Origin of the sequence: Devosia sp. Root105 (genome assembly GCF_001424865.1) — a bacterium.
In the GTDB taxonomy this organism is placed as follows: domain Bacteria; phylum Pseudomonadota; class Alphaproteobacteria; order Rhizobiales; family Devosiaceae; genus Devosia_A.
In genome coordinates, this window is the sequence record NZ_LMCR01000001.1 from 939869 (window position 1) to 996328 (window position 56460).

The window sequence follows — 56460 nt, forward strand, 5'->3', positions numbered from 1 at the left end:
GGGCGGGCCGCTGGCGCTGCCCGAGGCCTGATGCTTCGAAACGCTGCGTCAGCGCACTTGCGCGTGACAGGCGTCGCTTGTATTAGACCCCGCACTGGCGCATCGCTCGCGCCGGTCAGGCCGCATTAGCTCAGTCGGTAGAGCATCTCATTCGTAATGAGGGGGTCGCTGGTTCGAATCCGGCATGCGGCACCACCCTTTCACCATCACAGTGCTCTCCAGCCAGCGGTTCGCGCCGGGAGGCCGGGTTATGCGGTCATGCCGGACTGGCCCTGAGCGAGGTCACCTGCCCGAGCTGCAGGAGACCAGTACGCCAAACCGCTTCGTTTGGGCTGCAATGTCGACCAGGGTGAGCGGGGCAGCGCTGCTCGACGTCTGATACGCGATGGAATGCGCATCGAGGAAGCTCATGACGACACTGCCCTTGATAGCGAAGATGCCAAGCGCGTGCCAAACGCCGGCTTACAGCCGGATCGAGCATTGCAGCTTGCTTAGTGGCCGCCCGGCAGGCGACAAGGCCCGGTCATGGAGAGCCCCGATGCTAGCGACGAGCGAGATTGCCAAACTGAAGCGCGAGATCGCCACGCTGCGCGACATTGTCGGGCAGAGCCGGCCAGGGACCAAGAACCCGATGAGTTCGGCGGAACGGCTGTCACTCAAGTCGGAGATCGACCGCTGCATCCTCGAGCTCGATGAGCTCAGGGGCAAGCTCTCGCAGTAGCGATCCAGCGGGGCTTGCCGCAAAGGTGAAGCCGTTCCAGTTCGGAAGCGCTAGTCGTCCTTGACCTCGGTGTCGGGACGGTCGGTGCCTTCCGCGACTTCCTGATGCCAGACGCCGCGGGCGTCTTCATACTCGATGCCATCGGTCGCGCCGGCAACGCGCTGGCGCCGTGCAGCGGCTTCCGCCGCCTCATGCGCCGCGGCATGGCTGCGGAAGGTTTCCGACAGCACGTCGCCCACCTTGTAGGCCCAGCCTCCGTCATGCTGGACGACTTCATACTTTACTGTGCTCATGGCGGCTCTCCTTGAGATGCACTGGCAATGTAGGGTGCGCAGCCTATTGTTACGAGCAGTGGCCGGTCGTTCCGGTTTGCCGCCTCAAATCTCTCGTATTCGCGCGGGATTCATGACGAACGCGCCGAAGCAGCCTATCGTTGCAGACCATCGCGTGCGCCGCGCCTCACTCACCTGAGATGAAAGGGCCTGCCAGTGACTGCCTATCTCTTCCTGTTGCATGTCGCGGGGGCCGTGACGCTGATGCTGTGGGCGGTGCATATGGTGCATACCGGCACCGAACGCGGCTGGCGCCCGGAGATTACCGGGCTGCTCAGGGCGACGGATGGGCCGGTGCGCAGCGCTGCGGTCGGCGCCGGGCTGGGGCTGGCGCTGCAGAGCTCTACTGCCGCGGGGATGCTTGCTGCTGCTTTTGCCTCGCGTGGCATGTTCGCACTGGCAACCGGCCTCGCCATCGTGCTCGGGGCCAATTTCGGTTCGGCGCTGGTGGTGCTGATCCTCAGCCTCGATCTCAGCCTGCTGCCGCCGGTGCTGCTGGTCATGGGTGGGTTGCTGTTCTTCAAGGGCAAGTCACGGCGGGTAAAGCAGAGCGGCCGCGCGCTGGTCGGGCTCGGGCTGATCTTCGTGTCGCTGCAGCTGCTCAGCGAGGCCACGGCGCCACTCGGCGACAGCGCGGTCCTGCCGGCGGTGGTCCAGTATCTCGGCAAGGAGCCGCTGACGGCGCTGCTGGCCGGGGCGGCGATCGCCTGGCTGTTCCATTCTTCGGTGGCGACGATCCTCTTGCTGGTGGTGCTGTCGCAGCACGGGGTGCTGCCGTTCGAGGCGGCCGCGCCATTGCTGCTCGGCGCCAATATCGGCACGGCAATCGGACCGTTCGTCCTGACGCGCAACAGCAGTATCGAAGCCAAACGCCTGATGGCGGGGAACCTGATGACCCGCGTCGCAGGCGCCGTGCTGGCGCTGGCGGTGCTGCTGTTGGGCGGCTCGGTGCTGGCGGCCGGCTTCAGCCCGGTGCAGCAGCTGGTCGGGCTGCACCTCATCTTCAACGTGGCGCTGCTGCTCGTCGGCCTGCCGCTCACCGGCGTGATGGCCCGGCTGATGGAGCGGCTGATCCGCGCGCCGGCAACGACCGATCCGGCGGCGGCCATCGGGGTGCCGCCCAGCTGTCTCGACGAAGCAGCGGTGGGCGATCCCGGCATGGCGCTGGCCTCGACCACCCGTGAGCTGCTGCGTATGGCCGAGATTGTCGGCCGGATGTTCGAGCCGGTGATGGAGATCTACAAGGCCGGCGATGAGGAAAAGATTCGCCAGGCCCGGCTGATGGAGGCGGCGATCGACCAGGCGCAGAGCGACATCAAGCTCTATCTGGCGCGGGTGCAGTTCAATGAGGACAGCAACAGCGCGCGGCGGGGGCAGGATCTCGCGGCCATCGCGGTCAATCTCGAGTATGTCGGTGACGCCATCACCAAGACGCTGCTGCGGCTCGCCGAAGTGCGGCGCGAACAGCGGCTCGCTTTCTCGCCCACCGGCTGGCGCGAGCTGGCGGAGCTGCACAGCCAGGTGGTGGAGAACATGCAGCTGGCACGCAACGTGCTCGTCACCCGCGACCTCAACCAGGCGCGCAAGCTGGTGGTCGAAAAGACCCGGATGCGTGAGGCGGTGGCGGCCAGCCAGCGCCAGCATATGCAGCGGTTGAAGGACGGTACCGAGGCGAGCCTTGCCACCTCCAACCTCCACCTCGAGACGCTGCGCGCCATGAAGACCATCAACTCGCTGATGGCCTCGATCGGCTACCTGGTGCTCGAGGAGGCCGGCGAAGTGCTGGATCACCGGTTGAAGCCAACGGGCTAGAGCGCGCTTTCAGCTCCAGCGCTCAGCCGGTGGGCTGAGGCCCCGGCCCACGACGATAGACGCGCAGCTCGATCACTTCGGGTACATGCCATTCGAGTGACAGCATTACCGGGCGGCCACCCGTATCGTGGTCGACCTGGCGCAGGTGCTGCAGCGGCGCGCCAACCTCAACCTTCAGAAGTTCGGCCAGTTCGGCGTCAGCGTTGACCGGAGCCAGCACGGCCCGGGCGTGATCGACGGTGTGGCCGCGGTCGGCGAGGAGCTTGTAGAGCGAGCCGCCGAAGGCGGCGAGATCGGTGCGTTCATCGGCGATGTCGGTGGCGAGGCTGTCGATCGAGAACACCGCCGGCCGGCCGTCGGCGCTGCGGACGCGACGGATCACCACCACATCCGAACCGGGGGCAAGGTTCAGCGCCGCCACCACGGCGTCATCGGCCCGGACACGCGTAGCGCCGAGCACCTGCTTGGTGACGCTGAGGCCAGTGCTTTCGAGGTATTCGGTGTAGCTGAAATTGGTGTCGAGCGAGTTGCGCAGCCGCGGCCCCTCGGTGACGTAGGTGCCCGAGCCCTGGCGGCGGACGACATAACCATCCTCGATCAGGCCGCGCACTGCCTCGCGCAGGGTGATGCGGCTCACCGAGAACCGGGCGCACAGCGCATCTTCGTTGGGCAGTTTCGAACCAGGCGGAAACTCGCCTTCGATGATCGCGCGCCTCAGCTCGGAGCGGACGACATCGGGCAGCAGCGGGCGCGTTCTGGCTTGCAGCATGGGGATCTCGTAACAGGCGGGCTGGCGACGCAATTGATTAGTCGTCTCATGTTCGGATTGGCCGAGCAACCCGGTTACTGGGGGCGAGCTGAACTGTCGCGGTTGCGAGGAAGCGGACAAATCCGGCATGCTGGCGGCCGGAGCGAACAGCCGGGGTGTGAGCCACGATGAGTTACGATGCGCTGGTGTGGCTGCTGGTGGGGCTGGGGATCGGGGTCACGGCCAGCCTGTTGCTGCTGATCGGCTACTCGACGCTGGAACATGGGCGGCTGAGCCGCCGCTTCCGCAGGGCGCGCACCGCTGCAGCGGCGGTGGCTGCGCCGGTGGAAAAACCCGTCCCGGTCGCGCCGAAGACGTCGCTGCTGGCGCGGCCGGCAGCAAGGATCGAGGTCGCGGCCAAGCCGGTGGCCCAAGGCAAAGCCATGACCGAGGCGAAGCCGGCGGCAGATCCAAAATCGGTGGCGGACGACAAGCCGGCCCGACCGACGCTGGCGGTAGTTCCGGCGCCGGAGCCCAAGCCGGTTGCGGTCGCCGAACCGATGCCCGCTACGCCGGTGCTGGAGGTCAAGCCGGTCGTTGCGCCTTCCTCAGAGCCCGTTGCCGCGCCGCCCAAGCGGCTGCAGAGCGTCGAGGCGATGTTCGCCGAGGCCTTCGCCAATGACCGGCTGACGGTGTCGCCGGAGCCTGACGAGGCAGCGGGCGCTGCTAAGCCCGGGGCCGAAAAACCGCCAGGGTGAGTGCGCCGGCGCCCAACAACAAGCCGCCAAGCAGGCGGCTGTCCCCGGTCGAAATGGGGATGTGCGGCACCCACTGCCGATAGAACGGAAACAGAAGTAACAGGATGGCGACCAGGAGTGCCGCCAGGCCTACGGACCGCATGTTGCCCCTCCGCGATGTGGCGGAAACACAGTGATACAGCCGGTGACGCTTAAATTCCGGTTCGGATAGTATCCGCCTAAACCGTTAACGGAACTCTCTTTATCGAGGGCCGGTAACCGATCACCGGAATCTGAAGTGCCGGTGAGGCAACTCCTCCAGGGGAGCGGCGTTCCTTCAGCAAATGGCGTGGGGCCAACCCCGCGCGGCCAAGGAGACGTCATCATGCAAAAGGCAGAACTCGACCGCCTGCTGGAAAAGACCGTCGCCGATGCGCTCGGCGTGCGTATCCCCACCCACCGGCGCGCGCCGCCGGATAAGGCGAAGCATCATGCCAAGGCGCCACGCCGGCACAGGCAAATGGTGCGGGAACTGCATCCGGCCTGATTGGACTTTCTTCCGGCCTCGTCTAGATTCGCGCCCGCTTGATGGGGAGTCGTGACGATGGAGGGGGTGCCGGCAGCGGAGATCGCGCGATTGCGCGCGCTGGTGATCGGCACCCTGCCGCAGTTCGCGGGCGGCAATTTCGTCCCCCTCACCGAAGGCTGGGACAGTGTCGCGCTCGAGTGTGACGGCTGGATCTTCAAGTTTGCCCGTCATCCCGATGCCGAAGGGCGGCTCAGGCGGGAAGTGGCGCTCCTGGCATTCCTCAAGCCGCGGGTCACCATGCCGTTGCCGCAGATGGTGCTGCATGAAGGGCCAGTGCCGTTCTCACAGCACCTGAAACTGCCCGGCTCATCGCTGGAAAAGCCGCAATACCTTGAGCTCGACGAGGGTCGGCGCAACGCGCTGGCGACCCGCATGGCGCAGCTCTATGCAGAGCTCCACGCGCTGCCGCTCAACCGCATGCAGGCGGTTGGCGCCACAGGCGTCGATCCGTGGATGAGCCCGGACGAGATCCTGGTGCGGACCGAGGCCAAGCTGCCGCGGGGCTACAAGGGTTTCGTGAAGCGCACCATGGCGGCGTACCGCAAGCTCACCATTGAGGGCGACGAACTGGTCTACGGCTATTTCGATGGCCATGGCTGGAACATGGCGTTCGACCATGAGACCGGCATGCTCAACGGCGTGTTCGACTTCGCCGATTCCGGCTTCGGCTCGCGCCACCGCGACCTCAGCTACACGAACTGGATCTCGGCCGACCTGACGCTGAGGATCATCGAGCGCTACGAGGAACTGGCGCGGATCAAGGTCAACCGCGACCTGGTGATGCTCTATTCATCGGCCCTGCGCCTCGCCGAGCTGGCCGAAGAGTTTCTGTCCGACGAGCACGCCGTGACGAACGTCGTCGACTGGGTGGCGGAACTGAAGCAGCTGGGGTTCAGTACCTGACGCTGTGACCGCAACGTGGACGATGGGCTGGGCCGGTCGCCGCGAGCCTGCCTTGCTTGGGGTGATGGATCTTCGAGCTGGTAGCTTCTCTCCCACCCACCGGCTGTCATCCCAGCGAAAGCTGGGACCCATTTCACAGCCTGCGCCGAAGGCGAGTTGGGTTCCAGCTTTCGCTGGGATGACACCGAGTGTGGGGTGATTGCGGTGAATCGACCCCCAGCACGTAACGTTGGAGCACCTCTCCTAGGTGCACCGAGAAAAGCTTTTCCTTCACCCTTGTGCGTGACGGGAAAACATGCGACGAAGCATTCAAGAAAAGCTTTTCCCACATTCGTGAGCCGGCCATCACGTGCCTGCCGCGAAACGACCCGGAAAAGCTTTTCCTCGCCATTCCCCGGGAGGAACCCTGCGTGTCGCGGGGCCGGAGGGCGGCACGGCAAATCGAGGGAGGAAGCCGATGAACCTGAAGAAACTAACGATGGGCGCGGTGGCCATGGCCACGCTGCTCGCGGCGATGCCGATGTCGGCATGGGCCGAAGACCTGCAGATGTGGGAACGTTCAGGCGGCAATGCCGGCATGGTGGACGCGCTGGTCGCTGCCTGGAACGAGAAGAACCCCGATCGCAAGATCGTGCTGACCTACATTCCGCACACCGAAATGGTGCCCAAGCTGGCGCAGTCGATCGCCTCGGGCGAAGTGCCGGACCTGATGGGTCTCGACCTGATCTACGGGCCGCAGTTCGAAGCGGCCGGCCAGCTCGAGGACATCACCAGCTATTTCGCCGACGATGCTTCGATCAAGACCGCCAGCCCTGGCCACATGAAGGTCTCGACCTATGACGGCAAGCTCTATGGCGTGCCGCTCTATGCGGACGTCTCGGCGCTGTTCTGGAACAAGGACCTGTTCAAGAAGGCCGGGCTCGACCCGGAAGTGCCACCCAAGAGCCTCGCCGAGATCCATGACTTCGCCAAGAAGATCACCGGCGTCGAAGAGGGGGCTTATGGCTATTACCTGGCGGGCAACTGCGCCGGCTGCAACATCTTTACCTTCGGCCCGCTGATCTGGGCCTCGGGCGGCACGATCGAGCCGGCCGACGCTGCGGCCGAGCCGCTGACTGGCGACGCGGTGCCCAAGGTGCTCGAATGGGCCCGCATGATGCACAAGGAAGGGTTGATCAACCCGGCCAACCAGGCCGAGAACGGCGAGACTTTCCACCTGCAGTTCGGCTCGGGCAAGGTCGGGATGATGGGTACGGGCAATTTCAACATCACGCTCGCCCGTGAGCAGAACCCCAACATGAACTTCGGCATCACTCTGCTGCCCGGCCTCGAGGCCGGCCAGACGGCATCTTTTGCCGGCGGCGATATCGTCACCGTGCCGAAGGGCTCCAAGCGCGTCACCGACGCGGTCGACTTCATGAAGTTCATCCTGTCGGACGAGGTTCAGGTCGAGGTCTATGCCAAGATGCTGAACATGACGACCCGCGGCGACATGGTGGACAACAAATACTATGCCGAGGAGCCGCTGATCAAAGACGTGGCCAAGGCCATCGATATCGGCGTCACGCCCTATACGCTGAAATTCTTCGAGCTGATCAACTCGCCGCAGGGCCCGTGGCTGCAGATGCTGCAGCGCGTCTACTACACCGATGATCCGATCGATACGATCATCGCCGACGCCAAGCAGCAGATGAAGGATATCGCGGCCGAGTAAGCACGGCCCACATCCTGGCGGTGCTTCGTCCCGGTGAAGCACCGCTCACTTCCCTCTCGCCGAGAACACGAAGCGCCCATGAGCATCTACTCGACCAGATCCAATCGGCTCACGGGCCTTCTCTACCTCGCGCCGGCGCTGGCGTTCGTCGCTGCCTTCACCGCCTGGCCGCTGGGCCAGATGCTTTGGGTGTCGCTCAACTCGTGGTCGCTGATCACGCCGCCGAAGTTCATCGGGCTCAACAATTTCACCAAGGCCTTCAACGACAAGCAGTTCTGGGTGTCGCTGGGCTTCACCCTCAAATATACGCTGCTGATCACCCCGATCCTGATGATCGGTGGCTATGCCATTGCGCTGCTGACGGTGAAGAATACACCGCTCCGCCGCTTCACCCGCGCCGTGGTGTTCGTGCCGGTGGTGATCGGGCTCGGGGCCTCGAGCCTGCTCTGGTACTGGCTGTTCTCTACCGACTACGGCTTCGTCAACCGGCTGCTGCTCGATTTCGGCCTGATCGACAAGGCGGTGATCTGGCTCGGCGTCGATGCCGACCGCTCGAACTGGGCGATCATCGTCTCGGTGGTGTGGAAGGTACTCGGTTTCGGCATGATCCTGTTCGTTGCCGCCATCCAGGCGATCCCGCCCGAAGTATCGGAAGCAGCGATGGTCGATGGCGCGAGCCCGTGGCAGCGGCTGACCCAGGTGACGCTGCCGCTGACGCTGCGGACGGTGCTGTTGGTGACGCTGATCTCGGTGATCGGCTCGCTGCTGGCCTTCGACCAGTTCTACATCATGACCGCCGGGCAGCCGCAGAACCTCACCGCCACCTCGGTGTTCTACGTCTATCTCAACTCGTTCCCCTACCTGAAGCTCGGCTATGGCGCGGCATTGTCGCTGATCCTTGCCGTCATCATTCTCGTCTTCACCATCATCCAGATGCTGCTGACCCGCCGGAGCCATGCCTGATGAGTGCCGATCTCGCCCAGAGCATAGACGAGACGGCCGCCGGCAATGGCGTGCTGGGGCGCCTGTGGCGCAGCCGCACCAAATACCTGGTCGGCGCGGCGTGCCTCTTCATCTGCGTCGTCATGCTGGCGCCGCTCCTCGCCTCGGTGCTGGCCTCGGTGAAATCGACCGCCGAAGCCGCTGCGGTGCCGCCAACTTATGTGCCGCAGAGCTGGAGCCTCGACAGCTACCTGAAGCTCTGGGTCTACCAGGCCGGGCTGCCGGTCTACCTGCTCAATTCCTTCGGCACCGCCTTCATGGCGATCGCCTTCTCGCTGCTGCTCACCGTGCCGCCCGGCTACGCGCTGGCGCGCTTCCCGATCCCGGGCAAGGAGCTGCTGTTCGTCTTCCTGCTCCTGGCGCTGATCATCCCCTACCAGGCGCTGCTGACGCCGATCTTTCTGATGTTCGCGCAGCTGAAGCTCACCAACTCGCTGATCGGCCTCGCCATCATCCACACCGCGATCCAGCTGCCATTCTCGCTCTACATCATGCGCAACGCCTTTGAAGCGGTGCCGATCGAACTGGAGGAAGCGGCGGTGATCGATGGCTGCAACTCGTTCCAGGTGCTGGTCCGCATCTGCTTGCCCTCGGTGGTGCCGGCAATGATCACGGTGGCGCTGTTCGCCTTCATCACCTCGTGGAACGAGTTCCTCGGCGCGCTGGTGATGATGAACCGGCAGGACAGCTTCACCCTGCCGCTGATCCTCGCGGCGGCACGCACCGAAACCAGCCTTGGCGGCACCGACTGGGGCATGCTGCAGGCCGGGGTGACGATCTCGGTTATCCCCTGCGTCGGCATCTACCTGATGTTGCAGAAGTACTATGTTTCGGGCCTCCTCGCGGGAGCCGTGAAGTAGGACCCCGATGACCGACGAGCCAGATCCCTTGTCCAGCCCCCCAGCAAATGAACGCACCGGCCGCCATGGCCCGACCATTCGCGACGTGGCGCGGATTGCCGGCGTGTCGATCGGCACGGCGTCCAAGGCACTGAACTCGAACGGGCGGCTCAGGCAGGAGACGCGCGACAAGGTCACCACGGTGGCGCGCGAGATCGGCTATCGCCCCAACGACATGGCGCAGAGCCTGCACCGCACCCGCTCGATGACCGTAGGGGTGCTTTCCACCGACTCGTTCGGCCGCTTCACGTTGCCGATCTTCCAGGCGCTCGAAGAGGTGTTCGCCGACCGGGGCATCGCCATTTTCATGTGCAATGCCACCGACGACCCTGAACGCGAGCGGCAGCATCTCGATCAATTGCTCGGCAAACGTATCGACGGGCTGGTGGTCACTGCCCGCCGCGCCGACAAGCGGCCGCCGGTCGGCCCGCTGCCTGCCGGGCTGCCGGTGATCTATGTGTTTTCGCAAGCCGACGATCGCGATGCGCTGTGCCTGTTGCCCGACGACGAGGGCGGGGCGCGGCTGGCGGTCAGGCACCTGGGCGAGGTGGGCAAGCGGCGTATTGCACATATCACCGGGCCTGAGCATTTCGAGGCAGTGCAGCTCAGGCGTCGCGGCTACCTCTCGGCGCTGGCCGAGCTCGGGCTCACCGCGCATCCTGAGCTCTATCTCTCGGGCAAATGGACCGAGGCCTGGGGACGCGACGCTGTCGCGGCGCTGTTCGACGGCAAGACCGATCGGCCCGATGCGATCTTTTGTGGCAACGACCTGATTGCCCGCGGCGTCGTCGATGCCTTGCGGGAACGCGGCATCGCGGTGCCGGGTGAAGTGGCGGTGGCCGGCTTCGACAACTGGGATGTGATGACCGCGGCGGCGCGGCCGCCGCTCACCAGCGTCGACATGAACCTTTCGGCGCTCGGCCACGAGGCCGGGCGGCTGCTGATCGAGATGATCGGCGGCGAGACGGTGCGGGGGATCCGCCGGCTGCCGTGCACGCTGGTGGTGCGCGAGTCCACCGGCACAACCAGTTGAATTCAGACACCCGGCCGCTCGCTCGGCGGCTGGGCTACGAGGAGTTGCAATGAGCCAGTATCATCCGGTGCGTTTCGTCGATGTCCGCCTCGAAGGCGAGTTCTGGAAAGAACGGCTCGACACCGTGCTCGCCCGCACCATTCCCAGCCAGCACAAGAAGCTCGTCGAGTATGGCTATCTCAACTCGCTGAAGCTGCCCAACCCGCCGCCGCCGCTGCGCTTTCCGCGCCATGCCAACGGCTTTACCGTGCAGGTGTTCTGGGATTCTGACATCGGCAAGTGGATCGAGGCCGCCGCCTATGCGCTGAGCCACAAGCGCGATGCCGATATCGAGGCAAAGATCGAGGCGATCATCGACGATTTCGAGAAGGCGCAGGCGCCGGACGGCTACCTCAACTGCTGGTATCTGGGGCGCGAGCCGGAGAAGCGCTGGTCGAACATGCGCGACAACCACGAGCTATACAATGCCGGCCACATGCTGGAAGGCGCCATCGCCTATTACGAGACCACCGGCCGGCGCCGCTGGCTCGAGGTGATGGAGCGCTATGTCGAGCATATCCGGACCAATTTCGGCACCGGGCCGGGGCAGAAGCGCGGCTACTGCGGACACCAGGAGATCGAGCTGGCGCTGATCAAGCTCTATCACCTGACCAAGGAAAAGAAGCACCTCGACCTGGCTGCCTACTTCATCAACGAGCGCGGCAATCCCAACCCGCATTACTTCGACGTCGAGCGCGAAGAGCGCGAGAAGAAGGGCTGGGAGTGGCAGCGCTACGTGCAGGGCACGTACGAGTACAGCCAGTCGCACAAGCCGGTCCGCAGCCAGGACAAGGTGGTCGGGCACGCGGTGCGCGCTATGTACATGTACACGGCGATGGCAGATCTGGCGGTCGAGTTGAACGACACGGGCCTCAAGGCGGCGTGCGAGACGCTGTGGAAGGACGTGATGGAGACCAAGATGTATGTGACGGCGGGCCTCGGGCCGTCGGCGCATAACGAGGGCTTCACCTTCGATTTCGACCTGCCCAACCAGACCGCCTATGCCGAGACCTGCGCCTCGGTGGCGCTGATCTTCTGGGCGCAGCGCATGCTGCACCTCGATCTCGACGGCAAATATGCCGATGTGCTGGAGACGGCGCTGTTCAACGGCGCGCTGTCGGGCCTCAGCCGCGACGGCGAGCACTACTTCTACATGAACCCGCTGGAGAGCAACGGCACACCCACCCGCTGGGACTGGCACACCTGCCCGTGCTGCACGATGAATGTCAGCCGGCTGGTCGCTTCGGTCGGCGGCTACTTCGTCTCGACTGCGCCCGACGGCATCGCCTTCCACCTCTATGGCGGCATTTCGACCAAGCTCGATGTCGGCGGTACGGAAGTGGCCGTGCGCGAGGTCTCGAACTATCCGTGGTCGGGCGATATCGCCATCGAGATCGATCCGGCGACGGAGAAGGCGTTCGAGGTGAAGCTTCGCATCCCGGGCTGGTGTAAGGGCGCCACGGCCAGGGTCAATGGCGAGGCGGTGCAGCTCAGCCCGGTCAACGGCTATGCCACCATCAGCCGCAGCTGGACAAAGGGCGACAAGATCAGCCTCGAGCTGCCGATGCCGGTCGAGCGCGTCTATGCCAACCCGCACGTGGTGATGGATGTCGGCCGTGTGGCGCTGACCCGCGGCCCCCTGGTCTACTGCCTCGAGGAAGCCGACAACCCGGGCGGCACGGTGCAGCGTTTCAAGCTGCCACGACAGAGCGAGATCGCGATCAAGCAGTCGAACCTGTTCGACGGCATCATCCAGCTGACGGCCGGCGGCAATGCGGTGGACGAAGCCGAGTTCAAGCCGCTCTACCGCACCAGCCCGCCCAGGGAAGCCCCGGCAACGCTTACCGCATTGCCCTATTACCTCTGGGCCAACCGCGGGCAGGGCTCGATGGTGGTGTGGATCCCGGAGGCTTGAGCGGCACCTAAGCCAGAGCGTGGGGCCCACCCCCACCCTTGATCCCTCCCCACAAGGGGGAGGGAGACGCGTACTGCACGTTCGGTCCTTGCGCCGTCCCTCCCCCTTGTGGGGAGGGTAGCGCAGCTAGGCGAAGCCTTAGCGAAGCTAGGGTGGGGGTGCCCCACGCTCAGATACTGCAGCTTACTCCGCCGCCTGCCCGCCGAACTGCGATTCCAGCAGTGCCCGCTCATAGGCGAGGCGCGAGCTGGCGCGTTGCGGGGCTTCGAAGTGTTCGTCCATGGCGCGGGCGAAGAGTTTTTCGCGCTCTTCCTCGGTCGACATGAAGAACGGGTAGCGGCGCAGCGTCGCCGGCAGCTTGGTGTTCACATAGGCGCCGTATAGCGCCACCGGGAAGGCGAGGCCGGGATAGACCCGCACGTCCGACATTTCCTCGGAGCCGAAGACCCGGCGGTAGAATGCCGTGTGTTCGGGCCGCACCAGCGCCAGGCAGGCATCGGCCTTGAAGAACAGCGACGCCATCACCGCGATCCTGAGCGTCAGGAACGGCAGCGCCGGGTAGGCGAGCGAGGCCTCGTAGTCGGCGGTGAAGCGCGAGGGGTCGATGAAGGTTTCGCCGCGCGCCAGCAGCGGCTCGAGCACGTCCGGGCAACTCTTCATCGACGGGCCGAAAGGATGTTTGGCGCTGACGTGATGCAGCCGGATAGAACTGACCAGCTCGCCGTCGATATGAACACCAAAACTCATACCGTTAGGCGCAGTATCGAGGTCGTCTACCACAATACCGGCATCGTTGAACGGCACGGATTCTTCGCGACGATAGGCTTCGTAGCGCAGGCGATAGATTGGATTGTCGGTGACATCCATACGAACGCGCGAATACTCAACGCGGTCCAGTATCTCCATGAGCGTGCCGGCGAAGCGAGACACCGGAGCAGCCGACGTCGCTGCCGAACCTTCCACGTCCGAACGCATAGGGAACTCCGCAACTTTCAAACAGAGTTTAACCTTTCGTTAGGCATAATAAAATTGCCAAATGCGCACGGCCGCCGCGCCGCCTACGCATAAGCACGGACAGCGCCAGGGCCAGCGCCGAATCCCTCAGATTTCAGAAGAGTTTAGGCGTCTTAACCACGTTTGCGGTTTGTCGTACCAACGGTCAGCACGCGCTCGAGCGTAGCGCGGGCCGCCATGCGGTCGATGAGCTCGGCGACTTCGCGCCGTGGCAGTGGCACACCGAACAGGTAGCCCTGGATCTGGTCGACCTTGGAATGGGTGGCGATCAGGTTGAGCTGCTCTTCGGTCTCGACGCCTTCGGCGGTGACGGTGAGGTTGATGTCCTTGCCGAGCTGGGCGACGTTGGACAGCAGCTTCAGCGAGCGCGGGTTCTCGGCAATGTCCATGACGAAGCTGCGATCGATCTTCAGCTTGGTGAAGGGCAGGGCCTGCAGGTAGCTCAGCGACGAGTAACCGGTGCCGAAATCGTCGAGCGCGATGCCGATGCCTTGCTTCGCCAGCTTGGCGAGGATCTTGGTGGCGGCGGCGCGTTCTTCGATCACTGCGGTCTCGGTGACCTCGATCTCGAGCCGGTGCGGCGCGAGGCCGGAGCTGGTGAGGGCGGTCTTCACCATCCCGGCGACGTCCGCATTGCGGAAGTCGCGGGCCGAGATGTTGACCGACACCGAGACTTCCTCGGGCCAGTTGCGGCATTCGGCCGTAGCGGTCGCCAGCACCCAGCGGCTGATCTCGGAGATGAGGCCGGTTTCCTCGGCGATCGGGATGAACAGCGAGGGCGGGATCGAGCCCAGCTCCGGGTGATGCCAGCGCGCCAGCGCCTCGCAGCTCACCACGCGCCGGGTCTGCAGATCGACGATGGGCTGGAACACCAGCGACAGCGCGCCGTCGGCCACCGTCTGCTTCAGTTCGGCCTTCAGCCGCTGGCGGTAGCGGTAGTCGGTGTCCATCTCGTCGTGGAACACCTGGCTGCGGCCCTTGCCCAGCGCCTTAGCCTTGTAGAGCGCGAGGTCCGCCTTGGTCATCAGGGCGTCGAGATCGTCGCTGCCGTCGGTGAGGGTCACCACACCGACCGAGACGTTGACCGAGAACACCTCGCCCTCGACCTCGAACGGGCCGCGGAAGCCGCCGAGGATCGCTTCGGGGTCGGTAACGGTATCGGAAAGCTGCACGCCGCCCGAGCGATAGACCACGTACTCGTCGCCGCCCAGTCGCGCCACGAGGCTGTCGCGGCCCAAGACGCGGCTCAGCCGCTCGGAGGTCTCGATCAGCACGCGGTCGCCGATCAGGTGGCCCAGGGTATCGTTGACATGCTTGAAGTCGTCGATGTCGACGATCATCAGCATGGCCATGTCGTTGGGGCGCTTGTCGCCGTGGTGGCGCCGGCGCTCGAGGTCGGCCTCGACCTGCTCGGTGAAATAGGCGCGGTTCGGCAGCCCGGTCAGGGTGTCGTAATGCGCCATGTAGTTGATGCGCTCTTCGGCCTTGACGCGCTCGGTGATGTCTTCGAACAGCAGCACGGTCTTGTCGAGGCGCGACGACACGGTGACTTCGCAGAACTGCCCGTCGGAGAGGCGCAGCACCACCTTGCCGCCATCGCCGGCGTCGACCGTATCCATCAGCTGGCTGGCGGAACGCTGCGGGATGGTGCCGCGCGCGGCGGCGGCCGAGATCATCGCAGCGAACGGCCGGCCGGCCCAGTTGCCCGGCATGAAGCTGCCGAACACCAACTCGGCGCGATCGTTGGCGACGGCGATCAGGCCGTTCTCGTCGAGCATGCAGAGGCCGTGCTGCATGGTTTCGAGCGCCGTGTCGAGTTCGGAGGCAAGGCGGGTCGCCTCGATGCGACCATGCACGGCGCGCAGCAGGATGGCGCGGATATTGGCCGAAACCTTGCGCAGCGAGACGACGAAGGCGATCAGCACCACGCTCAGCATGGCGGTATGCAGCGTGCCGTCGAACAGCATGCCGATGGCCATGCCGGCGCCGATCAGGATGACCTGGCTGGTGACCAGCCGGTCGATGGCGAAGTTGCGGCCGGCAACGCCCACCAGCACCGCCACGGTGACCGAGAGCGAGCTCATCTCGGCGAACGGGGTGTTCACCACGAGGAAGCTGTAGCTCATCCAGAAGGCGTAAAGCCCGGCGATGGCGGCGGCGCCGATGGTGGCGCGCAGCTCCCAGTGGGTGGCGGTCGTAACGTCGTCGTCGGCGAGGTCGGCGCGCTCGAAGGCGCGCATATCGATGTCGCGGGCGATGCCGACAATGGCAAAGCCGATGGCGACGGCGAGCAGCACCCAGGAGTTGCCTTCAATACCGGCGACCGCGGCGACCAGCGCCGACGACAGGGCGCCAAGCATCATGACGCGCCGGTCCGCGTAGAGCGACCGGATCATCGATACGTAATCGACAGGCGGCAGTGACTTATGCGCTGGCTCGAACATAGACCTCACCAAGGTGTGATGATTGTGCCCGGCGAGGCGTTAATGCCTGCTTTCGGGGCAGCGAGCGGCCGCCCTTTTGCGTCGTCGCAAAACCCTGTTCCAGCGCAGCAATTGCTCGAATGGTTTATGCTTTGTTGGGTGGATCGATCGCAATCGCTGGATCGTCGCCGGGCTGCTGCGCCGGCGGGTCGCGCAGCGAGGCTCGACCGACGAAGAACATGAACTCGAGCGCTGCCAGTGCCAGCAGCATCAACAGCCCCGTCACGTAGATGGCCTGGCCGCGTGGCACGATGACATCGAATACCGACAGCCACAGCGCCACGCCGATCAGCACGGCGAGGGCGGAGAGGCCGTAGAGCAGCGGGGTCACGAACGGAATGACGTCGAGCTGGCCGTGCTTTTTGTCGCGCAGCTCGCCGCGCAGCGCGACGACGTTGGCGACGATGAACCAGACCCCGAGCAGGGCGCTGCACACCGTCCAGATCGTGGGTTCGGACCAGCCGGCGAGCAGCATCGGCGCCGGCAGCAGTGCGAACAGCACGACAAGGAAGCTGTCGCCGATCAGGAACCACAGATAGCGCCGCTCGGCCGAGGACCAGTTTCGCAGCCCCTGCTGGCGGAAGAAGATGACGAGACCGGAAAAGCCCGCCAGCGTCATGGCGATACCGGCGATGGTGTGGAGGATGTCTTCGTTCATGCGCCGTCCATCCCTGGTTCGAATGCCGTGTTGGTCAGTCGGCGAGCCTGGCCAGAGCCGCCTCGAGCGCCGTGAACGCCTCCGGCCCCAGCTTCTCGCGATATTGCTTTTCGATCAGCCGCTTCACCTTGTTGCGCTCGGCAAAGTCGGCGAGGCCCAGCTCGGTCAAGACGATCCGCTTGGCCCGGCCATCACTGGGGTCGGGCGCACGGCCGACCACCCCTTGCGCCTCGAGCTGATCGACCAGCTGCTGCACCGCCTGTTTGCTCAGCCCCATGCGCTCGGTCAGCAGCGCCTGCGAAATGCCGGAGGGGCCCAGATGCGCCAGCACTTCGCCGGCGGCGCTCTGGTGCCAGGGATAGCCGCGGGCCGCCAGTTCGGCGCGCATGTGGTTGCGCCAGCCCTGTGCTGCCCGCCACAGGGCGAGGCCGATATGATCGATGCTGGCGAGATCATTATCGTCAAGGTGCTTGACCAAATTCCGTCTCGCAGCTAAATCGTCAAGTCGCTTGACTAGCACGGCGCCATGCCGGTCGCCAGCGGGCCCGCGAAAAGGATGCACAGATGATCATCAAGGATAGAGACACCCTCACCGTGCTGCTGGTGGGCAGCACGCACTATGTCGAGATGGCGCCGGGCAAGGAGGCGGCGATCTACTACCGCACCGCCGCCGAGGCGTTCATGGCGCTGCCTGACGGCACGCGGCGCACCGGCCAATGGCGGCTGACCGACACCGGCTACCATGTCGACTGGATCGATGGTCCGAGCGCCGGCTGGCAGATCGATGTCGAGCCGGGCCGCATCGGCTATGTCGATGCCGGCGGGGTCGAGCGTGGCCGCGTCTCGCGCATCGTGCCGGGCGATGCGGCGTCGCTGAGTGTTTGAGCGTTCAAAAGACTGAACCGATCCGGCGTCCCCGATGGGGGCGTCGGAACCCTTTGCCACGGATCGGGCGTTATGCGGCCCCAATCTCCCGACTCGTTGCAAAGAGGAAATGATAATGGTCGAAAAGCTCGAGCCTGCCGCGCGTGAAGCCGCCCTCTTGAAGCTCAACGGCTGGATCTATGATCCGCAGGCCGATGCGATCAGCCATGATTTCAAGTTCAAGAGCTTTTCCGAAGCCTTCTCGTTCATGACCCGGGTGGCGCTCGCCGCTGAGAAGATGGACCACCATCCCGAATGGTCGAACGTTTACAACAAGGTGCGGATCACGCTCACCACCCACTCGGCCGGCGGGCTCACCGAAAAGGACACCAAACTCGCCGAAAAGATCGACCGGCTGATGATCTAGCGTCGGATCAATGGTTGTCGACACCCGCACCGGGTCATTCCCGCGAAAGCGGGAACCTCCGTTTGCGATGCTGGCAAAGAAAACAGAGGTCCCCGCTTTCGCGGGGATGACGCCGGAGCAGGGGGCTTGGCCGGCGCCACCGGCTTGTTCCATGATGGCATGATCGGGAGGCATCGAGATGCGGGCAGTGCGGCTACATGCGCCGGAACGGTTGATCGTCGAGGAGGTGCCGCGGCCGACGCCCGGGCCGCATGACCTCTTGGTCCGCGTCGAAGCCTGCGGCATCTGCGGCTCGGACCGCCACATGTTCCGAGGCGAGTTTCCGACGACCAAGCCGGTGACGCTCGGGCATGAATTCTCCGGCCTTGTCGAGGAAGCCGGGGCGGCGGTCGAGGGGTTCCGCATCGGCACAAGGGTCACCGGCGACCCCAACATTTCCTGCGGAGCCTGCGCCGATTGCCTCGCCGGCCGGCCCAACCTCTGCGCCGGGCTCAGTGCCATTGGCGTCCATCGTGACGGCGGTTTCGCCGAGTATGTGCTGGTCCCTGCCGGGCAGGCCGTGGCGCTGCCGCCGGGGCTCGATCCGCTGCATGGGGCATTCTGCGAGCCGGTCTCGTGTTGCCTGCATGCCATCGATGTGGCGCGCATTGCGCCCGGTGCCTCGGTGGTGATCCTCGGCGGCGGGGTGATCGGTCTGCTGATGGTCGAACTGGCGCTGCTGGCGGGTGCCGGCGCGGTGGTGCTGTCGACCCGACAGGCGCCGCGCCGTGCCCTGGCGCTGCAGCTCGGCGCACATCATGCGGTGGACGCGGGGGCCGATCCGGTGGTGACGATCGCGGCGCTCCTGCCTGGTGGCGCCGATGTGGTGTTTGAGTGCGCCGGGGTGGGGGAGACGGTTCGCCAGTCGGTTGCGGTGGCGCGGCGTGGCGGCACCGTGGTGCTGTTCGGCGTGGTGCCCGAAGGCGAACAGGTGGCGCTGGCGCCGTTCGAGCTCCTCACCAAGGAGTTGAGGCTCGAAAGCGCCTGGCTCAACCCACTGACCCATCCGCGCGCCGCCGAGCTGATCGCCGTCGGCGCCCTGTCGCTCGACCGGCTGATCACCCGCACCATCCGCCTCGACGAGGTGCCGGCGGCGATTGCCGGCACGCCCGGTTTCGGTGAGATCAAGCTGGTGATGGCGGGCCAGGCGTAGCAGCGACCGGCGGAGAAACCGCGCTTTCGACGAAAGTCGGAGCGATTGTCCCGCACCCACATGATTTTGCCGCAGTTTTCCCGGTCTCATTGGGTTGCAGCGGGGCGGCCGATGCCTCATCTTCAAGGCTCTCAGCCGCTTTCAACCAGTTTTGGGGTAACCCCCGCCGGAGATCTTGCCGATGCCGCATAGCACACCCCTGATCTCGACGATCGTTGCGGGTCTGGTGCTGGCATTCATCCTCGGCGCGATCGCCAACCGCCTCCGCATGCCGCCGCTGGTCGGGTACCTCGTGGCCGGCGTGCTGGTCGGGCCGTTCACCCCCGGTTTCGTCGCCGATGCGGAGCTCGCCACCGAGCTCAGCGAGATCGGCGTGATCCTCCTGATGTTCGGCGTGGGCCTGCATTTCTCGCTCAAGGACCTGTTGAGCGTGCGCGCCGTCGCCATACCGGGCGCCATCGTCCAGATCGGCGGCGCTACCATCATGGGGCTGGGTCTTGCGACCCTCCTCGGCTGGGGGCTCGGCGCCGGCCTGCTCTTCGGCCTGGCGCTGTCGGTTGCCTCGACGGTCGTGCTGCTCAAGGCGCTGCAGGACCGGCACATGGTCGACAGCGAAAAGGGCCGCATCGCCGTCGGCTGGCTCATCGTCGAGGATCTCGCGATGGTGCTGGCGCTGGTGCTGATCCCGGCCATTGCCTCGATCAACGGGGTCGAAGGGGCGGCACTGCACGATCCGTTCGTCGATTTCGTCGAGAACATCTTCTCCATCCATCTCGACATCTTCGGCATCCTGGCGGTGACGGTAGTGAAGCTCGCCGCCTTTGTCGGCTTCATGCTGGTGGTGGGGCGCCGGGTGATCCCGTTCATTCTCCATTACACCGCCCATACCGGCAGCCGCGAGCTGTTCCGCCTTGCGGTGCTGGCCATCGCGCTGGGCGTGGCGGCGGGCGCGGCATACCTGTTCGGCGTGTCGCTGGCGCTCGGCGCCTTCTTTGCCGGCATGATCCTTTCCGAAAGCGAACTCAGCCATCGCGCCGCGCAGGAAAGCCTGCCGCTGCGCGACGCCTTCGCGGTGCTGTTCTTCGTCGCGGTCGGTATGCTGTTCGATCCGATGATCCTCGTCACCGATCCGTTGCCGGTGCTGGGGACGGTGTTCATCATCATCTTCGGCAAGTCGGTGCTGGCGTTCCTGATCGTGGTGGCGTTCAAGCGCCCCGTCGGCACGGCGCTGACCATTTCGGCGAGCCTGGCGCAGATCGGCGAGTTCTCGTTCATCCTCGCAGCGCTCGGCGTCGGGCTGGGCATCCTGCCGGTGGAGGGGCGCGACCTGATCCTTGCCGGTTCGATCATCTCGATCATCCTCAACCCGCTGATCTTCTTCGTGCTCGATATGCTTCGTCCGGCGCTCGAGAGCCGGTTTGGCCGGCCGGAGGTGGTTGCCGCCGCGGCGGAACGCACCGAGCCCGACCTGGTGGCGAGCGCGCCGCGCGCCGCCGCCCCGGAAGTGCCGCAGGAGGCCGAGGCGACGCAGGTGCCCACCGGGCAGTCCGGGCACGTCATCATCGTCGGTTTCGGCCGGGTCGGTTCGGTGGTGGGTGAAGCGCTGCTCGAGGCGAAGACGCCGTTCCTCGTGGTCGAAGACGCCGAGGGACGCGTCAACGCGGCGCGGGCGCTGGGCATCGAGGTGGTGGTGGGCAACGCTGCCGCCTCCAAGGTGCTGACCCTCGCCAATGTTGCCGAGGCGATCACGGTGGTGATCGCCATCCCCAATGCCTTCGAGGCCGGGCAGGCGGTCGAGCAGGCGCGCAAGCAAAACCCCAAGGTGCTGATCGTGGCGCGCGCCCATTCCGACGAGGAAGAGACGCACCTGAAGACGCTCGGCGCCGATGTGGTGATCCTGGGCGAGCGCGAGATCGGTCTCGGCATGGTCGATGTGATCAACCGCGACAGCAAGGCGGTGGCCGAGATCACCGCGTCAGACGCTGTCGAGTCGGTGCTGGCGCCGCTGGTCGCCGCAGCCGTTGCGACGACGCCAAAGCTGCCGTCCGACCCGAACCTGCTGGCCGAAGCGATCGAGGCGGCGCAGGCTGAAGTGCAGCACGTCGACAGCGGCCCGGCCGAGCCGCCGGCGCTGGTCTCCGCCTACGGCGAAGAGCCGGACGAGACTGACCCCGAGGCCGTCGACGCCGAGGAAATCGCCGAGCTCGAGGCGCTGGACGCGCCGGTCGAAGACGTCGCGCCCGAAGCGCCGCCCGTATCCGAGCCGGCAGCGCCGCGTCCCGACAGGCCGGCCACCACCCCAGGCTCGCCGTTCAACCCGGAAGTCCCCCCGCCGGTGGCTGAAGAAGAGAAGGCATAGCCCCACGTAGCAGGACGCAATGGTTTGTTCACGCCGGGAGCGCTATAGCCAAGAGTAACGGCCGAGTTGGCGGCCGTTCCGGATTCCGCCCGCGATGATTTCGCAGAAGGCAAAATACGCGCTGAGGGCGCTGGTGGCCCTGACCAAGATCCCGGCCGGCGAGTCGCTGATGATCTCGGAGATTTCGCGTGGCCAGGCGATCCCCAAGAAGTTCCTCGAACAGATCCTCCTGGAGTTGAAGCGCGCCGGCATCGTGATGAGCCGCCGCGGCCGGCTCGGCGGCTATGTGCTGCTGCGGGCGCCCGAGCAGGTAACGTTCGGCGAAGTGCTGCGGCTGATCGACGGGCCGATCGCCCCGCTGCCGTGCCTTTCGAAGATCGCCTATCGCCGCTGCGTCGATTGCGCCGAGGAATCGAGCTGCGAGATCCGCCACGTCTTCGCCCGCGTCACCATCGCCACCCGCGAAGTGCTCGACCGCACCACGCTGGCCGATGCCGTGGTGGCCAACGACGTGCTGGCTTAGGCGCTCCCGCAGCCACCAGCCCATCAGTCCCTGCAACCCGCTTGCGCCCCAGCGCGTTTATTGCTGATCCCGCGACTGAACGCGGTTTCACTTCGCGCAAAGCCATGCTCATCCACAGGGGTGGAATCGAGGTTTGCGCAATGGCGGTGCTGCTGGTAGCCTTCGCAGAGAAAGGTTTTCCGCTTCGTCGCGCCGCCGCAACCTGCGGCTTCCTTGAGAATGCCGACTGACCAGGTAGAGTTACGGTAGTTAATCTTCACCAGGAGGACATGATGAAGAGAACGGCCAGAATTCTCGCGCTTGGCGGCCTCGCCGTGGCGCTCGCCTTCACCGGCGTAATCACTGCCCGCGCCCAGGATCAGACCCTGCTCAACGTCTCGTACGACCCGACGCGCGAACTCTACGCGCAGTTCAACGAGGCGTTTGCCAAGCACTGGAAAGACACCACCGGCGGCAATGTCACCATCGAGCAGAGCCATGGCGGCTCGGGCAAGCAGGCCCAGGCCGTGATCGACGGGCTTTCTGCCGATGTCGTCACCCTGGCGCTGGAAGGCGACATCAACGCCATCGCCGAGAAGTCGGGGCTGATCGACGCCAACTGGCGCTCCGAGTTCGCCAACAACTCGACGCCCTACACCTCGACCATCGTGTTCCTCGTCCGCAAGGGCAACCCGAAGGCGATCAACGACTGGGGCGACCTGGTCAAGGACGGCGTCGAAGTCATCACCCCGAACCCGAAAACCTCGGGTGGGGCGCGCTGGAACTACCTCGCGGCCTGGGCTTACGCCAACAAGGCCTTCGGCGGCGACGAAGCCAAGAACGCCGATTTCATCAAGCAGCTCTATAGCCACGTGCCGGTGCTCGATACCGGCGCCCGCGGCTCGACCGTGACCTTCGCACAGAAGGAACTGGGCGACGTGCTGCTGGCCTGGGAAAACGAAGCGTTCCTGGTGCTCGACGAATTCGGCGCCGACAATTTCGACGTGGTCTATCCGCCGTCGTCGATCCTCGCCGAGCCGCCGGTCGCCATCGTCGACAAGAACGTCGAGGCGCACGGCACCGCCGATCTCGCCAAGGCCTATATCGAATATCTCTACTCACCCGAGGGCCAGACGCTGGCGGCCAAGAACCATTATCGCCCGTCCGACCCGTCCGTCGTCACCGACCAGGCGCTGGTCGAAGCCTTCCCAAAGATCGATCTGATCTCTATTGATGATCCGCTTTTCGGCGGCTGGAAGACGGCGCAGCCCAAGCATTTCGGGGACGGGGGCATCTTTGACCAGGTCTACACCCCTGCGCAGTAATGCAGTGGCAGGGGCGCCTCGCGGCGCCTCCGGAAAGTCATCCCACCCCGCGCGAGCGGGGTGGAGCTTTGTAAAGCCCAGCGTCATCCCGGGGTTCGGGCTGACCTTCGGCTACACCATCCTCTATCTCAGCCTGATCGTCTTGATCCCGATCGCCGGGCTGTTCCTCAAGGCGGCAACGACGCCGCTCGAGCAGATCATCAGGATCGCCACCTCGCCGCGCACCCTCAAGGCGCTGGAGGTGAGCTTCGGCTCGTCGCTGATCGCGGCGCTGGTCAACGTGGTGTTCGGCATCATCGTCGCCTGGGTGCTGGTGCGCTACAAGTTCCCGGGCCGGCGGCTGCTCGACGCCATTGTCGATCTGCCGTTCGCGCTGCCGACGGCGGTGGCGGGCATCGCGCTCTCGACGCTTTATGCCCCCAAGGGCTGGGTCGGCTCGCTGTTCTCCGACAAGGGAGCGCTGTGGCAGTGGTGGCATGGCCAGACCTGGCTGCCGTTCGGGCTCAGTGAGTTGTCGCTCAACTGGAAAATCGCCTACACCCCGACCGGTATCGTCATCGCGCTGATCTTCATCGGCCTGCCGTTCGTGGTGCGTACGGTGCAGCCAGTGCTCGAGGAGTTTGAACAGGAACTCGAGGAAGCCGCCGCGACGCTCGGCGCCAATCGCTGGCAGACCATCACCAGCGTGATCCTGCCGCGGCTCACCCCGGCGCTGCTCACCGGCTTTGCGCTGGCCTTCGCCCGCGCCGTCGGCGAATACGGCTCGGTGATCTTCATCGCCGGCAATCTGCCCAACATCTCGGAGATCGCCCCGGTGCTGATCGTCATCAAGCTCGAGGAGTTCGACCAGGCGGGTGCGGCGGTCATTGCCGGCATCATGCTGATCATCGCCTTCGTCATGCTGCTGGTGATCAACCTGATCCAGGCCTGGGCCCGCCGGAGGTTCGGCAATGTTTGAGCCTGATGTCATCTATGACAGCCGCCGGCTCATCCCCCCCGAGGAGCACACAAGGCCGACGACCGAGCGGGTGTGGATCCGGCGGCTGCTGATCGGTATCGCTGTGGTGTTCATGGCGGCGGTGCTGGTGCTGCCGCTGGTGCTGGTGTTTACCGAAGCCTTCCGCAAAGGCGCCGACACCTATTTCGCGGCGTTCGCCGATCGCCAGTCGCAGCAGGCCATCGTGCTGACGCTGCTGGTGGCGGCGATCGCGGTGCCGCTCAACCTGGTGTTCGGCATTGCCGCCGCCTGGTGCGTCGCCAAATACGAGTTCTGGGGCAAGAGCTTCCTCACCACGCTGATCGACCTGCCGTTCTCGGTGTCGCCGGTGGTCTCGGGCATGGTCTATGTGCTGCTGTTCGGGGCGCAGAGTGCGCTGCATCCGCTGCTCAAGGCCTACAATATCGAGATCATCTTCGCGGTGCCGGGCATCGTGCTCGCGACGATCTTCGTCACCTTCCCGTTCATTGCGCGCGAACTGATCCCCCTGATGCAGGACCAGGGCAATACCGACGAGGAAGCGGCGTTGTCGCTGGGCGCCACCGGCTGGCAGACCTTTACCCGGGTGACGCTCCCCAACATCAAATGGGGGCTGCTCTACGGCGTGCTGCTCTGCAATGCCCGCGCCATGGGCGAATTCGGGGCGGTGTCGGTGGTTTCGGGCCATATCCGCGGCAAGACCACGACCATGCCGCTCGACATCGAAATCCTCTACAACGAGTACAACTTCACCGCCGCCTTCGCCATCGCCTCGCTGCTCGCCATGCTGGCGCTGGTGACGCTGGTGTTCAAAACCATCCTCGAGTACCGCTTCGGCGACGAACTCGCGGGCACTCGCCGACATTAGCGCGACTGAGCAGAAGAAAAGGGCCTCCCAGTTTGGATATCCGCGTCGACACCGTCCGCAAGGAATTCTCGCACTACCCGGCGCTCAACGACGTGTCGCTCGAGGTCAAATCGAGCGAACTGATTGCGCTGCTGGGGCCGTCAGGCTCGGGCAAGACCACGCTGCTGCGGTTGATCGCCGGGCTCGAAATGCCGACCGCCGGCCGCATCTTCTTCGGCGACGAGGATGCGTCATCAAAGACGGTGCAGGAGCGCAATGTCGGCTTCGTGTTCCAGGCCTACGCGCTGTTCCGCAACATGACGGTGCTCGACAATATCTCGTTCGGGCTGAAGGTGCGGCCGCGCGCCACCCGTCCGCCCAAAGCCGAGATCCGCCGTCGCGCCATGGAGCTGCTCGACCTGGTGCAGCTGAGCGGGCTCGAGAAGCGCTTCCCGCAGCAGCTTTCGGGCGGCCAGCGGCAGCGCGTGGCGCTGGCGCGGGCGCTGGCCATCGAGCCGCGCGTGCTGCTGCTCGACGAGCCGTTCGGCGCACTTGACGCCCAGGTGCGCAAGGAACTGCGCAAGTGGCTGCGTGAGATCCATGATCGTACCGGCCACACCACGGTGTTCGTGACGCACGACCAGGAAGAGGCGCTGGAACTGGCCGACCGGCTGGTGGTGATGAGCCAGGGCAAGATCGAGCAGGTCGGCACCCCCGACGATGTCTATGACCGCCCGAACTCGCCCTTCGTCTTCTCGTTCATCGGCGAGTCGAGTTCGCTGCCGGTGACGGTGGAGAACCATGAGCTGTGGGTCGGCGGCCGCGCCATCGGGTTACCGGCGCCCAATGATGCCGTCGGCGAAGCCAGCCTGTTCTTCCGGCCGCATGATGTCGAGCTGGTCGAGGATGGGGTCGGCGCCGCACTCGCCGGCGTCGTCGTCGCCTCGCGCCGGGTCGGCGGCACCCGGCGCGTCGAACTGGAGATCGGCGGATTGCCGGAGCGTGTGGAAATCGATCTGCCATTCGACCACCCGGCCGGCGAAAAGACCCGGATCGCGTTCAGGCCGAAGCGCTGGCGGGTGTTTCCGGCGGCGGCGTGACAGTTACTGTGTCCGGCGCGGGCTGACCCCCACCCCTGTCCCCTCCCCCTCAAACAGGGGGAGGGAGATGCTAGTGCTTTGGTATCCCTCCCCCTTGCGGGAGGGATCAAGGGTGGGGGTCAGCTCGCACTGGCCGTCCGGTTTACCCGCGCCGCCGTCACCATCCAGATCCCGACGCTGACCAGCATCAGCGCGGCAAGGTTCTTCCATTCGAAAATGCTCTCGCCGAGGAACAGGCCGGCAAGCAGCACGCCGAAGATCGGGATGGCGCAGTTGAAGATGGCGACCGAGCCGACGGGATTGTGCTTCAAGAGCACGCTCCACAACGCGAAGGCCGCCGCCGACAACGCCGCGAGATAGGCGAGCAGCAGCGCCGCCTCCAGCCCGAAAGCGCCGAGCTTGCCGCCGAGCGCGAAGCCGGCGATCCCGAGCATGGCGCCGCCGAGCAGCAGTTGCCAGCCGGTCATCACGCCAGCGTCCATGTCGGCGCTCAGCCCCTTACCGTAGACGCCAGCCACCGAGAAGAGCAGCGCCGCGATGACGATGAAGCCTTCCCCGAGGAGGCTCACATGCAGGTCGATGCCGGTTGCCGCGAGGTTCACCGCCACCACACCGGCAAAGCCGAGCAGGCAGCCGAGGATGCGGCGCGGCGTCAGCTTGTCGTTGGCATAGAGGAAATGCGCGATCAGCACCGAAAAGAACGTGCTGGTCGAGGTGGTGATCGACACCTTGACGCCAGTCGAGTGGGCCAGGCCGATGTAGTAGAACAGGTATTGCCCGGCGGTGCTGATGAGCCCGAGCAGCCCCAGCTGCCCGAGCCGGCGCGCCGGCTGCAGGATCGGCTTGCGGGTCAAGGCCGAGTAGGCCAGCAGCATCAGCCCGGCGAGGAAGAACCTCACCCCGGCAAACAGCATCAGCGACGGCGTATCGGAGGCGGAGATGGCAAACAGCCCGTAGCCGATCTTCACCGCCGGCACGGCGCTCCCCCACAACAAGCAGCAGAACAGCGCGATGGCGACGACGATGCGGCGGTCGGAGAAGGGGGAGGGCTGGGTCACCGCCGGGTTGTGAGGGATTTGCCGGGGCAGGGCAAGGGTGACTAACTGATAGAGACGGCCCCCTCCTTAGCCATTCGAGCATAGCTCTCATGGCCTTCTCCCCTCAAATCGCTCCACTGGAGCGATTTGCCCTGTGGGACGGCTCGAAGTCCCCCATGAAGGGGGAGGTGCCGCATCGAGTGGTGGGCACGATCGAAGACAGAGCCTCGAGTCTTCACCTCCCCCTTCATGGGGGAGGCCGGGAGGGGGGCCGTCTGTTTCAGTCAGCGTCCTCACGCCGCCTTGGCAAATTCCTGGCGTGCTTCGCGGATCGCCGGAAAGTGCTCGAAGGCCCAGTCGACCATGGCCGAGAGCGGCACGAGGAAGCTGTGGCCCATGGGGCTGAGCTTGTACTCGACGCTCGGTGGGGTGGTCGGGAACACGGTGCGCTCGATCAGCCCGTCGGCCTGCAGGTCGCGCAGCGTCTGGGTCAGCATGCGCTGGCTGATATCGCTGATCTCGCGCTTCAGCTCGCCGAAGCGGTAGGGGCGGTGGGCCAGCGCGCTGATGATCAACACGCTCCACTTGTCGCCGAGCTGGTCCAGCACGTTGCGCACCGGGCACTGCGAGGGGTCGGAGTACTCGGCCATCATCTGGCTCAGCGGGGCAATCGGGCTAACTGGCATTGGGGTGGTTCCTTCGAGGTAACCAGGGGCGTTGAAACTGCCGTCTTGCGGCAGCTGAGGTAGTTCCTATTGTATACGTAGTCTCAAAAAGAGACAACCTAGGAGACTCCCCATGACTACCTTACCCACCCTGTTCGTCGCCGGCGCTGGCGGCAAGCTGGGCCGTCGCGTCGTCGAGCTGCTGCTGGAGCGCGGCTATGCGGGCAAGATCATCGCCGGTTCGCGCCACCCGGAGAAACTGAACTTCTCAGGCGTCGAGACCCGCAAGGCCGACTATGGCGACGTGCCCGGCTTCATCAAGGCGCTGGATGGCGTCGATCGGCTGCTGCTGATCTCGATCGATGTCCTCGGCCCGAGCCGCACGGCGCTGCAGACCAGCGCGGTCGCCGCGGCCAAGGCCGCCGGGGTCAAGCACATCGTCTACACCTCGATGCCGGCACCCGAACCGGCATCGCCAATCCCGTTCGCGTCCGAGCATTTTGGCACCGAAGAGGCGATCAAGGCCTCCGGCGTCGGCTACACCATCCTGCGGATGAACTGGTACGCCGAGAACCTGTTGAGCTCGCTGCCCTCGGCGCTGCAGTCCGGCAAGTGGTACACCTCGGCCGGTGGCGGCACGCTGGCGCATGTATCACGCGAGGACACCGCACGGGCCGCCGCCGGGGCGTTGCTTACCGGCGATGCCAGCCGCACGCTGACCGTCACTGGGCCGGCCGCGCTGACCTCGCGCGAGATCGCCGCGGTCGCCTCGGAAGTTACCGGCAAGCCAATCGAAGTGGTCGACGTCACCGACGAGCAACTCGCCGCCGGCGCCGTCGCGGCGGGCGTGCCCGAGCCGGTGGTGCATGGCTTTATCGTGCCGTTCGACGCCAACACGCGGCTCGGCCGGGTGGCGCTCACCACCAATGCGGTCGAGACGCTGTGGGGTGAGAAGCCGCAGGGGCTGAAGGCGTTCCTCGAGGCGAACAAGGCGGCGCTGACGCAGACGGCCTGAGCGGAGTGCTCAGCGCGTCCTGCTCCACCCCCACCCAGTTCCGCCAGGCAGCGCGCTGCCTAGCTTCACTACCCTCCCCATCAAGGGGAGGGAGAGCCGACTGCGGCGCTTCGGTTCCGCCCATCCCTCCCCCTTGTGGGGAGGGTAGCGGAGCTAGGCGAAGCCATAACGAAGCTGGGGTGGGGGAAGGCCCGCGCACCAGCCTCAGCCGAACACCACCGTCTTCTTGCCGTTCAGCATCACCCGGTTCTCGAGGTGGAGCTTCACCGCGCGCGCCAGCACCCGGCTTTCGACATCGCGCCCGGCGGCCACCAGGTCGTCGGGGCTCAGCGCGTGGGTCACCCGCGCAGTTTCCTGCTCGATGATCGGGCCCTCGTCGAGCTCCGGCGTCACGTAGTGGGCGGTGGCGCCGATGATCTTGACGCCGCGCTCATGTGCCTGGTGATAGGGCTTGGCACCCTTGAAGCTGGGCAGGAACGAGTGGTGGATGTTGATGATCTGCCCGTAGAGGCGGGTGGCGAACCGGTCGCTCAGGATCTGCATGTAGCGCGCCAGCACCACGAGATCGGCACCGGTTTCCTTGAACAGCGCGATCACCTGGTCTTCCTGCGCTGCCTTGTTGTCCTTGCCGACCGGCAGCAGGTGGAACGGAATGCCCTCATAGTCGGCAGTCTTCCGGCTATCCTCGTGGTTGGAGACGATCGCCACCACCTCGGCATCGAGCCAGCCGACGCGGATCTGGTAGAGCAGGTGCAGGAGGGTGTGGTCGAACTTGGAGACCATCACCAGGATCTTCTTCTTTTTCGCCTCGTCGACCAGCGTGGTGCGCATGCCGAAGCGCTCGATCGCCGGCTTCAGGCCGCGCTCCAGCGCATCGCGATCGACGCCATCGGGGGTGGTAAAGGCCAGCCGCATGAAGAACTGGCCGGTCTCCTTGTCCCAGAACTGGTTCGATTCCGCGATGTTGCAACCGAGGCCCGCCAGTTCCGTGGTCACCGCGGCAACGATCCCCGGCCGATCGGCACAGGAGAGGGTGAGAACGAAATTGGACGACATCTAAAAGCGCTCCGGGAAACAAAGTCGCGGAGCGATGCACGCGGGGGCGCGCGGGGTCAAGGGGTTAGGGCCGGGGAGGGTTACGAGAGGTTGGCGCGCTTGGCGCCCCCTCACCCCAGCCCTCTCCCCAGAGGGGCGAGGGGGCGATGTGGCACTGCCGGTGCAAAGTGCGTCCCCTCTCCCCTCTGGGGAGAGGGTCAGGGTGAGGGGTAGCCAAGCGCGCCGGCGCTTCAGCCCAGCATCCACTCATGCTCCGGCGCATTGTAGAACTTCCAGGTGCGCTTCGGGCCGGCCATGACGTTGAGGTAGTAGATGTCGTAGCCCGCCACCGCCGCCACCGGGTGATAGCCCTTCGGCACCATCACCACGTCGCCGTCTTCGATCAGCATGGTTTCGTCGAGCGAGCGATCGTCGGTGTAGACGCGCTGGAAGCCAAAGCCCTGGGGCTTTGAGAAGCGGTGATAGTAGGTTTCCTCGAGGAAGCTCTGGCGCGGCAGGTCGTCTTCGTCATGCCGGTGCGGCGGGTAGCTCGAGGTATGGCCACCGGGGGTGATCACCTCGACCACCAGCAGCGAATCCGCCGCTGCGGTCTCGGGCAGGATATTGGTGGGGTAGCGGGTATTGGTGCCCTTGCCGCGGGTCAGCTTTTCGACATCGTCAGGGCCGATCACCCGCGGCGGCCGCGCGCCGCGCACCCCGGGGGCGGAGCAGACCGCGACCTCGAGCTGCGTCAGCGCCTCGATGCGCCAGTTGGCGCCCGCCGGAGCGTAGACCGAGTAACCGGGTCCCTCGAACGGGCTCATGCGGCCGCCGACGAGGAAATCCTGGCCATCGACGGTCACATTGGCTCGGCCCGAGATCAGCACGATGCAGACCTCGCGGTCATCACCGCCGCCGCGCGCCACATCGCCGACATTGGGCAGCTTGTGCAGGTCGAACCCGACATAGGTCCAGCCGGCAGTCTCAGGGGTAATGTGGTGGACGTGGCCCTGTTCGGCCGCCGGCCTAGCTTTTAGGTTTGCCATTGGTCTTGTTGAGCTCGTTCTCGAAGTTGATGAAGAAGGTCCAGATGCCATAGGCGAGCGCCGCCAGCGTCAGGATGCCCCAGAACTGGTGGTCCGGGTTCTGGTTGATGAACCACTCAAAGCTGGACCAGGCGGCGATAACCACCACCACGATGACCCGCCGGTACAACGGCTTGAACCACCCCATGGTGAACAGGCCTGGCTTCTTGTTCTCTTGGTTGTCGTCGCTCACGCCGATCCCTCCGGAAAGCCCCGAACCTAGTCTATCGGGCGGCTGTCGCAACTGCTGCGTTCAGCGGTTGGGAAAACCCTGCGTCTCCACCGTGTAGCCGGCCAGCGTCATCACCCGCATCAGCTCCTGATGGCCCACCTGGGCCATACGGAGCGGCGGGTTGGCCTTGGGATCCTGCTCGGCCTCGACCACGAACCAGCCTTCATAGCCATAGTCGGCGAGCTTCTGCACGATGGCAGCGAAATCCAGCGACCCATCGCCCGGCACGGTGAAGGCGCCGAGCGCCACCGCATCGAGGAAACTCTGTTTCGTCCGATCGAGGCCATCGACCACGGCGCGGCGGATATCCTTGACGTGCACATGGCTGATGCGGGCGTGGTGGTTATCGATGGCGCGCAGCACATCGCCACCGGCAAAGGCCAGATGCCCGGCATCGAGCAGCAGCGGGATGCCGGGGCCGGAATAGCGCATGAAGGCGTCGAGCTCCGGCTCGGTCTCGACCACGGCGGCCATATGGTGATGGTAGCTGAGCGGCATACCCTCCGCCGCGCACCACTCGCCGAACTGGGTGAGCTTGTTCGCATAGGCCTTCATCTCGTCGTCGCTCAGCTTCGGCTTGGTCGCCAGCGGCTTCGTCCGGTCGCCCTGGATCGAGCGGCCGACTTCGCCATAGACGATGCAGGGGGCGTCCACTGCCTTGAACAGCTCGATCATCGGCGCGATGCGCCGCTGGTTGGCCATGAGATCCTCATTGACCAGCGTGCCGGAGAACCAGCCGCCGCACAGCGTCACATCCGCCGCCTTGAGGATCGGCAGCATGATGTCGGGATCGTCAGGGAAGCGGCGGCCCTTTTCCATGCCGGTGAAGCCGGCCGAGCGCGATTGCCTGAGGCACTCCTCCAGCGACACATCATCGCTCAGCTCCGGCAGATCGTCGTTCCACCACGCAATGGGGGACATGCCCAGTTTGGCTTTCAGCATTCCAATCCTCTGTCTCAGTCGTCACCCTCCCCCTTGCGGGGAGGGTAGCGTAGCTTGGCGAAGCCTTAGCGAAGCTTGGGTGGGGGGTGCCAAGCGCTCCGAGCGTGGTTCGCCCCCCACCCCACTTGCGCTATGGCTCGGCTTGGCCTCGCCAAGCTTCAGTACCCTCCCCGCAAAGGGGGAGGGAGACTAAAGCCGCTGACCCTTCAGCGCTTCCTCATAATCCTTGCGTGCCGCGTTCACCTGCGGACGTACCGAAACTTCCGGCACCGCCACGTCCCACCAGTGGCCGCCGGCCTCGGTGGAGATCAGCGGGTCGGTGTCGATCACCAGCACGGTGGTGCGCTCGACCTTGTCGGCCTCGGCGAGGGCACTTTCGAGCTCGGCAATCGAGGCGGCTTTGCGCACCCAGGCGCCCATCGACGCGGCGTGCGCGGCGAAGTCGATATCGGGCAGCGTCTCGTGGAAAGTGTCCTTCAACAGGTTGTTGAAGTTGGCGCCGCCGGTCGCCATCTGCAGCCGGTTGATGCAGCCGAAGCCGCGGTTGTCGAGCACCACGATGGTCAGCTTTTTGCCCAGCATCACCGAGGTGGCGATCTCGGAGTTCATCATCATGTAGCTGCCATCGCCGAGCATAACGATGACATCGTCATGCGGCTTGGCGAGCTTCACGCCCAGCCCGCCGGCGATCTCGTAACCCATGGTCGAGTAGCCATATTCCATGTGGTAGCTGCCCGGGGCGCCGGCCGGCCAGAGCTTATGCAGCTCGCCCGGCAGTCCGCCCGAAGCGCAGACCAGCGTCGCGCCCGAACCGCGGGCCCGGTGCACCGCGCCGATCACCTGGGCGTCCGAGGGCAGCGCATTGGTCGGGTCGGTCACCGCCTTGGCCGAAACCAGCCATTTGGCCTTGGCCGCTTTGGCGGTTGCCTGCCACGCGTCGCTCGCGTGCCAGGGCCCTAGTTTACCATCGAGCAGGTCGAGCCCGACTTTGGCGTCGGCGATGAGCGGCATGGCGCGATGCTTATAGGCGTCGAACACCTGGGTGTTCAGCCCGATGATCCTGACATTGTCGGCCTTGAACAGCGCCCACGATCCGGTGGTGAAATCCTGCAGGCGCGAGCCCACCGCCAGCACCAGGTCGGCCTGCTCGGCCAGCAGGTTCGAGGCCGACGACCCCGTTACTCCGACCGATCCCATGTTCAGCGGATGGTCGTGCGGCAGGCTGGATTTGCCGGCATTGGTCTCCATGACCGGCACGCCGTGACGCTCGGCAAAGGCGCGCAGCACTTCCGCTGCCTCGGAGTACAGCACGCCGCCGCCGGCGATGATCACCGGCTTTTCCGCTGTCCTGATCGCAGCCACCGCCGCTTCCAGCTCGTTGACGTCCGGCATCGGCCGGCGCGGCGTCCACACCCGTTCGGCGAAGAACGCTTCGGGATAGTCGTAGGCCTCGGCCTGCACGTCCTGGCAGAGGCTGAGGGTCACCGGGCCGCATTCGGCCGGGTCGGTCAGCACCTGCATGGCGCGGTTCAGTGCCGGGATAATCTGCTCAGGACGTGTGATGCGGTCGAAATAGCGGCTGACCGGGCGGAACACATCATTGGCGCTCACCGTGCCGTCGCCAAAACTCTCCACCTGCTGCAGCACCGGATCGGGGGCGCGGTTGGCGAACACGTCACCGGGCAGCAACAGCACCGGCAGCCGGTTGACATGCGCCAGCGCGGCGGCGGTCACCATATTGGTGGCGCCCGGCCCGATCGAGGAAGTGGCGGCCATGAAGCGGCGGCGGAAGCTCGCCTTGGCGAAGGCAATTGCCGCATGCGCCATGCCCTGCTCGTTATGGGCGCGATAGGTCGGTAGTTCCTCGCGTACCTGGTACAGCGCTTCGCCGAAGCCGGCGACATTGCCATGCCCGAAGATCGCGAACACGCCGCCGAAGATCGGCACCTTGTTGCCGTCGATAATGGTCATCTGCCGCGTCATGAACCGCGCCAGCGCCTGCGCCATGGTGAGGCGGATGGTCTTGTTGGTCATGGTGTCTCTCCCACTTCAGTGCGTGGGGGTGGGCACACGCTCCGGTGCACGATCACTCCCCCCAGATCCCCACCAGCGCCGAAAACCGCGCCGCCATGTCGGCGATCGCCTGGTCATCGGTCATGGTGCCAGCAAACCACGCCTTGGCGGCTTCGCCAAATATGGTGCGGCCGACGGCGAAGCCGCGCACTGTGCGGGCGGAGCGCGCAATGGCAAAGCCGCGCGCCAACTCGTCCTGCGGGGCATCGAGGCCGAGCAGCACGACGCCGCGGCAGAGCGGGTCGTTGGCCTCGATCGCCGTATCGACCGCTTCCCAGGCTGCGGCGCTCGGCTGCGATTCGAGCTTCCACCAGTCGGGCTTCAGCCCGGCGGCATAGAGCTGGCCCACCGCCCGGGCGGTGGTGGTGTCGTCCACCGGCCCGACCTTGGAGGGAATGATCTCGATCAGGATGTCGCGGCCGACCTTGCGGCAGGCATCATGCGCGGCGCGCAGCTTTTCGAGCTGGCCGGCATTGATCCCCGAGGGGTCATCGGGGTGCCAGAAGCACAGCACCTTGAGCGCATGATCCACCGGCCAGTCGACCAGCCGGCTGCCGATATCCTGTGAAAACTCGAACTCGAGCGGGATCGAGCCGGGCAGCTCCACCGGCCGGGCGATCCAGAAGCTCTTGGGCACTTCGAACAGCGCGTCGCGGCCCCATTTGTCATCGAGCAGCATGCCGAAACCAGGCCGGCCATTGGCCACCTGAGCCGCGGCTTTCACTGCCAGCACCTTGAAGGCGGGGATGCGGTCGGTCCTGGCGCCGGCGATATCCTCGATCTGCTTCCGATGATCGATGGCGAAGGCGGTGAGGCGCGGCCAGTGCTGCCGGCGCGTCGTCGCCCAGTGTAGGTGGTTGAGGGTCTCGTCCCTGCGCAGCGCTTTGAACTTGCTGCCGTGCTTCAAAAAGTAATCGAGCTCGGTCCAGCTCGGATATTCAGGCGCACAGAGCAGTCGGGAGACGGCGAAGGCGCCGCAGGCATTGGCCCAGGTGGCGGAGGTCTGGTGGCTTTCGCCTTTCAGCCAGCCGCGCAGGAACCCGCTCATGAAGGCGTCGCCGGCGCCCAGCACATTGTAGATCTCGATCGGAAAACCCTGGCCGACGATGCCCTGTTCGAGGTCGTCGCCGATCGGGCCGTCATAGACGATGCAGCCCTTGGCGCCGCGCTTCAGCACCACGGTGGCGTCGCTCACGGCGCGGATCGCCTTCAGCGCCTCGAGCAGGTCGCTCTCGCCGGCCGCCACCAGCACCTCTTCCTCGGTGCCGACGATCAGGTCGCAATCGGCCAGCACCGGGCGCATCTTGGCCGAGACATAGTCGGATTTCACATAGCGCTCGAAGCCGGCGGCATGGCCGGCGAGGCCCCAGAGGTTGGGACGATAGTCGATATCGAACACCACCTTGCGGCCGGCGGCCTTGGCGATGCGGATGGCCTTGAGCTGCGCAGCCTCGGCATTGGGGGTGGAGAAATGCGTGCCGGTGACGACGATGGCGCTGGCGGAGCGGATGAAATCTGCGTCGATATCGGCTTCGTCGAGCGCCATGTCGGCGCAATCGGTCCGAACGAAGATCATCGGCGAGACGCCTTCGGCCTCGACGGCGAGCAGCACCAGGGCGGTCAATCGCTTGTCGTCGGTGGCGATGCCTGAGGTGTCGACGCCTTCGCGACCGAGCTGTTCCTTGATGAAGCCGCCCATCTGCTCGGCGCCGACGCGGGTGATCAGTGCCGATTTCAGGCCGAGCCGGGCGGTGCCGACAGCGATATTGGCGGGGCAGCCGCCGACCGATTTGGCGAACGAGCCGATATCCTCGAGCCGGCTGCCGATCTGCTGGCCGTAGAGGTCCACCGACGAGCGCCCGATGGTGATGACATCGAGCTTGGCCTCCGGCATGATCTCCCCCGCATGGTCTGACTGGACAGCTTTCAGCGGCCGTTGTATCCCTCGCGCGAATGAAACGTCAATTCCGAAGTTGCTCTTTTCGGAATGAACGTTCCATGTTTGATCCATTTGAACCGGCGCTCCAGGAGCGTGCAGCAAGGAGGCAATCCCGTGGTCAGGTTTGGCATTCTGGGGGCGGGGCGCATCGGCAAGGTGCACGCGGGGACCATCGCCAACTCCAGCCGGGCTGATGTCGCCTATGTGGCGGACGCGATTCCCGATGCTGCTGCAGCGCTGGCCGCGAGCGTCGGGGCGCAGGTTGCCTCGATCGACCAGATCCTCGCATCCGACGTCGAAGCCATCCTCATTGCCACGCCCACCGACACGCATGCCGACCTGATCGAGCAGGCGGCGCGGGCCGGCAAGGCGATCCTCTGCGAGAAACCGGTGTCGCTGTCGGTGGAGCGCATCGAAGCCTGCCTGCCGGTGGTGAAAGCGGCCGGCGTGCCGCTGATGATCGGCTTCAACCGCCGGTTCGATCCGAACTTTGCCGCCGTGCAGCAGCGGATCAAGGGCGGCGAGATCGGCGACGTCGAGATCGTCACCATCATCTCGCGCGATCCGGCGCCGCCGCCGGTCAGTTACATCGAGCGCTCCGGCGGGCTCTACCGCGACATGATGATCCACGATTTCGACATGGCGCGGTTCCTCGTCGGCGAGGATTTCGTCTCGGTGCACGCGCTGGGCAGCGCCCTGGTCGACAAGGCGATCGGCGTTGCCGGCGACGTCGACACCGCGGCGGTGCAGATGCAGACTGCGTCGGGCAAGATCGCGGTGATCACCAATTCGCGCCGCGCCGCTTACGGCTACGACCAGCGCGTCGAGGTGCATGGGTCGAAGGGCATGCTGCGGGCCGGCAACGTCCACATGACGACGCTCGAGCGGGCCGATGGCGCCGGCTTCACCCAGGACGTGATCCAGAACTTCTTCATCGACCGCTATGTCGCGGCCTACGCCGCCGAGGTGAACAGCTTCATCGACGCGATGGCCAGGGGCACGACGCCGACGCCGTCGGGGCATGATGGGCTCATGGCACAAAAACTTGCGGAAGCCGCGACGAAGAGTTCTCAGACGGGCCAAGCGGTTAGGGTCGGCTAGCGTTCGGGCCTGGCTGTTTGTGGCCAGAAGATGAGCCGAAGGGCCGAAGAATCGGCACATTCGCGAACGATAGGGGGTCTGTGGGCGCTTCCAGACAGCCAGACGAGCATACCCGATGGGGGAACATCGGGTATACCGTTCACGGGCTGCGCAAGGGGAGCATAGAATTATGCTGAGTATTCGCGCACGTCTCAGTGCGCCAAGTGCCATGGCCGCGTGCCTGGTGACGCTCATGCTCGCTTCGGGCTGCAGTGCCGGGGGCGTCGTTACGGTGCGCGAAATGATCGGCGACGCCAGCTATTGGCCGCCCGCCTGCAACGCCGATCCATGTGTTCTCACCGGCAATGGCGGTATCACCGATGTGTGGGACCGGCATGTCGACACGAACCTGGCGCGTGGCCGTCGGTTCGTGGTCAAAGGGCTCTGCGCCAGTGCCTGCGAGATCGCGGCGCGACGCGCACACGCCAAGCTGCTTCCCGGCGCCAAGCTCATCGTCCACCAGCCGCGGCCGGCGGTGATCCTGTAGCGCTCGGCGCCGGCATGATGGGGCTTGGCTTACGCCCCCCAAATCCCTAGTGTCCGGGCGCTTTCCTTACAGAATTTGAGTCCCGACATGACCGAGAATGCCTCCGCCCCATTTTCCGGCAAGATTGCCGTTGTCACCGGGGCCGCGCAAGGGATCGGCGAGGCGACGGCGCGGCTGCTGGCCCAGCGTGGCGCGGCCGGCGTGGTACTCGTCGACCGGCAGGCCGACAAGGGCGAGGCGGTTGCGAGGTCGCTGAACGATGCCGGCACCAAGGCGATCTTCGTTGCGGCGGATCTGGCCGATCCGGCAGCGGTGGCTGAGGTCATTCCCGCCGCCGACAAGGCGTTCGGGCGGGTGGATATTCTCGCCAATATCGCCGGCCTCACCGATCGCGGCACCATCCTCGATACCGATATCGCGCTCTACGACCGGATGTTCGCCATCAATGTACGGGCGCCGTTCTTCCTGATGCAGGACGCCATCAAGGTGATGCAGCGCGAAAAGATCGAGGGAACGATCGTCAACATCCTCTCGGTCAACGCCTATATCGGCTCGCCCAACCTCGCCGCTTACAGTGCCTCTAAAGGCGCGCTGATGACGTTGACCAAGAACACCGCCAATGCGGTGAACCTGATGCGCATCCGGGTCAACGGCATCATCCTCGGCTGGGCCGATACGCCGGGCGAGCACGTGACGCTCAAGACCTTCCACGATGCGGCCGACGACTGGCTGGTGAAGGCAGAGGCGTCGCGGCCGTTTGGCAAGCTGATCAAGCCGGAAGACGTGGCCCGCCTCATCGCCTTCCTCGGCGGCGCGGAATCGGCGCCGATGACCGGCTCGTGCGTCGAGTTCGAACAGACCGTGGTCGGCGCCGGCGGCGGCGGGCTCGCGACGGGGTATCCGGTGAAGAAGAACTGAGGCCGGCCGCAGGCTCGGTCGCCAGACGGCCATGTGAGGCACGGAGCTCCCGCAGCCACCAGATGTCATCCCAGCGAAAGCTGGGACCCATCTATCCTCTGGCACGGGCTGCGAGTTGGGTCCCAGCTTTCGCTGGGATGACAGCCGGTGAGGAGGAGAGGTGGTGCCCTCCCAGACCTCCTGCTTCCAGCAAGGGGGGAGATGGCCGAGAGGCCGGCGTTACTTCTCACCCCGCCGGCTGGCCACCGCGACGGTCAAGGTCATCGCCAGCGCCATGGTCGCCGCCATCGAGCGGAAGCCCTCGAAATCCGCTTCGACGATCTCCAGCCAGGCGTCGGCGATCGGGGCGATCGGTGAGAAGATCGAGTCGGTGATCGACACCACCTTGGCGTGACGCGCCTTCGCCGCATGGGCGAGGTTCACCGTCTCGCTGGCATAGGGGGTGAAGCTGATGGCGAGCACCGCATCGCGGGGCGAGATGAAGCCGATCTGTTCGGCGCCCAGCCCGGCAATGCCATCGACCAGCAGGTTGCGGATCCCTAGCTTGCCCATGGCATAGGCCATGTAGCTGGTGATCGGGAACGAGCGGCGGAGACCGACGAGGTAGATCGTCTCGGCCTTGGCGAGGATCTCGACCGCCGCATCGAGGGTTTCGGGGTCGAGCTTGAGGCGGAGGTCGGCAACCGAGCGCTCGGCCGCGTCGGCAAAGCCCTGCAGCAACAGGCCGCTCTTCGATGAGCCGCCATGCTCCCGCAGCTGCTTCAGCCGCTCCTCGTAACTCGGCACGCGATCGCGCAGGCGGGCCCGGAACACTTCCTGCAGGTCGGAAAAGCCTTGATAGCCAAGGGCCTGGCTGAAGCGCACCAGGGTCGAGGGTTGCACGCCGGAGCGCTGCGCGACGCTGGCCGCGGTGCCGAAGGCGATGTCGTCGGGGTTGTCGAGAGCGAAGCTCGCCACCTGGGTCAGCCGGCGTGGCAAGGTGGGCGCGCGGGCAGCGATCAGCGCGCGCAGCGCGGGAAAATCCCGCGGCACGGCATCGTCCAGCTTGATATCCCCGTCGTCCATTCCGGCCTCATAGCGGGTGCCGTCGCAAAGTCCAACAAAAGCACGGCCAAAGTCCATGAACTTCTGCCGGCGCCAGCAGGGTTTTCCAACGTTCCTGGTTTGAACACTGCCGAATTTGGAACACGCCGTGCTTGACGATCCACCGTAGAATGGAATAAACATTCCATCAACAGGGAATGCAGCACTAGACGTTCCATTCAACGAGAACGGGCTGCAGCTAAGGTCGGGGAGGACCGAAGCACATGGCGGCCATGCTGCTCGAAGCCAAGGGCATATCGAAGTATTTCGGCGCCATCACGGCGCTGCGCGACGTGAACTTTCACGTGGCGCCAGGTGAGGTGCTTGGCGTGGTCGGCGACAATGGCGCCGGCAAATCCACGCTGATGAAGATCCTCTCTGGCCTGTTCACCCCATCGGAGGGTGAGCTGGTGTTCAACGGCGCGCCGGTGAAGTTCTCCAGCCCCAAGGACGCCCAGAAGCTCGGCATCGAGATGGTCTACCAGGACTTCGCGCTCGCCGGGAACATGCCGATCTACGAGAACATTTATCTCGGCCGGGAGCCCGGCACCAAGTTCGGGCCGCTGACCATCGTCGACCACAAGCGGTCGCGGCAGATGGCGACCGATCACCTCGACCGGCTGCACATTCACGTCAAATCGGTGGAGCAGAACACCGAGGATCTCTCGGGCGGGCAGCGGCAGGCCGTCGCCATTGCCCGCGCCACTGCGTTCGACGCCAAGCTGGTGATCATGGACGAACCGACCGCAGCGCTCGCCATCAAGGAAGTGGGCAAGGTGCTCGACCTGGTGCGCTCGCTCAAGGAGCACGGGGTGGCGGTGATCATCATCTCGCACCGCATGGACGATATCTTTTACTGCTGCGACCGGGTGATGGCGCTCTACCAGGGCACCAATTTCGCCGAGGCGGAGCTGACGCAGACCTCGCGCAACGAGGTCATCGGCTGGATCATGGGCACCAAGGGTCACACCGCGACCCTCGCCCATGACAACATGCATTGAGGGGGATCATGCTTCACACGTCCCCCACCCACGGTGTCATTCCCGCGAAAGCGGGAACCTCCGTTTGCGATCTTGCCACGGGCACCAAAACAGAGGTCCCCGCTTTCGCGGGGATGACCCAGCGGACAGCTGGTCGTTCAGTGGGAGCGGCGTCATGAGCGACACTCCCGCCACCAAAGCCGGCTTCTCGCTGCGCGGCCCCGGCATGTCGAAATTTCTCGAGGTCTACGGCATCATCCTCGTCGTCGTGGTGATGATGCTGGTGCTCGCCGTCATCAAGCCAGAGGTGTTCCTCTCGGCACAGAACCTCACCAATATCCTGAAACAGAATGCCTCTTTGGCGCTCCTGGCGCTCGGCATGTATGTGGTGATCGTCACCGCCGGCATCGATCTGAGCGTCGGCTCGATCATGGGTCTCTCGATGGTCTGCCTGGCGGTTGCCTCGAAGGCCGGGGTGCCGTGGCCGATCGTCCTGTTGATCGGGCCCGCCATCGGGCTGCTCGTCGGCTGGGTGAACGGTGTCGGCCTCACCGTGCTGAAGCTGCCGCACCCGTTCATCATGACGCTGGGCACGCTGAACGTGGCGCGCGGCCTCACTTACCTGATCTCCAATGGCGCGCCGATTTCGGGCCTGCAGCCGGAGGTGCGCTTTATCGGGCAGGCCTATTTCGGCTTCGGCATGGCGCCGCCGGCGGGCATTCCGGCCAGCATGCTCCTCGTGGCGGTCTGCGCGATTGGGCTGTGGTTCTTCCTCGAGAAGACCAATATGGGCCGGCACATCTTCGCCATCGGCGGCAATCCGCACGCGGCGCGGGTCTCGGGCATCAATGTCGATCGCACCCTGGTGGTGGTCTACATGATCTCGGGCTTCATGGCCGGGCTGTCGGGCCTGCTGCTCGCCGGGCGCACCGATAGCGGCTTCCCCAATGCCGGCATCGGTATCGAGCTCGATGCGATCGCGGCAGTGATCATCGGCGGCGCCTCGTTTTTCGGCGGGCGCGGCACGGTGCTCGGGGTGCTGGCGGGCGTCTTGATCATGGGCATCCTGCGCAATGGGCTCAACATCAACAATGTCTCGGCGTTCTGGCAGCAGATCCTGATCGGTCTGGTGATCATCATCGCCGTCTATATCGACGTGCTACGGCGGCGCGCTGCCGTCCGTCGCTAGGAGGAACTTGGCGCCGGCCGTGTCTCCCGGCCGGCGTCCAAAGGGAACGGGGACATCAATGGTTCAGGGAGGACCAAACCCATGAAAAAACTGCTGCTTACGGGTGTTGCGCTGAGTGCGCTGCTCGCCATGGCCGGTTCGGCCAATGCCGCCTACGTCTTGGGCATGAAGGGCCCGGGCGCCGGCAATCCGTTCTGGGCGGCGGTGGAAGCCGGCGCCAAGGCCAAAGCCGCCGAGCTGGGTGTCGAAGTGATCGTCGTGGCGCCGCCGGCCGAGTCCGATGTGCAGGCGCAGATCACCCAGATCGAAGACCTGATCGCCCAGAAGGTGGACGGCATCGCATTGGCGCCGACCGATCCGAACGCGCTCGCTCCGGTGGTGGATGCGGCCAAGGCCGCCGGCATCCCGGTGGTGTTCGTCGATACCCGCGGCACCAATGAGGGCGTTACCTTCATCGGCACCAACAACGAAGTGGGCGCCGCTCTTGCCGCCGATTTCATGTGCAAGAACCTGCCTGCCGGCTCGGACGTGGCGATCCTCCAGGGCCTCGTCAGCCAGTCGACCGGCCAGGCGCGCGCCGAGGGCTCGAAGAAGGGCCTCGAGGCTTGCGGCCTCAAAGTGGTGGCTGAGCAGACCGCGGAGTGGGACCGCGCCAAGGGCCTGTCGGTGACCGAGAACATCCTCGCCGGCAACCCCAACATCAAGGGCATCTTCGGCTCGAACGACAACATGGCGCTGGGCGCCGTGGAAGCACTGAAGGCGGCGGCCAAGCTCGCCGATGTGATGGTGGTCGGCTTCGACGCCAACCCGGACGCTGCGGCCTCGATCCTTGCCGGCGAGATGACCGCCTCGGTGGCCCAGGCCCCCGGCAATATGGGCGGCTTCGGCATCCAGGCGCTGGTCGACCTCAAGGCCGGCAAGACACTCGAGCCGTGGATCGACACCGGCACGGTGCTGGTCACCAAGGACAATGCCGCGGACTACAAGTAAGCTCTCCTCCAGAGCGCCTGGCGCCCGGGGTCCGCAAGGGCTTCGGGCGTTTTTCTTGGGGGTGGGCAGGGTGTCTGTGGCCCACCCCCACCCTAGCTTCGCCTAGCTGCTCTACCCTCCCCACAAGGGGGAGGGAGGGCGCGAGAACCGAGAGTGCAGTAGACGTCTCCCTCCCCACAGGGCGCTACCGCGTCCCCTTGTGGGGAGGGATCAAGGGTGGGGGTGGCCCCACGCACGGAGTGAAGAATGACCAGCATCGGCGTCGGCCTGATCGGTACGGGCTATATGGGCAAGTGCCATGCGCTGGCCTGGAACGGGGTGAAACCGGTGTTCGGCGATGGGCCGAAGCCGCGGCTGGTGCATCTGGCGGAGGTGTCGCCGGAGCTGGCGGCGCGGCGGGCCGAGGAGTTCGGGTTCGAGAAATCCACCTCGGACTGGCGGGCGCTGATCGCCGACCCGGAGGTCGAAGTGGTGTCGGTGACGACGCCCAACGCCTTTCATGCCGAGATGGCGATCGCGGCGCTCGAGGCCGGCAAGCACGTCTGGTGCGAGAAGCCGATGGCAGTAGGGTTTGCCGAGGCGGAGCGGATGGTCGCGGCGGCGCGGGCGTCGGGTAAGGTCACGGCGCTCGGCTACAACTACATCCAGAACCCGGTGATCCGGCACATCAGAAAGCTGCTCGAGGCGGGCGCCATCGGCACGGTGAGCCATGTGCGCTTCGAGATGGACGAGGACTTCATGGCCGACCCCGAGGCGCTGTTCTACTGGAAGAGCGAGGCCTCGTCCGGCTATGGCGCGCTCGACGATTTCGGTGTCCACCCGCTGAGCCTGATGCAGTTCCTGTTCGGCGGCGTTGCGCGGGTGATGGCGCAGCTTTCCATGCCCTATGCCGACCGGCCGAGCCGGGATGGCGGGCGGCGGAAGGTCGAGACCTGGGATATTGCTTCGGTGCTGCTGGAGCTCAGGAACGGCGCGTCCGGGGTGATGGCGCTCGATCGTTCGGCCTGGGGGCGGAAGGGCCGGATCGCGGTGCAGATCTTTGGTTCGAACGGCACCATCGCCTACGACCAGGAGCGCATGAACGAGTTCCAGCTGTTTCAAGCCAGTGATCCTGCAGCGGAGCAGGGTTTTCGCACCATCCTCACCGCGCCGGTGCATGCGCCCTATGACCGGTTCATTCCGGCACCGGGGCATGGACTGGGATTCAACGAGCTGAAGATCATCGAGTGCCACGAGCTGCTGAAGGCCATCGGCGGCGACACCGGGGGGCAGATCGTCGGGTTCGACAAAGGGCTCGAAATCGAGCGGGCGGTGCATGCGATGGCGCAGTCGCACCGCGAGGGGCGGTGGGTGGCGGTCTGACCGGGATAGCGCGGCTATCGCCTTCTCCCCTTGTGGGAGAAGGTGCCCGAAGGGCGGATGAGGGGTATCTCTCCGCGCGCTCAGTCGCTCGTCGCTACGCTCCGATCGCGCAGCCCTTGGCTGCGGGACCCCTCATCCGGCCTTCGGCCACCTTCTCCCACAAGGGGAGAAGGCCTGACTGCGAGATTGAGTCCCGAGGCCGCAGTCACGGCGGCCCCGGGGAGCCTGAGGGCGTGCAGCGGCCTCAGGCGGTGGCGAGGGTCGCGGTGCGGTTGCGGCTTTCGACCCAGTAGATGAACACCGAGGCGGCGACGATCAGCGCCGCGCCGGGCCAGAACCAGACCGACGGCACCTGGCCGAGGGCGATCCAGCCGACCAGGGCGCTGAGCGGCACCTTGAGGTCGGCGAAGGGCTGCAGATACGTCGCGTCGGCCGCCCGGTAGGCGAAGGCCATCAGGTATTGCGCCACGCCGGTGAGCACGCCGAGCAGCAACAGCAGCCAGAGGCCATCGCCGCTGGGGAGAGCGAATGGAAAGCCGGTGGCGAGGCCGGCCGGCAGCACCGTCGGCGCCAGCCAGCCGAGTGCGTTGACGGCGAGCAGGATCAGCAGGTGGTTCGGGGTGACCAGCACCAGCAACGAGATGGTCAGCGTTTCCGGGCTCTCGCCCTTCAGCGTCAGGTACTTGGTCAAGACGTCCGTGGTGGCCCAGAGCGCCGCGGCGACGATCGGGATCAGGGTGTGCCAGCCGAGGCTTTCGCTGCCGATACCGGAGACGATGATGGCGCCGGTGAAGCCGACCAGCGCCGCGACGAGACGGGCGGCTGAGGCACGCTCGCCAAGAAAGACGGTCGAACCGAGGATGATGAACAGCGGGCCGGCGGCGAGGAGGGTCACCATCTGCCAGATCGGTACGCCCGAGGCGAAACCATAGACGAAGACATGCGCGCCGAGCGCCGAGACGAAGGCGCGGATCTCGTGCGCCAGCGGGTGGCTGGTGCGGAGCTTGTCGATGCCGATGCGGAAGATCAGCGGCAGGCTGAGCACGCCGGCGATCAGGTATTGCCAGAACACCATGCCGGTCGAGGCCATGCCGAAGCCGCCATATTCGACCGGGGTGGGCAGGACGGATTGCAGCACGTTGGAGCCGGCGAACGCGAAGGCGGCAACCAGCATGAAGGTGGCGCCGCTTGCAGCGGCGGACTTGGTAGTCGAGGAAACCTGGCTCATCGATCGATCCTTTCCGTAGCCTGTTTCCTCAGGGTTACGGGGAATCGCGATGGGGAATGGCGACGCGGAAACCCTCCGAAATGAGGGGCCGCGCCGGCAGAGCCAGCGTAAATCCCGTTCTCTTTCATCCGGACTATACCGTCGGCTCCGGAGTTACACCGGATCTGCTGACCCCTGTGGGGTGAACCACAAGGCGCTCGCGGGCTTTGGGCTTTCGACCCATCTACCGCCGGTGGGGAATTGCACCCCGCCCTGAGAACTTGCCGGCCGATTGCTCGGCTGACAGAGGCTCACATAGACCTCACGGGGCGTCGGCGCAAGCAGGCACAAAGACGAAACTGGGGGCGCACGCGCTCGGCGCCGAGTGGAGGTGCCCCCTCTCCCTCGGGGGCGCTCTCGCGCCCCCTTAGAGGGGAGAGGGTAGTGGAGCTCGGACCGAAGGTCCGTAGCGGAACTTGGGTGAGGGGTTCAGTTTCTCAGCGAGCGCGCGTTGCGACGCTTCACCCCTCAACCGGCCTTCGGCCACCTTCTCCCCTGAGGGGAGAAGGGAGGGTCGCCTTTACGTCGTCAGGCTCGCTTCACCTTGCTGCTGCCGCGCAGGCCGATGATCGTCGCGGCGACGACGCCGAGCGCCACGACGCCGATGATAATGGTGGCGAGCGCGTTGACGTCGGGGGAGACGCCGAGCTTGATCTTGGAAAAGATCACCATGGGCAGGGTCGACGAGCCGGGGCCGGAGACGAAGCTCGCGATCACCAGGTCGTCGAGCGACAGGGTGAAGCCGAGCAGCCAGCCGGAGACCAGAGCCGGGGCGATGATCGGCAGGGTGATGTCGAAGAACACCCGAAACGGCGTCGCGCCGAGGTCCATCGCCGCTTCCTCGAGGCTCAAGTCGAGATCGGAGAGGCGGGACTGCACCACCACGGTGATGTAGGCCATGCAGAAGGTGGTGTGGGCGATGATGATGGTGACGATGCCGCGGCCGGCCGGCCAGCCGAGCGTCGATTCCATGCCGACGAACAAGAGCAGCAGCGCGAGGCCGGTGATCACATCCGGCATCACCAGCGGGGCCGAGACGGTGCCGGCGAGCACGGTGCGGCCGCGGAAGCGCTTGAAGCGCACCAAGGCCACGGCGCAAAGGGTGCCAAGCACCAGGGCGAAGCTGGCGGAGAAGAACGCGATGCGCAGGCTCAGCCAGGCGGCGCCCAGCATCTGCTCGTCGGCGAACAGTTCGCCATACCATTTGGTCGAAAAGCCCGACCAGACGGTGACCAGCTTGCTCTCGTTGAACGAGAACACCACCAGCGAGATGATCGGCAGATAGAGGAAGGCAAAACCGAGGGTTGCCGCGATGGGAAGGAACCAGCCGCGCCGCATCTACTTGCCCTTCTCGACCACGGCATCCTGCGCCTTCTGCAGCAGCAGGATGGGAATGACGACGACCACCAGCATGGCGACGGCGACTGCCGCAGCGCGCGGCCAGTTGGTGGCGCCGAAGAACTCGTCCCACAGCACGCGGCCGATCATCAGCGTTTCCGGACCGCCGAGCAGCGAGGGAATGACGAACTCGCCGATCGCCGGGATGAACACCAGCATGGAGCCGGCGATGATGCCGGGCAGCGACAGCGGCAGGGTGACCGACAGGAAGGTCTGCCACGGGCGCGAGCCGAGATCGGCCGAGGCCTCGAGCAGTGACGCGTCGAGCTTCACCAGCGTCGTATAGAGCGGCAGGATCATGAACGGCAGGTAGGTGTAGACGATGCCGACATAGACGGCGAAATCGGTCTGCATCATCACCAGCGGCTCGATGCCGAATACGGCGAGGATCTGGTTGATCACGCCGTTGCCGCGCATGAAGCCACTGAGCGCATAGACGCGCAGCAGGAACGAGGTCCAGAACGGCAGGATCACCAGCATCAACAGGATGTTGCGCCATTTGTCCGGGGCGCGGGCGATGGCATAGGCCATCGGGTAGCCGATGAAGAGAGTGATGATCGTGGCGATCAGCGCGATGCGGATCGAGCTCAGGTAAGCCGCGACATAGAGCGGATCGGTGAAGAGTTTCAGGTAATTGGAAAGGTGCAGCGTCAGCTGCACGGTGCCGCCTTCGGTGGTGAGCAGCGGCGAATAGGGCGGGCGGCCAAACTGCTTGGTGGCGAGCGAGATGCCGAACACCACGAACAGCGGGACGAGGAAGAACACGGTCAGCCAGATCGCCGGCGCAGCGATTACCAGGGTGCGGCCGGAAATGCCGACATCGCGCAGCCGGCGCTCCAGCCCGCTCCAGGGCCGCAGGCGGCGCGGCGGCGGCAGCTGGTTGCCGGTGAGGGTCATGGGTGAAGGTCCCCTTCGCGGTTGCGCAATGCGCACCGCGTCATCCCCGCGGAAGCTGGGATCTTCGTTTGGCCGCGACCACCGCAAACAGAGGTTCCCGCTTTCGCGGGAATGACTCCGTGGGGGTGGCAAAGCTGGAACCCTGCCCCGCTCATACCGTCAGCACCGAGCCGGAGCTGTCGCCCCAGGTGACGTAGACCTGCTCTTCCCAAGTGATGGCGTCAGGGTTGCCGCGGGCCGTGTTGGTCTGGCTGACTCGGATGCGTTTGCCGCTGTCGAGCAGCAACTGGTAGACGCTCATATCGCCCAGATAGCCGATATCCTCGACCACGCCCTTGGTGACGTTGGCGCCGTTCAGCGCCTCGGGCTTCTCGCGGCTCAGCGTCATCTTCTCGGGGCGGATGGCCCACCACAGGATCTGGTCGGGAGCGCAGTCGACGCCGTGGCCGACATAGATGTCGCAACCAAGCTCAGGCGAGCGGATGCGGACATGGTCCGGCTCATCCTCGGTGACGATGCCCTCGACCATGTTGGCCGAGCCGATGAAGCTCGCGACGAAGCGCGAGTTGGGGAATTCGTAGATGTCGTGCGGTTCGCCGATCATGGCGATCTCGCCCTGGTTCATCACCCCGATACGGGTGGCCAGCGTCATCGCCTCTTCCTGGTCGTGGGTGACGACGATGAAGGTGACGCCGAGCGATTCCTGGATCTTGACCAGTTCGAACTGGGTTTCCTCGCGCAGCTTCTTGTCGAGCGCGCCGAGCGGCTCGTCGAGCAGGAGGAGTTTTGGCCGCTTGGCCAGCGAGCGGGCGAGGGCGACGCGTTGGCGCTGGCCGCCCGACAGCTGGTTCGGCTTGCGCTTGCCGTAATCCTGGAGTTTCACGAGGCTCAAGAGCTCGGCGACGCGATCGGCGATCTCGCTGCGCGGCATGTTATCGCGCTTCAGGCCATAGGCGATGTTCTGCTCGACGTTCATATGCGGGAACAGCGCGTAGGACTGGAACATCATGTTGACCGGCCGCTGGTAGGGCGGCACGGCGGTCATGTCCTGGCCGTCGATTTCGATGGTGCCGGAGGTCGGCTGCTCGAAGCCGGCCAGCATGCGCAGCAGCGTCGATTTGCCCGAGCCCGAGCCGCCGAGCAGGCAGAACAGCTCGGATTTGTAGATATCGAGCGACACTTCATGCACCGCCGAGACGTCGCCGAACTTCTTCGAGACGTTGCGAATGCGCACAAACGGCTTGGCCGACGGATCGCGCCAGGGGCGCGTGTCGATGGCGAGCTGCGGCTTCTTGGCCATGCGGCACCTGATGAGGAAGGGGGCGGTTGTGGGACCGCCCCCTGAAGGAGATTACAGACCGGTTTTGATGCGGGTCCAGGTCCGGGTCAAGACCTCTTCGAACTCAGGCGAGTGCGCCTTCATCACGAAGGCCTTGGCGATAGTCTCGGCCGGCGGATAGATGCCCGGATTCGACTTCACTTCCTCGTTTACGAACTCCAGCGCGGGCAGGTTCGGGTTGGCGTAGAACACGTAGTTGGTGATCGCCGCCACGACCTTGGGCTCAAGGATGTAGTTGATGAACTTCAGGGCGTTATCCGGGTGCGGTGCGTCGACCGGGATGGCGAGGAAGTCGAACAGTGTCGCGGCGCCTTCCTTGGGGATCAGGTACTTGACCTCGTTGCCCTGGGCGGCCTGTGCGGCAGCGTCGGACGCAATGAAGATGTCGCCCGAATAGCCGAGCGCCAGGCAGATTTCGCCGTTGCCGAGATCGTCGATGTACTGGCTCGAGTGGAAGTAGCGGATCGACGGCTTGATGCTGGTCAGCAGCGCTTCGGCCTTGGCCAGGTCTTCCTCGCTCTCGGAGTTCGGGTCGAGGCCGAGATAGTGCAGCGCAATGCCGGTGACTTCCGACGGGCTGTCGAGCACGGCGACGCCGCAATCCTTGAGCTTGGCGACCACCTCGGGCTTGAACAGCAGGTCCCAGCTATCGATCGGCGCTCCGTCACCGAGCGCCGCCTGCACCTTGGCGACGTTGTAGCCGAGCCCGATGGTGTTGATCATATAGGGCACGCCGTGGGCGTTGTCCGGATCCTGCGAGGCGGCGGTCGCCATCACGGCCGGGTCGAGGTTGCCGAGGTTGGTCAGCTTCGACTTGTCGAGCGGCAGGATCAGGCCGGCCTTGATCTGGCGCTCGAGGAAATTGCCCGAGGGCACGACGATGTCGTAGCCGGAATTGCCGGCGAGGAGCTTGGCGTCGACGATCTCGTTATTGTCGTAGACGTCGTAGTTCACCTTGATGCCCGTTTCGGCTTCGAAATTGGCGATGGTGTCTTCGGCAATGTAGTCGGACCAGTTGTAGATGTTGACGACATTGTCCTGTGCCAGGGCCGGCGCTGCGATGAGCAGCGCTCCCAGGGCAACGGTAATTTTGGCGATGAGCATCGGTTTGTGCATGGTGGTCTCTCCTTGATCAGTACCGCGGGTGGCCAGCGGTCATTGCCTCATAGTCCGGACGCGTGCGGGCGCCGGTTGACGGATCGTGGGCGCAAGGCCCGGCGAATAGCGATGTATTGGTGCGGATGTCGTGTTCTGTCGCGCGATCGAACTGAAAAGTCTCAGAACTTTTCCTGATCTCACTCTAAGGTGACGACTATGTCGGGGAGCGGGTGCGCGGGAGGGTAGGCCAAGCAGCGCGGGTGTCGCGCCGGGAGAATTCGGGTTCGCAATGTGCCCGGAGCCGGGCGCCCATCGATCCGGCGGAGGCTCCGGATCAACAATGACGGTAAGCAGTGACGTGACCCCTCGCGACAGGCCTTCCAGCCGGGCTGAAACCTAGTGGCAAATCCGACGTCGGGCAAGGGTCTTAGGGGCATCGGAGCCCCGCGCGGCGGGCCACAAAGTCGGGATGCGACGCGCCGCCACAGGGACGGGATTGGCGCCCGGGGCCGGGGAGTTGAACTCGGGCGGTTTTCGGTTCAAGGGAAGGGCAAAAGTCCTTTCCGAAAGAGCAAGCCTCGTGAGCCTCAAGAAGCACCTGTCCATCTCGCCCGCGGTCAAGAAGGCGCTCGACGCCGGCCAGCCGGTGGTGGCGCTCGAATCCACCATCATCACGCATGGCATGCCCTACCCGCAGAATCTCGAGATGGCGCAGAATGTCGAGGCGGTGATCGAAAAGCACGGCGCGGTGCCGGCAACGATCGCCATCATGGACGGCAAGTTCAAGGTCGGCGTCACGGCCAAGGATCTCGAGCGACTGGCGCAGACCGGCGGCAAGGCTGCCAAGGCGTCGCGCCGCGACGTGGCGGCATTGCTGGCATCGGGCGAGGTGGCGGGCACGACGGTGGCAACGACGATGATGGCGGCGGAAGCCGCCGGCATCCAGGTGTTCGCCACCGGCGGCATTGGCGGCGTGCATCGCGGCGCCGAGACCACCTTCGATATCTCGGCCGATCTCGAGGAGCTCGGCCGCACCCAGGTGGCGGTGGTGTGCGCCGGGGCCAAGTCGATCCTCGATATTCCCAAGACCCTGGAAGTGCTGGAGAGCAAGGGCGTGCCGGTGCTGGGTTTCCAGACTGCGGATTTCCCGGCGTTCTGGGCCCGCCAGTCGGGCGGCAAGGTCGATCATCGGGTGGAAAGCGGCAAGGACGCGGCCAAGGTGATCGCGCTGCAGTTCGCGCTCGGGCTGGGCGGCGTGCTGGTCGCCAACCCGATCCCCGAGAGCGCGGCGCTCGACAAGGATGAGATCGAGGGCCGGATCAACGAGGCGATCAAGGGCGCCGAAAAGGAAGGGGTGAGCCGCAAGGAGCTGACGCCGTTCCTGCTGAAGCGCATCTTCGAATTGACCGACGGCAAGAGTCTGGTCGCCAATATCGCGCTGGTCGAGAACAATGCGCGCGTCGCGGCCGAAATCGCGGTGGCGCTGGCCAAGCTCAACAAATGAGCGACAGCACCGGCCGGGTCATCGTCATCGGCGATGTGATGACCGATGTCATCGTGATCCCGGAGGGCCCGCTGGTGCGCGGCTCGGACCGGCGCGCGCAGATCACCCAGCGCCCGGGCGGCTCGGGCGCCAACCAGGCGGTGTGGCTGGGGTCGATGGGTACGCCGGTCAGCTTTGTCGCCCGCGTCGGGGCGCGCGACAAGCCGCATCTCGAGGCGTATCTGCGGGGTTTCCATGTCGATCCGGTGCTGATCGCCGATCCGGTCAAGCCGTCGGGCATCCTGGTGGTCATCGTCGATGCGGGCGGCGAGCGGAGTTTCCTCACCGATCGCGGGGCGAACCTCGATCTGTCGCATTCCGATATGCCGGTGTGGCTGCTCGAAGAGACGCGCTACGTGCTGGTTTCCGGCTATTCGCTGTTTGCGGAAAAGCCGCGCCATGCGGCGCGCTGGATGGCCGGCGAGGCGCAATCGCGCGGCATCCCGGTGGCGGTGGATGCGGCGTCCGTGGGGTTTGTCGAGGAGGTCGGGGCCGACAAGTTCCTCGAGTGGACCAAGGGGTTCTCGACGCTGTTCGCCAATGCCGACGAGGCGGTGGCGCTGGCCGGCAGCGACGATCTCGAGACGCAGATGCGGGTACTCGGGCCGAACTACGGGCGGGTGGTGGTCAAGCTCGGAGCTGGCGGCGCGGCAGTGGGTGATGCCTCGGGCGTCAAGCTGAAGCTGCCGGCGCCGGCAGTGAAGGTGGTCGATACGACCGGAGCGGGCGATGCGTTCGCCGCGGCGTTCGTTTCGGCGGAATTGCGCGGCGTCGATCTCGAGACCTGCCTGAGGCGGGGGATCGAGGCGGGGTCGGCGGCGGTGACCAAGGTGGGTGGGCAGCCGGACTAGGGTGTTGCGGTTCATGCCGATGGGCTGGTGGCTGTGGACCCCCACCCCTGTCCCCTCCCCCTAAACAAGGGGAGGGAGACCCTCCCACCGGAATCGAGGCTGACGTCTCCCTCCCCCTTCTTGAGGGGGAGGGGACAGGGGTGGGGGTCCGCTCGCACCGGCCTGTGCAGCTACTCCACTTCCATCCCGCACCAATCCAGCGGCTCCTGCACATATTTGCCGCGCGTGCCTTCGATGTCGCCGAGTTCGGCGATCAGATGCGAGCGGACGTCATCCACCGTGGCGTGCGGGGCGGTGAGGCCGCAGCCGCGGGCGAGCTGGTACTGCGCGTTGTCGATCGCGGCGACTTCCTTGCCGGCTTCGGTGATGCGCTTCAATAGCCGCAGCAGGTGGCCGTCGGGAGCGAAGTAGAGCCGGCCTTCCCGAGTGAGGGCGGGGCCGGTGGCGCCCTCGGCCACGTTGGGCGAGACCATCTCGGAATAGATGAAGGCAAGGCTGCCGTCGGGGCGGTAGCACGAGGTGTCGGTCTGGGTGGCGATGGCATCGATCAGCCAGGTCTGCACCAGCACCGAGGGGGCGTCGTCGCCGCCATCGTGGAACTCGAAATGGTCGGCATAGCCGCCATCGAAATTGCGGCGCCAACCGGTCCAGTCGTTCGGGGCGGTTTCCAGCAGCTTCGAGCAGGCGTCCCAGGCGGCGCGCACTTCGTCGATCTGCGGTTCGGCGGCTTGTAGTGCGGGCGTGAGCAGCAGGGTCAGGGCGAAGAGCAGTCGGCGCATGGAAATCTCCGTTTGGCGCGACGCTAAAGCATTTCACGGACGAACTGCACCACCCACGGTGTCATCCCCGCGAACGCGGGGATCTCCGTTTGCGATGGTGCAACGGCCAAGAGAACAGAGGTTCCCGCTTTCGCGGGGAATGACCCCGGTGGGTGGGTCAGCAGTCAGGCTCAAGGCCTATGCCCGTTACTCCTCGCGCAGGAAGCTCGCGGGGCGGGTGGAAAGCGCCGACCAGGTGGTGAGCATGCCGACGGCGATGGCGAGCGCGATGGTGCCCGCAGTGACCCAGAGCAGCAGCGACGGATCGGCCCAGAAGTCGATCTCCAGCACGAACTCGACAAAGGCCCAGGTGCCAGCGAGGCCAAGCAACGCCGCGAGCACCGCGGCGAGGAGGCCGAGCAGGCCGTATTCGACGAGGTAGGCGCGCAGCACGTCGCCGCGGGTGGCGCCGAGCACCTTCATCACCACGGCGTCGGATTCGCGTTGCTTCCGGCCGGCGGCCATGGCGCCGGCGAGCACCAGCACGCCGCTGACCACCGCGAGGCCGCCGATCACCTCGACCGCGGTGGTGACATTGGCGAGGATGGCGGCAAAGGTTTCGAGCGCCTCGCCGACCGGCAGGAACAACAGCTCGGGGAAGCCGGCGACGAGGCGCTGCTGCACCGCCGTTTCCTCGCCCGGCACGGCCTTGAGCAGCCCTAGATAGCTCAGCGGGAAATCGGCGAAGGCGTTGGGCGACAGCACGAAGCCGAAGTTCACACTGCCCGAGCGCCAGGCGTAATCGCGGAAGCTGCCGATCTTGGCCTTCACCTCTTCGCCGAAGACGCGGAAGGTGAGGACGTCGCCGAGCTTCAGGCCGAGCGGTTCCTTGAGGCGCTGGAACACCGAGACCTCCGGCGTGCCGATGAAGTTGGGCGGCCACCAGCTGCCCTCGGTGATGGTCGATTGGTCGGGCAGGGTGTCGGAAGCGGAGAGCGGGATTTCACCCTCGAGCACGAAGGCGAATTCGGCCGGCGGCTTGCGGTTGAGCTCAGCGATCGGCGTGTCGTTGATCGCTTCGATGGCGCCGGTGACCATCGGCAGCGAGGCGAAGCTCTCGACCGATTTGTCGCCCACCGAGAACTCTTTCAGTGCGTCCACCTCGTCCTCGAACAGGTCCATGAAGACGAAGCTCGGGGCGTTGGGGATCGACTCGCGGGCGAGCTGGTGGCGGAGGTTCCCGTCGATCAGCGCAATGAGCAGCAGCAAGGCGAGGCCGAGCCCGAGCGACAGGATGACCACCGGGGCCGGGGCGCCGGGGCGCCAGATCGACTTGATAGCGTTGCGGAGCGCGGCGTTCCCGAGCGGCGGGATCAGCTTCAGGCCGCGTTGCAGCAGCCAGGCGGCGCCGCGCAGCACGAGGAAGGCGCCGAGGACGCCAATGGCGTACCACAGCACCAGCAGCGGGCGGCCGGTGGTGAGGGCGGCCAGCGCATAGATGCCGGCGGCGGCGACGCCGAGCGGCAGCCACAGGCCGGGCTTCAGCACATCGCGCCAATCGAGCCCGCCTTCGACGGCCGAGCCGGCGGAACGGAACAGCAGTGCTGGTTTCAGCTTCTCGGCGCGGCGCAGCGGCAGGTAGCCGAAAGCGAAGCCGGTGAGGGCGCCGAAGCCGGCGGCGGTCCACAGCGTAACAATGTCGACCACCGGCGGCAGCCCGAGGCCGAGCAGGCCACCGAGAATGGGCAGCAGCACCATGGTGAGGAGCGTGCCGAGCAAGAGGCCCAGAACGATGCCGGCGAGGGTGAGCAGCATCACCTGGGTCAGGAAGTGGACGAGGATGCGCGGACCGGTGGCGCCGAGCGCCTTCATGGTGGCGATGGAACGCTGGCGTTCGGTGACATAGGCCGAAATCGCGTTGGAGACGCCGAGCCCGCCGACCAGCAGCGAGGACAGCCCGACGATGGTGAGGAAGCGGGCGAACATGTCGAAGAAGCGCGCGAGATCGGCCGTGGCGTCCTTGGGTCCGGCGAGCTTCCAGCCGGCTTTGGGGAAGCTGGTCTCGATCGATTGCATCGCGGCATCGGGATCGGTGCCATTGAGCAGGATCTTGTAGCGGTAGCTGGCGAGGACGCCGGGCGCCAGGATGCCGGTGGCGTTGAGCGCATCGACCGACATCAGCACGGGGAGGCCGAACTGCAGGCCGGCGGTGATGCGGTCGGGCTCGGTGCCGATAATGCCGGTGAGGGTAAACGTGGCATCGCTGATGGTGAGCTGGTCGCCAAGCTTCAGGCCCAGGCGATCGAGCAGCAACTGATCGGCGACGAGACCGAAGCTGCCGTCGGCGCGAGGGGCGAGGAGCGAGGGCAGCGGGGCGTCGGTATCCTTGACGGTGACGCTGCCGATCAGCGGATAGTTGGCATCGACGGCGCGGATGGCGAGGAAGCTGTTCTGCTCGCCCGCATCGGCGCGGCCCATCACCTCGACGACTTCGCCGAGCTTGCCGAGCCCTGCGAAAGCCTGCCGCTCCTCCGGGTTGGCGGCGCGATAGGAGAGCTGGGCCTCGATATCGCCCCCCAGCAGGGTGCGGGCATCGCGCAGCAGCGCCGATTGCAGCGCCGCGCCGACCGAGCCGACAAGGGTGATGGTGCCGACGCCGAGCGCCAGGCAGGCAAGCAGGATGGTGAAACGGCGGAGGTCGCCGCGCAGGTCTTTCAGCGCCACCCGCAGCCAGCCGCGCAGGGTCGCGGCCGCAGTGTTCACGCCGGCACCCGCTCGCTGAGATGGCCCTCGTTCATGCGCAACTGGCGGTCGGCCTTCCTGGCCAGCGAGGGATCGTGGGTGATCAACAGGATGGCGGTGCCGCGCTCGCGGGCGATGCCGAACATCAGCTCGATGACATGGGCGCCGGTTTCCTGATCGAGGTTGCCGGTGGGCTCGTCCGCC

The 56460-nt window shown here is 65.5% G+C and carries 52 protein-coding genes, 1 tRNA gene, 1 pseudogene and 1 riboswitch (2 of these 55 only partly in view); of the genes and pseudogenes, 31 read left to right on the forward strand and 23 right to left on the reverse strand.

Annotated elements, in window-relative coordinates:
* From ASC68_RS04455 to ASC68_RS04465, 3 genes are all read left to right on the forward strand, one after another.
* Positions 1-31: the 3' end of a heme biosynthesis HemY N-terminal domain-containing protein gene (locus ASC68_RS04455; protein WP_055875300.1), read on the forward strand. It extends 1364 nt beyond the left edge of the window; the window shows 31 of its 1395 coding nt (coding positions 1365-1395); the start codon falls outside the window, past its left edge; its stop codon occupies positions 29-31.
* Positions 32-119: 88 nt separating this feature from the next.
* Positions 120-195: transfer RNA gene (locus ASC68_RS04460), tRNA-Thr, on the forward strand.
* A 343-nt stretch (positions 196-538) separates the two neighbouring features.
* Positions 539-721 (forward strand): hypothetical protein, encoded by a 183-nt coding sequence (locus ASC68_RS04465; RefSeq protein WP_055875303.1) that lies wholly within the window; start codon positions 539-541, stop codon positions 719-721.
* 50 nt (positions 722-771) lie between these two features.
* Here ASC68_RS04465 and ASC68_RS04470 read toward each other — a convergent pair whose 3' ends face one another.
* Positions 772-1014 (reverse strand): DUF2188 domain-containing protein, encoded by a 243-nt coding sequence (locus ASC68_RS04470; RefSeq protein WP_055875306.1) that lies wholly within the window; start codon positions 1012-1014, stop codon positions 772-774.
* Between the two features lie 195 nt (positions 1015-1209).
* Here ASC68_RS04470 and ASC68_RS04475 point away from each other — a divergent pair, with 195 nt between their 5' ends.
* Positions 1210-2865 carry a Na/Pi cotransporter family protein gene (locus ASC68_RS04475; protein ID WP_082527879.1) on the forward strand — a complete coding sequence of 552 codons (1656 nt, stop codon included), beginning with the start codon at positions 1210-1212 and terminating at the stop codon, positions 2863-2865.
* A gap of 22 nt (positions 2866-2887) precedes the next feature.
* On the opposite strand, the gene ASC68_RS04480 is transcribed toward ASC68_RS04475, so the two are convergent.
* Positions 2888-3634 (reverse strand): GntR family transcriptional regulator, encoded by a 747-nt coding sequence (locus ASC68_RS04480; RefSeq protein ID WP_055875310.1) that lies wholly within the window; start codon positions 3632-3634, stop codon positions 2888-2890.
* Between the two features lie 167 nt (positions 3635-3801).
* On the opposite strand from ASC68_RS04480, the gene ASC68_RS04485 reads away from it, so the two are divergent.
* The 8 genes from ASC68_RS04485 to ASC68_RS04515 all read left to right on the forward strand — a co-directional run bounded on the left by ASC68_RS04485 (position 3802) and on the right by ASC68_RS04515 (position 12444).
* Complete coding sequence (locus tag ASC68_RS04485) at positions 3802-4371, forward strand: hypothetical protein (RefSeq protein WP_055875314.1); 570 nt, start codon at positions 3802-3804, stop codon at positions 4369-4371.
* A gap of 364 nt (positions 4372-4735) precedes the next feature.
* Positions 4736-4897, forward strand: coding sequence for a hypothetical protein (locus ASC68_RS28575; RefSeq protein WP_156387232.1), 162 nt, complete (start codon positions 4736-4738; stop codon positions 4895-4897).
* A 57-nt stretch (positions 4898-4954) separates the two neighbouring features.
* Entirely contained in the window at positions 4955-5842 is an 888-nt protein-coding gene (locus tag ASC68_RS04490) for an aminoglycoside phosphotransferase family protein (RefSeq protein WP_055875320.1), read from the forward strand.
* Between the two features lie 457 nt (positions 5843-6299).
* Positions 6300-7556, forward strand: coding sequence for a sugar ABC transporter substrate-binding protein (locus tag ASC68_RS04495; protein WP_055875322.1), 1257 nt, complete (start codon positions 6300-6302; stop codon positions 7554-7556).
* 78 nt (positions 7557-7634) lie between these two features.
* Positions 7635-8519: a sugar ABC transporter permease gene (locus ASC68_RS04500; RefSeq protein WP_055875325.1), complete on the forward strand. Its 885-nt coding sequence runs from the start codon at positions 7635-7637 to the stop codon at positions 8517-8519.
* Positions 8519-9418: a carbohydrate ABC transporter permease gene (locus tag ASC68_RS04505; RefSeq protein ID WP_055875328.1), complete on the forward strand. Its 900-nt coding sequence runs from the start codon at positions 8519-8521 to the stop codon at positions 9416-9418. Before ASC68_RS04500 ends, ASC68_RS04505 begins: the two co-directional genes overlap by 1 nt.
* Positions 9419-9446: 28 nt before the next feature.
* A complete protein-coding gene (locus ASC68_RS04510) occupies positions 9447-10490 on the forward strand; it encodes a LacI family DNA-binding transcriptional regulator (protein WP_055876016.1) in 1044 nt (347 codons plus the stop codon).
* A gap of 49 nt (positions 10491-10539) precedes the next feature.
* The gene (locus ASC68_RS04515; protein ID WP_055875330.1) at positions 10540-12444 is read left to right on the forward strand and encodes a beta-L-arabinofuranosidase domain-containing protein; all 1905 of its coding nucleotides are present in this window, start codon (positions 10540-10542) and stop codon (positions 12442-12444) included.
* A 183-nt stretch (positions 12445-12627) separates the two neighbouring features.
* On the opposite strand, the gene ASC68_RS04520 is transcribed toward ASC68_RS04515, so the two are convergent.
* The 4 genes from ASC68_RS04520 to ASC68_RS04535 form a co-directional block, all read right to left on the reverse strand.
* Positions 12628-13419 (reverse strand): acetyltransferase, encoded by a 792-nt coding sequence (locus ASC68_RS04520; RefSeq protein WP_156384442.1) that lies wholly within the window; start codon positions 13417-13419, stop codon positions 12628-12630.
* Positions 13420-13571: 152 nt separating this feature from the next.
* Complete coding sequence (locus tag ASC68_RS04525; protein WP_055875336.1) at positions 13572-15902, reverse strand: EAL domain-containing protein; 2331 nt, start codon at positions 15900-15902, stop codon at positions 13572-13574.
* 124 nt (positions 15903-16026) lie between these two features.
* On the reverse strand, positions 16027-16599 hold the full coding sequence (locus ASC68_RS04530) for a hypothetical protein (RefSeq protein WP_055875339.1): 573 nt from the start codon (positions 16597-16599) through the stop codon (positions 16027-16029).
* Positions 16600-16633: 34 nt separating this feature from the next.
* Complete coding sequence (locus tag ASC68_RS04535; RefSeq protein WP_055875342.1) at positions 16634-17077, reverse strand: MarR family transcriptional regulator; 444 nt, start codon at positions 17075-17077, stop codon at positions 16634-16636.
* Between the two features lie 86 nt (positions 17078-17163).
* On the opposite strand from ASC68_RS04535, the gene ASC68_RS04540 reads away from it, so the two are divergent.
* The 9 genes and pseudogenes from ASC68_RS04540 to ASC68_RS04580 all read left to right on the forward strand — a co-directional run bounded on the left by ASC68_RS04540 (position 17164) and on the right by ASC68_RS04580 (position 26191).
* Complete coding sequence (locus tag ASC68_RS04540; protein ID WP_055875345.1) at positions 17164-17484, forward strand: hypothetical protein; 321 nt, start codon at positions 17164-17166, stop codon at positions 17482-17484.
* A gap of 115 nt (positions 17485-17599) precedes the next feature.
* Positions 17600-17890 (forward strand): 4a-hydroxytetrahydrobiopterin dehydratase, encoded by a 291-nt coding sequence (locus ASC68_RS04545; protein WP_055875348.1) that lies wholly within the window; start codon positions 17600-17602, stop codon positions 17888-17890.
* 178 nt (positions 17891-18068) lie between these two features.
* Positions 18069-19082, forward strand: coding sequence for a zinc-dependent alcohol dehydrogenase family protein (locus ASC68_RS04550; protein ID WP_055875350.1), 1014 nt, complete (start codon positions 18069-18071; stop codon positions 19080-19082).
* Between the two features lie 181 nt (positions 19083-19263).
* Positions 19264-21015 (forward strand): annotated as a pseudogene (locus tag ASC68_RS04555) (cation:proton antiporter); the annotation flags it as partial.
* Between the two features lie 520 nt (positions 21016-21535).
* On the forward strand, positions 21536-21964 hold the full coding sequence (locus ASC68_RS04560; protein ID WP_055875353.1) for an Rrf2 family transcriptional regulator: 429 nt from the start codon (positions 21536-21538) through the stop codon (positions 21962-21964).
* Positions 21965-22236: 272 nt separating this feature from the next.
* A complete protein-coding gene (locus ASC68_RS04565; RefSeq protein ID WP_082527883.1) occupies positions 22237-23268 on the forward strand; it encodes a sulfate ABC transporter substrate-binding protein in 1032 nt (343 codons plus the stop codon).
* 4 nt (positions 23269-23272) lie between these two features.
* Complete coding sequence (locus tag ASC68_RS04570; protein WP_055875356.1) at positions 23273-24226, forward strand: sulfate ABC transporter permease subunit CysT; 954 nt, start codon at positions 23273-23275, stop codon at positions 24224-24226.
* The gene (gene cysW / locus ASC68_RS04575) at positions 24219-25112 is read left to right on the forward strand and encodes a sulfate ABC transporter permease subunit CysW (RefSeq protein ID WP_082527885.1); all 894 of its coding nucleotides are present in this window, start codon (positions 24219-24221) and stop codon (positions 25110-25112) included. Before ASC68_RS04570 ends, cysW begins: the two co-directional genes overlap by 8 nt.
* Before the next feature lie 32 nt (positions 25113-25144).
* Complete coding sequence (locus ASC68_RS04580; protein ID WP_055875358.1) at positions 25145-26191, forward strand: sulfate/molybdate ABC transporter ATP-binding protein; 1047 nt, start codon at positions 25145-25147, stop codon at positions 26189-26191.
* Positions 26192-26310: 119 nt separating this feature from the next.
* On the opposite strand, the gene ASC68_RS04585 is transcribed toward ASC68_RS04580, so the two are convergent.
* Positions 26311-27249, reverse strand: a complete 939-nt coding sequence (locus ASC68_RS04585; protein WP_055875361.1) for a DMT family transporter — start codon at positions 27247-27249, stop codon at positions 26311-26313.
* Between the two features lie 272 nt (positions 27250-27521).
* The gene (locus tag ASC68_RS04590) at positions 27522-27914 is read right to left on the reverse strand and encodes a helix-turn-helix domain-containing protein (RefSeq protein ID WP_055875364.1); all 393 of its coding nucleotides are present in this window, start codon (positions 27912-27914) and stop codon (positions 27522-27524) included.
* 112 nt (positions 27915-28026) lie between these two features.
* On the opposite strand from ASC68_RS04590, the gene ASC68_RS04595 reads away from it, so the two are divergent.
* Positions 28027-28908 carry an NmrA family NAD(P)-binding protein gene (locus ASC68_RS04595; RefSeq protein ID WP_055875367.1) on the forward strand — a complete coding sequence of 294 codons (882 nt, stop codon included), beginning with the start codon at positions 28027-28029 and terminating at the stop codon, positions 28906-28908.
* Positions 28909-29112: 204 nt separating this feature from the next.
* Here ASC68_RS04595 and purU read toward each other — a convergent pair whose 3' ends face one another.
* The 6 genes from purU to iolC form a co-directional block, all read right to left on the reverse strand.
* Positions 29113-29964, reverse strand: a complete 852-nt coding sequence (gene purU / locus ASC68_RS04600) for a formyltetrahydrofolate deformylase (RefSeq protein WP_055875369.1) — start codon at positions 29962-29964, stop codon at positions 29113-29115.
* A gap of 230 nt (positions 29965-30194) precedes the next feature.
* The gene (gene iolB, locus ASC68_RS04605) at positions 30195-30989 is read right to left on the reverse strand and encodes a 5-deoxy-glucuronate isomerase (protein WP_055875372.1); all 795 of its coding nucleotides are present in this window, start codon (positions 30987-30989) and stop codon (positions 30195-30197) included.
* Complete coding sequence (locus ASC68_RS04610; protein ID WP_055875375.1) at positions 30970-31221, reverse strand: hypothetical protein; 252 nt, start codon at positions 31219-31221, stop codon at positions 30970-30972. The genes iolB and ASC68_RS04610 overlap by 20 nt, the downstream gene beginning before the upstream one ends.
* Positions 31222-31281: 60 nt before the next feature.
* The gene (gene iolE / locus ASC68_RS04615) at positions 31282-32199 is read right to left on the reverse strand and encodes a myo-inosose-2 dehydratase (protein ID WP_055876031.1); all 918 of its coding nucleotides are present in this window, start codon (positions 32197-32199) and stop codon (positions 31282-31284) included.
* Positions 32200-32391: 192 nt separating this feature from the next.
* Complete coding sequence (gene iolD, locus ASC68_RS04620) at positions 32392-34236, reverse strand: 3D-(3,5/4)-trihydroxycyclohexane-1,2-dione acylhydrolase (decyclizing) (RefSeq protein WP_055875379.1); 1845 nt, start codon at positions 34234-34236, stop codon at positions 32392-32394.
* Between the two features lie 52 nt (positions 34237-34288).
* Complete coding sequence (iolC, locus tag ASC68_RS04625) at positions 34289-36169, reverse strand: 5-dehydro-2-deoxygluconokinase (RefSeq protein WP_055875382.1); 1881 nt, start codon at positions 36167-36169, stop codon at positions 34289-34291.
* A gap of 159 nt (positions 36170-36328) precedes the next feature.
* Between iolC and iolG the strand changes: the two genes are divergently transcribed.
* The 3 genes from iolG to ASC68_RS04640 all read left to right on the forward strand — a co-directional run bounded on the left by iolG (position 36329) and on the right by ASC68_RS04640 (position 38759).
* A complete protein-coding gene (gene iolG, locus ASC68_RS04630; protein WP_055875385.1) occupies positions 36329-37315 on the forward strand; it encodes an inositol 2-dehydrogenase in 987 nt (328 codons plus the stop codon).
* Between the two features lie 169 nt (positions 37316-37484).
* Positions 37485-37841, forward strand: coding sequence for a hypothetical protein (locus ASC68_RS04635; RefSeq protein WP_156387233.1), 357 nt, complete (start codon positions 37485-37487; stop codon positions 37839-37841).
* A gap of 87 nt (positions 37842-37928) precedes the next feature.
* Positions 37929-38759, forward strand: coding sequence for an SDR family oxidoreductase (locus ASC68_RS04640; protein ID WP_055875389.1), 831 nt, complete (start codon positions 37929-37931; stop codon positions 38757-38759).
* Between the two features lie 219 nt (positions 38760-38978).
* Here the strand turns inward: ASC68_RS04640 and ASC68_RS04645 are convergent, their stop codons facing one another.
* Complete coding sequence (locus ASC68_RS04645; RefSeq protein ID WP_156387234.1) at positions 38979-39824, reverse strand: MurR/RpiR family transcriptional regulator; 846 nt, start codon at positions 39822-39824, stop codon at positions 38979-38981.
* Positions 39825-40066: 242 nt separating this feature from the next.
* On the opposite strand from ASC68_RS04645, the gene ASC68_RS04650 reads away from it, so the two are divergent.
* The 4 genes from ASC68_RS04650 to ASC68_RS04665 all read left to right on the forward strand — a co-directional run bounded on the left by ASC68_RS04650 (position 40067) and on the right by ASC68_RS04665 (position 44363).
* On the forward strand, positions 40067-40843 hold the full coding sequence (locus ASC68_RS04650) for an ATP-binding cassette domain-containing protein (protein ID WP_055875392.1): 777 nt from the start codon (positions 40067-40069) through the stop codon (positions 40841-40843).
* A gap of 154 nt (positions 40844-40997) precedes the next feature.
* Entirely contained in the window at positions 40998-42011 is a 1014-nt protein-coding gene (locus ASC68_RS04655) for an ABC transporter permease (protein ID WP_055875395.1), read from the forward strand.
* 81 nt (positions 42012-42092) lie between these two features.
* On the forward strand, positions 42093-43001 hold the full coding sequence (locus ASC68_RS04660; protein WP_055875398.1) for a sugar ABC transporter substrate-binding protein: 909 nt from the start codon (positions 42093-42095) through the stop codon (positions 42999-43001).
* A 246-nt stretch (positions 43002-43247) separates the two neighbouring features.
* Complete coding sequence (locus tag ASC68_RS04665; RefSeq protein WP_055875402.1) at positions 43248-44363, forward strand: Gfo/Idh/MocA family oxidoreductase; 1116 nt, start codon at positions 43248-43250, stop codon at positions 44361-44363.
* Positions 44364-44607: 244 nt separating this feature from the next.
* Here ASC68_RS04665 and ASC68_RS04670 read toward each other — a convergent pair whose 3' ends face one another.
* The 5 genes from ASC68_RS04670 to ASC68_RS04690 form a co-directional block, all read right to left on the reverse strand.
* Positions 44608-45591, reverse strand: a complete 984-nt coding sequence (locus ASC68_RS04670; protein WP_055875405.1) for a DMT family transporter — start codon at positions 45589-45591, stop codon at positions 44608-44610.
* 112 nt (positions 45592-45703) lie between these two features.
* Positions 45704-45855, reverse strand: a riboswitch (FMN riboswitch).
* A 303-nt stretch (positions 45856-46158) separates the two neighbouring features.
* Positions 46159-46968, reverse strand: a complete 810-nt coding sequence (locus ASC68_RS04675; protein ID WP_055875408.1) for an ABC transporter permease subunit — start codon at positions 46966-46968, stop codon at positions 46159-46161.
* Positions 46969-47925 (reverse strand): ABC transporter permease subunit, encoded by a 957-nt coding sequence (locus ASC68_RS04680; RefSeq protein WP_055875411.1) that lies wholly within the window; start codon positions 47923-47925, stop codon positions 46969-46971. It lies immediately after the preceding gene.
* A gap of 151 nt (positions 47926-48076) precedes the next feature.
* Complete coding sequence (potA, locus tag ASC68_RS04685; RefSeq protein WP_055875414.1) at positions 48077-49225, reverse strand: polyamine ABC transporter ATP-binding protein; 1149 nt, start codon at positions 49223-49225, stop codon at positions 48077-48079.
* Positions 49226-49276: 51 nt separating this feature from the next.
* Positions 49277-50380: a polyamine ABC transporter substrate-binding protein gene (locus ASC68_RS04690; protein WP_055875417.1), complete on the reverse strand. Its 1104-nt coding sequence runs from the start codon at positions 50378-50380 to the stop codon at positions 49277-49279.
* A 562-nt stretch (positions 50381-50942) separates the two neighbouring features.
* On the opposite strand from ASC68_RS04690, the gene ASC68_RS04695 reads away from it, so the two are divergent.
* Together ASC68_RS04695 and ASC68_RS04700 are read left to right on the forward strand one after the other, a co-directional pair.
* Positions 50943-51866, forward strand: coding sequence for a pseudouridine-5'-phosphate glycosidase (locus tag ASC68_RS04695; protein ID WP_055875420.1), 924 nt, complete (start codon positions 50943-50945; stop codon positions 51864-51866).
* A complete protein-coding gene (locus tag ASC68_RS04700; protein ID WP_055875424.1) occupies positions 51863-52756 on the forward strand; it encodes a PfkB family carbohydrate kinase in 894 nt (297 codons plus the stop codon). The genes ASC68_RS04695 and ASC68_RS04700 overlap by 4 nt, the downstream gene beginning before the upstream one ends.
* 170 nt (positions 52757-52926) lie before the next feature.
* Here the strand turns inward: ASC68_RS04700 and ASC68_RS04705 are convergent, their stop codons facing one another.
* From ASC68_RS04705 to ASC68_RS04715, 3 genes are all read right to left on the reverse strand, one after another.
* Positions 52927-53535 carry a hypothetical protein gene (locus tag ASC68_RS04705; protein ID WP_055875428.1) on the reverse strand — a complete coding sequence of 203 codons (609 nt, stop codon included), beginning with the start codon at positions 53533-53535 and terminating at the stop codon, positions 52927-52929.
* A gap of 186 nt (positions 53536-53721) precedes the next feature.
* Positions 53722-56277 (reverse strand): FtsX-like permease family protein, encoded by a 2556-nt coding sequence (locus ASC68_RS04710; RefSeq protein WP_055875431.1) that lies wholly within the window; start codon positions 56275-56277, stop codon positions 53722-53724.
* Positions 56274-56460, reverse strand: the 3' end of a protein-coding gene (locus tag ASC68_RS04715; RefSeq protein ID WP_055875434.1) for an ABC transporter ATP-binding protein. 509 nt of this gene lie beyond the right edge of the window; only the last 187 of its 696 coding nucleotides appear in the window; the start codon falls outside the window, past its right edge — the gene reads right to left on this strand; its stop codon occupies positions 56274-56276. The genes ASC68_RS04710 and ASC68_RS04715 overlap by 4 nt, the downstream gene beginning before the upstream one ends.

Bases quoted from the DNA above. Each gene is read 5' to 3' on its own strand.
- ASC68_RS04505 (WP_055875328.1), top strand. From the start codon at position 8,519: ATGAGTGCCGATCTCGCCCAGAGCATAGACGAGACGGCCGCCGGCAAT.
- iolD (WP_055875379.1), bottom strand. From the start codon at position 34,236: ATGACCAACAAGACCATCCGCCTCACCATGGCGCAGGCGCTGGCGCGG.
- iolC (WP_055875382.1), bottom strand. From the start codon at position 36,169: ATGCCGGAGGCCAAGCTCGATGTCATCACCATCGGGCGCTCGTCGGTG.
- ASC68_RS04490 (WP_055875320.1), top strand. From the start codon at position 4,955: ATGGAGGGGGTGCCGGCAGCGGAGATCGCGCGATTGCGCGCGCTGGTG.
- ASC68_RS04530 (WP_055875339.1), bottom strand. From the start codon at position 16,599: ATGAACGAAGACATCCTCCACACCATCGCCGGTATCGCCATGACGCTG.
- ASC68_RS04560 (WP_055875353.1), top strand. From the start codon at position 21,536: ATGATTTCGCAGAAGGCAAAATACGCGCTGAGGGCGCTGGTGGCCCTG.
- ASC68_RS04515 (WP_055875330.1), top strand. From the start codon at position 10,540: ATGAGCCAGTATCATCCGGTGCGTTTCGTCGATGTCCGCCTCGAAGGC.
- ASC68_RS04480 (WP_055875310.1), bottom strand. From the start codon at position 3,634: ATGCTGCAAGCCAGAACGCGCCCGCTGCTGCCCGATGTCGTCCGCTCC.
- ASC68_RS04545 (WP_055875348.1), top strand. From the start codon at position 17,600: ATGGTCGAAAAGCTCGAGCCTGCCGCGCGTGAAGCCGCCCTCTTGAAG.
- ASC68_RS04550 (WP_055875350.1), top strand. From the start codon at position 18,069: ATGCGGGCAGTGCGGCTACATGCGCCGGAACGGTTGATCGTCGAGGAG.
- ASC68_RS04470 (WP_055875306.1), bottom strand. From the start codon at position 1,014: ATGAGCACAGTAAAGTATGAAGTCGTCCAGCATGACGGAGGCTGGGCC.
- potA (WP_055875414.1), bottom strand. From the start codon at position 49,225: ATGGCCAAGAAGCCGCAGCTCGCCATCGACACGCGCCCCTGGCGCGAT.
- ASC68_RS04700 (WP_055875424.1), top strand. From the start codon at position 51,863: ATGAGCGACAGCACCGGCCGGGTCATCGTCATCGGCGATGTGATGACC.
- ASC68_RS04485 (WP_055875314.1), top strand. From the start codon at position 3,802: ATGAGTTACGATGCGCTGGTGTGGCTGCTGGTGGGGCTGGGGATCGGG.
- ASC68_RS04495 (WP_055875322.1), top strand. From the start codon at position 6,300: ATGAACCTGAAGAAACTAACGATGGGCGCGGTGGCCATGGCCACGCTG.
- ASC68_RS04520 (WP_156384442.1), bottom strand. From the start codon at position 13,419: ATGCGTTCGGACGTGGAAGGTTCGGCAGCGACGTCGGCTGCTCCGGTG.
- ASC68_RS04665 (WP_055875402.1), top strand. From the start codon at position 43,248: ATGACCAGCATCGGCGTCGGCCTGATCGGTACGGGCTATATGGGCAAG.
- ASC68_RS04595 (WP_055875367.1), top strand. From the start codon at position 28,027: ATGACTACCTTACCCACCCTGTTCGTCGCCGGCGCTGGCGGCAAGCTG.
- ASC68_RS04565 (WP_082527883.1), top strand. From the start codon at position 22,237: ATGAAGAGAACGGCCAGAATTCTCGCGCTTGGCGGCCTCGCCGTGGCG.
- ASC68_RS04675 (WP_055875408.1), bottom strand. From the start codon at position 46,968: ATGCGGCGCGGCTGGTTCCTTCCCATCGCGGCAACCCTCGGTTTTGCC.
- ASC68_RS28575 (WP_156387232.1), top strand. From the start codon at position 4,736: ATGCAAAAGGCAGAACTCGACCGCCTGCTGGAAAAGACCGTCGCCGAT.
- purU (WP_055875369.1), bottom strand. From the start codon at position 29,964: ATGTCGTCCAATTTCGTTCTCACCCTCTCCTGTGCCGATCGGCCGGGG.
- ASC68_RS04640 (WP_055875389.1), top strand. From the start codon at position 37,929: ATGACCGAGAATGCCTCCGCCCCATTTTCCGGCAAGATTGCCGTTGTC.
- ASC68_RS04500 (WP_055875325.1), top strand. From the start codon at position 7,635: ATGAGCATCTACTCGACCAGATCCAATCGGCTCACGGGCCTTCTCTAC.
- ASC68_RS04690 (WP_055875417.1), bottom strand. From the start codon at position 50,380: ATGCACAAACCGATGCTCATCGCCAAAATTACCGTTGCCCTGGGAGCG.
- ASC68_RS04540 (WP_055875345.1), top strand. From the start codon at position 17,164: ATGATCATCAAGGATAGAGACACCCTCACCGTGCTGCTGGTGGGCAGC.
- cysW (WP_082527885.1), top strand. From the start codon at position 24,219: ATGTTTGAGCCTGATGTCATCTATGACAGCCGCCGGCTCATCCCCCCC.
- ASC68_RS04680 (WP_055875411.1), bottom strand. From the start codon at position 47,925: ATGACCCTCACCGGCAACCAGCTGCCGCCGCCGCGCCGCCTGCGGCCC.
- ASC68_RS04650 (WP_055875392.1), top strand. From the start codon at position 40,067: ATGGCGGCCATGCTGCTCGAAGCCAAGGGCATATCGAAGTATTTCGGC.
- ASC68_RS04660 (WP_055875398.1), top strand. From the start codon at position 42,093: ATGAAAAAACTGCTGCTTACGGGTGTTGCGCTGAGTGCGCTGCTCGCC.
- ASC68_RS04465 (WP_055875303.1), top strand. From the start codon at position 539: ATGCTAGCGACGAGCGAGATTGCCAAACTGAAGCGCGAGATCGCCACG.
- ASC68_RS04590 (WP_055875364.1), bottom strand. From the start codon at position 27,914: ATGCCAGTTAGCCCGATTGCCCCGCTGAGCCAGATGATGGCCGAGTAC.
- ASC68_RS04645 (WP_156387234.1), bottom strand. From the start codon at position 39,824: ATGGACGACGGGGATATCAAGCTGGACGATGCCGTGCCGCGGGATTTT.
- ASC68_RS04655 (WP_055875395.1), top strand. From the start codon at position 40,998: ATGAGCGACACTCCCGCCACCAAAGCCGGCTTCTCGCTGCGCGGCCCC.
- ASC68_RS04635 (WP_156387233.1), top strand. From the start codon at position 37,485: ATGCTGAGTATTCGCGCACGTCTCAGTGCGCCAAGTGCCATGGCCGCG.
- iolB (WP_055875372.1), bottom strand. From the start codon at position 30,989: ATGGCAAACCTAAAAGCTAGGCCGGCGGCCGAACAGGGCCACGTCCAC.
- ASC68_RS04705 (WP_055875428.1), bottom strand. From the start codon at position 53,535: ATGCGCCGACTGCTCTTCGCCCTGACCCTGCTGCTCACGCCCGCACTA.
- ASC68_RS04670 (WP_055875405.1), bottom strand. From the start codon at position 45,591: ATGAGCCAGGTTTCCTCGACTACCAAGTCCGCCGCTGCAAGCGGCGCC.
- ASC68_RS04525 (WP_055875336.1), bottom strand. From the start codon at position 15,902: ATGTTCGAGCCAGCGCATAAGTCACTGCCGCCTGTCGATTACGTATCG.